This window comes from Arthrobacter sp. CJ23, from assembly GCF_024741795.1.
Lineage (GTDB): Bacteria > Actinomycetota > Actinomycetes > Actinomycetales > Micrococcaceae > Arthrobacter.
In genome coordinates this window covers 680505-738175 of the sequence record NZ_CP102950.1, presented here as the reverse complement: position 1 = coordinate 738175, position 57671 = coordinate 680505, and the positions used below count along the sequence as shown (strand labels likewise).

50 protein-coding genes (2 of these 50 cut by a window edge) are annotated in these 57671 nt (G+C 69.4%); 30 read left to right on the top strand and 20 right to left on the bottom strand.

Going from position 1 to position 57671, the window contains the following annotated elements; all coding sequences use genetic code 11:
* The 3 genes from NVV90_RS03325 to NVV90_RS03315 form a co-directional block, all read right to left on the bottom strand.
* Window positions 1-1590, bottom strand: partial view of an amidohydrolase gene (locus NVV90_RS03325; protein ID WP_258439776.1) — the 5' portion only. It extends 72 nt beyond the left edge of the window; the window shows 1590 of its 1662 coding nt (coding positions 1-1590); the start codon lies at window positions 1588-1590; its stop codon lies off the left edge, out of view.
* Between the two features lie 47 nt (window positions 1591-1637).
* Window positions 1638-2903 carry an MFS transporter gene (locus NVV90_RS03320; protein WP_258439775.1) on the bottom strand — a complete coding sequence of 422 codons (1266 nt, stop codon included), beginning with the start codon at window positions 2901-2903 and terminating at the stop codon, window positions 1638-1640.
* 140 nt (window positions 2904-3043) lie between these two features.
* A complete protein-coding gene (locus tag NVV90_RS03315) occupies window positions 3044-3664 on the bottom strand; it encodes a TetR/AcrR family transcriptional regulator (protein ID WP_258439774.1) in 621 nt (206 codons plus the stop codon).
* A 132-nt stretch (window positions 3665-3796) separates the two neighbouring features.
* On the opposite strand from NVV90_RS03315, the gene NVV90_RS03310 reads away from it, so the two are divergent.
* The 9 genes from NVV90_RS03310 (at window position 3797) to NVV90_RS03270 (ending at window position 16627) form a co-directional block, all read left to right on the top strand.
* Entirely contained in the window at window positions 3797-4375 is a 579-nt protein-coding gene (locus NVV90_RS03310; RefSeq protein WP_258439773.1) for an SRPBCC family protein, read from the top strand.
* A 28-nt stretch (window positions 4376-4403) separates the two neighbouring features.
* Window positions 4404-5573: a cation:proton antiporter gene (locus tag NVV90_RS03305; RefSeq protein ID WP_258441058.1), complete on the top strand. Its 1170-nt coding sequence runs from the start codon at window positions 4404-4406 to the stop codon at window positions 5571-5573.
* A gap of 60 nt (window positions 5574-5633) precedes the next feature.
* Complete coding sequence (locus NVV90_RS03300) at window positions 5634-6776, top strand: hypothetical protein (protein WP_258439772.1); 1143 nt, start codon at window positions 5634-5636, stop codon at window positions 6774-6776.
* Window positions 6777-7003: 227 nt separating this feature from the next.
* A complete protein-coding gene (locus NVV90_RS03295) occupies window positions 7004-8287 on the top strand; it encodes a hypothetical protein (RefSeq protein ID WP_258439771.1) in 1284 nt (427 codons plus the stop codon).
* A gap of 127 nt (window positions 8288-8414) precedes the next feature.
* The gene (locus tag NVV90_RS03290; RefSeq protein ID WP_258439770.1) at window positions 8415-9038 is read left to right on the top strand and encodes a hypothetical protein; all 624 of its coding nucleotides are present in this window, start codon (window positions 8415-8417) and stop codon (window positions 9036-9038) included.
* Window positions 9039-9121: 83 nt separating this feature from the next.
* Window positions 9122-9889, top strand: coding sequence for a YcnI family protein (locus NVV90_RS03285; RefSeq protein ID WP_258439769.1), 768 nt, complete (start codon window positions 9122-9124; stop codon window positions 9887-9889).
* A gap of 104 nt (window positions 9890-9993) precedes the next feature.
* Window positions 9994-10608 carry a DUF4232 domain-containing protein gene (locus NVV90_RS03280; RefSeq protein WP_258439768.1) on the top strand — a complete coding sequence of 205 codons (615 nt, stop codon included), beginning with the start codon at window positions 9994-9996 and terminating at the stop codon, window positions 10606-10608.
* Window positions 10609-10731: 123 nt separating this feature from the next.
* Window positions 10732-15747: an ATP-dependent helicase gene (locus tag NVV90_RS03275; RefSeq protein ID WP_258439767.1), complete on the top strand. Its 5016-nt coding sequence runs from the start codon at window positions 10732-10734 to the stop codon at window positions 15745-15747.
* Complete coding sequence (locus NVV90_RS03270; protein ID WP_258439765.1) at window positions 15740-16627, top strand: DNA-formamidopyrimidine glycosylase family protein; 888 nt, start codon at window positions 15740-15742, stop codon at window positions 16625-16627. The genes NVV90_RS03275 and NVV90_RS03270 overlap by 8 nt, the downstream gene beginning before the upstream one ends.
* A 118-nt stretch (window positions 16628-16745) precedes the next feature.
* Here the strand turns inward: NVV90_RS03270 and NVV90_RS03265 are convergent, their stop codons facing one another.
* Window positions 16746-17414: a YitT family protein gene (locus NVV90_RS03265; protein WP_258439764.1), complete on the bottom strand. Its 669-nt coding sequence runs from the start codon at window positions 17412-17414 to the stop codon at window positions 16746-16748.
* 61 nt (window positions 17415-17475) lie between these two features.
* On the opposite strand from NVV90_RS03265, the gene NVV90_RS03260 reads away from it, so the two are divergent.
* A complete protein-coding gene (locus NVV90_RS03260; protein ID WP_258439763.1) occupies window positions 17476-18972 on the top strand; it encodes a PLP-dependent aminotransferase family protein in 1497 nt (498 codons plus the stop codon).
* An 18-nt stretch (window positions 18973-18990) separates the two neighbouring features.
* Here the strand turns inward: NVV90_RS03260 and NVV90_RS03255 are convergent, their stop codons facing one another.
* Window positions 18991-19494, bottom strand: coding sequence for a DUF4188 domain-containing protein (locus NVV90_RS03255; RefSeq protein ID WP_258439762.1), 504 nt, complete (start codon window positions 19492-19494; stop codon window positions 18991-18993).
* Window positions 19495-19583: 89 nt separating this feature from the next.
* On the opposite strand from NVV90_RS03255, the gene NVV90_RS03250 reads away from it, so the two are divergent.
* A complete protein-coding gene (locus NVV90_RS03250) occupies window positions 19584-20165 on the top strand; it encodes a TetR-like C-terminal domain-containing protein (protein ID WP_258439761.1) in 582 nt (193 codons plus the stop codon).
* A 99-nt stretch (window positions 20166-20264) separates the two neighbouring features.
* Here the strand turns inward: NVV90_RS03250 and NVV90_RS03245 are convergent, their stop codons facing one another.
* Both NVV90_RS03245 and NVV90_RS03240 read right to left on the bottom strand, forming a co-directional pair.
* Entirely contained in the window at window positions 20265-20957 is a 693-nt protein-coding gene (locus NVV90_RS03245; protein ID WP_258439760.1) for an SRPBCC domain-containing protein, read from the bottom strand.
* Window positions 20950-21585 (bottom strand): transcriptional regulator, encoded by a 636-nt coding sequence (locus tag NVV90_RS03240; RefSeq protein ID WP_258439759.1) that lies wholly within the window; start codon window positions 21583-21585, stop codon window positions 20950-20952. Before NVV90_RS03240 ends, NVV90_RS03245 begins: the two co-directional genes overlap by 8 nt.
* Before the next feature lie 222 nt (window positions 21586-21807).
* On the opposite strand from NVV90_RS03240, the gene NVV90_RS03235 reads away from it, so the two are divergent.
* The 3 genes from NVV90_RS03235 to NVV90_RS03225 all read left to right on the top strand — a co-directional run bounded on the left by NVV90_RS03235 (window position 21808) and on the right by NVV90_RS03225 (window position 24109).
* A complete protein-coding gene (locus NVV90_RS03235; protein ID WP_258441057.1) occupies window positions 21808-22779 on the top strand; it encodes a pseudouridine synthase in 972 nt (323 codons plus the stop codon).
* A gap of 17 nt (window positions 22780-22796) precedes the next feature.
* Window positions 22797-23312: a GNAT family N-acetyltransferase gene (locus tag NVV90_RS03230; protein ID WP_258439758.1), complete on the top strand. Its 516-nt coding sequence runs from the start codon at window positions 22797-22799 to the stop codon at window positions 23310-23312.
* 116 nt (window positions 23313-23428) lie between these two features.
* Window positions 23429-24109 carry a hypothetical protein gene (locus NVV90_RS03225; protein ID WP_258439757.1) on the top strand — a complete coding sequence of 227 codons (681 nt, stop codon included), beginning with the start codon at window positions 23429-23431 and terminating at the stop codon, window positions 24107-24109.
* A gap of 132 nt (window positions 24110-24241) precedes the next feature.
* Here NVV90_RS03225 and NVV90_RS03220 read toward each other — a convergent pair whose 3' ends face one another.
* Window positions 24242-24766 (bottom strand): O-acetyl-ADP-ribose deacetylase, encoded by a 525-nt coding sequence (locus NVV90_RS03220; RefSeq protein WP_258439756.1) that lies wholly within the window; start codon window positions 24764-24766, stop codon window positions 24242-24244.
* 57 nt (window positions 24767-24823) lie between these two features.
* Here NVV90_RS03220 and NVV90_RS03215 point away from each other — a divergent pair, with 57 nt between their 5' ends.
* Window positions 24824-25447, top strand: a complete 624-nt coding sequence (locus NVV90_RS03215; protein ID WP_258439755.1) for a DedA family protein — start codon at window positions 24824-24826, stop codon at window positions 25445-25447.
* 91 nt (window positions 25448-25538) lie between these two features.
* Here NVV90_RS03215 and NVV90_RS03210 read toward each other — a convergent pair whose 3' ends face one another.
* From NVV90_RS03210 to ppc, 3 genes are all read right to left on the bottom strand, one after another.
* The gene (locus NVV90_RS03210; protein WP_258439754.1) at window positions 25539-26657 is read right to left on the bottom strand and encodes an alanine racemase; all 1119 of its coding nucleotides are present in this window, start codon (window positions 26655-26657) and stop codon (window positions 25539-25541) included.
* A gap of 56 nt (window positions 26658-26713) precedes the next feature.
* A complete protein-coding gene (locus tag NVV90_RS03205) occupies window positions 26714-27019 on the bottom strand; it encodes a hypothetical protein (protein ID WP_258439753.1) in 306 nt (101 codons plus the stop codon).
* 95 nt (window positions 27020-27114) lie between these two features.
* On the bottom strand, window positions 27115-29913 hold the full coding sequence (gene ppc, locus NVV90_RS03200) for a phosphoenolpyruvate carboxylase (RefSeq protein WP_258439752.1): 2799 nt from the start codon (window positions 29911-29913) through the stop codon (window positions 27115-27117).
* Between the two features lie 224 nt (window positions 29914-30137).
* Here ppc and NVV90_RS03195 point away from each other — a divergent pair, with 224 nt between their 5' ends.
* From NVV90_RS03195 to NVV90_RS03175, 5 genes are all read left to right on the top strand, one after another.
* On the top strand, window positions 30138-31415 hold the full coding sequence (locus NVV90_RS03195) for an APC family permease (protein ID WP_258439751.1): 1278 nt from the start codon (window positions 30138-30140) through the stop codon (window positions 31413-31415).
* Window positions 31416-31567: 152 nt separating this feature from the next.
* Entirely contained in the window at window positions 31568-32074 is a 507-nt protein-coding gene (locus NVV90_RS03190; protein ID WP_258439750.1) for a hypothetical protein, read from the top strand.
* Window positions 32075-32223: 149 nt separating this feature from the next.
* Entirely contained in the window at window positions 32224-32847 is a 624-nt protein-coding gene (locus NVV90_RS03185; RefSeq protein WP_258439749.1) for a DUF305 domain-containing protein, read from the top strand.
* A 94-nt stretch (window positions 32848-32941) separates the two neighbouring features.
* A complete protein-coding gene (locus NVV90_RS03180) occupies window positions 32942-33625 on the top strand; it encodes a DsbA family protein (RefSeq protein ID WP_258439748.1) in 684 nt (227 codons plus the stop codon).
* A 173-nt stretch (window positions 33626-33798) separates the two neighbouring features.
* Complete coding sequence (locus tag NVV90_RS03175; protein ID WP_258439747.1) at window positions 33799-34635, top strand: DUF1684 domain-containing protein; 837 nt, start codon at window positions 33799-33801, stop codon at window positions 34633-34635.
* 48 nt (window positions 34636-34683) lie between these two features.
* On the opposite strand, the gene NVV90_RS03170 is transcribed toward NVV90_RS03175, so the two are convergent.
* Window positions 34684-35994 carry an acyl-CoA dehydrogenase family protein gene (locus tag NVV90_RS03170; RefSeq protein WP_258439746.1) on the bottom strand — a complete coding sequence of 437 codons (1311 nt, stop codon included), beginning with the start codon at window positions 35992-35994 and terminating at the stop codon, window positions 34684-34686.
* Window positions 35994-36803: an SDR family NAD(P)-dependent oxidoreductase gene (locus NVV90_RS03165; protein ID WP_258439745.1), complete on the bottom strand. Its 810-nt coding sequence runs from the start codon at window positions 36801-36803 to the stop codon at window positions 35994-35996. Before NVV90_RS03165 ends, NVV90_RS03170 begins: the two co-directional genes overlap by 1 nt.
* 144 nt (window positions 36804-36947) lie before the next feature.
* On the opposite strand from NVV90_RS03165, the gene NVV90_RS03160 reads away from it, so the two are divergent.
* Window positions 36948-38141, top strand: coding sequence for a glycoside hydrolase family 76 protein (locus tag NVV90_RS03160; RefSeq protein ID WP_258439744.1), 1194 nt, complete (start codon window positions 36948-36950; stop codon window positions 38139-38141).
* A 7-nt stretch (window positions 38142-38148) separates the two neighbouring features.
* Here NVV90_RS03160 and NVV90_RS03155 read toward each other — a convergent pair whose 3' ends face one another.
* The gene (locus NVV90_RS03155) at window positions 38149-38898 is read right to left on the bottom strand and encodes an ABC transporter permease (RefSeq protein WP_258439743.1); all 750 of its coding nucleotides are present in this window, start codon (window positions 38896-38898) and stop codon (window positions 38149-38151) included.
* A 197-nt stretch (window positions 38899-39095) separates the two neighbouring features.
* On the opposite strand from NVV90_RS03155, the gene efeU reads away from it, so the two are divergent.
* The 7 genes from efeU (at window position 39096) to NVV90_RS03120 (ending at window position 47303) form a co-directional block, all read left to right on the top strand.
* Complete coding sequence (efeU, locus tag NVV90_RS03150; RefSeq protein ID WP_258439742.1) at window positions 39096-39944, top strand: iron uptake transporter permease EfeU; 849 nt, start codon at window positions 39096-39098, stop codon at window positions 39942-39944.
* Window positions 39945-40045: 101 nt separating this feature from the next.
* Window positions 40046-41230, top strand: coding sequence for an iron uptake system protein EfeO (gene efeO, locus NVV90_RS03145; RefSeq protein WP_396125385.1), 1185 nt, complete (start codon window positions 40046-40048; stop codon window positions 41228-41230).
* The gene (gene efeB / locus NVV90_RS03140) at window positions 41227-42624 is read left to right on the top strand and encodes an iron uptake transporter deferrochelatase/peroxidase subunit (RefSeq protein WP_258439741.1); all 1398 of its coding nucleotides are present in this window, start codon (window positions 41227-41229) and stop codon (window positions 42622-42624) included. The genes efeO and efeB overlap by 4 nt, the downstream gene beginning before the upstream one ends.
* 13 nt (window positions 42625-42637) lie before the next feature.
* A complete protein-coding gene (locus NVV90_RS03135) occupies window positions 42638-43201 on the top strand; it encodes a hypothetical protein (RefSeq protein WP_258439740.1) in 564 nt (187 codons plus the stop codon).
* Window positions 43202-43469: 268 nt separating this feature from the next.
* Complete coding sequence (locus tag NVV90_RS03130) at window positions 43470-44522, top strand: iron ABC transporter substrate-binding protein (RefSeq protein ID WP_258439739.1); 1053 nt, start codon at window positions 43470-43472, stop codon at window positions 44520-44522.
* Window positions 44523-44526: 4 nt separating this feature from the next.
* Window positions 44527-46119 carry an iron ABC transporter permease gene (locus NVV90_RS03125; protein ID WP_258439738.1) on the top strand — a complete coding sequence of 531 codons (1593 nt, stop codon included), beginning with the start codon at window positions 44527-44529 and terminating at the stop codon, window positions 46117-46119.
* Window positions 46116-47303, top strand: coding sequence for an ABC transporter ATP-binding protein (locus NVV90_RS03120; RefSeq protein ID WP_258439737.1), 1188 nt, complete (start codon window positions 46116-46118; stop codon window positions 47301-47303). The genes NVV90_RS03125 and NVV90_RS03120 overlap by 4 nt, the downstream gene beginning before the upstream one ends.
* A gap of 70 nt (window positions 47304-47373) precedes the next feature.
* Here NVV90_RS03120 and NVV90_RS03115 read toward each other — a convergent pair whose 3' ends face one another.
* On the bottom strand, window positions 47374-47970 hold the full coding sequence (locus NVV90_RS03115) for a YdeI family protein (RefSeq protein WP_258439736.1): 597 nt from the start codon (window positions 47968-47970) through the stop codon (window positions 47374-47376).
* Between the two features lie 41 nt (window positions 47971-48011).
* On the opposite strand from NVV90_RS03115, the gene NVV90_RS03110 reads away from it, so the two are divergent.
* Entirely contained in the window at window positions 48012-48788 is a 777-nt protein-coding gene (locus NVV90_RS03110; protein ID WP_309304090.1) for a hypothetical protein, read from the top strand.
* 101 nt (window positions 48789-48889) lie between these two features.
* Here the strand turns inward: NVV90_RS03110 and NVV90_RS03105 are convergent, their stop codons facing one another.
* The 5 genes from NVV90_RS03105 to NVV90_RS03085 all read right to left on the bottom strand — a co-directional run bounded on the left by NVV90_RS03105 (window position 48890) and on the right by NVV90_RS03085 (window position 56338).
* A complete protein-coding gene (locus NVV90_RS03105; RefSeq protein WP_258439735.1) occupies window positions 48890-50149 on the bottom strand; it encodes a M20 family metallo-hydrolase in 1260 nt (419 codons plus the stop codon).
* Window positions 50150-50228: 79 nt separating this feature from the next.
* Complete coding sequence (locus NVV90_RS03100; protein WP_258439734.1) at window positions 50229-51941, bottom strand: amidohydrolase; 1713 nt, start codon at window positions 51939-51941, stop codon at window positions 50229-50231.
* Between the two features lie 28 nt (window positions 51942-51969).
* On the bottom strand, window positions 51970-53376 hold the full coding sequence (locus NVV90_RS03095; protein ID WP_258439733.1) for an aldehyde dehydrogenase family protein: 1407 nt from the start codon (window positions 53374-53376) through the stop codon (window positions 51970-51972).
* Between the two features lie 11 nt (window positions 53377-53387).
* Entirely contained in the window at window positions 53388-55004 is a 1617-nt protein-coding gene (locus NVV90_RS03090) for a thiamine pyrophosphate-dependent enzyme (RefSeq protein ID WP_258439732.1), read from the bottom strand.
* The gene (locus NVV90_RS03085) at window positions 55001-56338 is read right to left on the bottom strand and encodes an MFS transporter (RefSeq protein ID WP_258441054.1); all 1338 of its coding nucleotides are present in this window, start codon (window positions 56336-56338) and stop codon (window positions 55001-55003) included. Before NVV90_RS03085 ends, NVV90_RS03090 begins: the two co-directional genes overlap by 4 nt.
* A gap of 154 nt (window positions 56339-56492) precedes the next feature.
* On the opposite strand from NVV90_RS03085, the gene NVV90_RS03080 reads away from it, so the two are divergent.
* On the top strand, window positions 56493-57671 hold the 5' portion of the coding sequence (locus NVV90_RS03080; protein WP_258439731.1) for a helix-turn-helix domain-containing protein. Its footprint extends 24 nt past the window's final position; the window shows 1179 of its 1203 coding nt (coding positions 1-1179); the start codon lies at window positions 56493-56495; its stop codon lies beyond the right edge, outside the window.

Sequence of the window (57671 nt, the reverse complement as noted above, 5' to 3'; positions counted from 1 at the left end):
GGCGTCGAACGGGTCGGTGTCCAGCACCACGAAGTCGGCCAGCATGCCCGTGCCAAGGCGGCCGAGATCCTGCTCCCTGCCGCAGGAAAACGCGGCGTCCCGGGTGGCATGTCCCAGCGCATCGGCCAGCCCCAGGGCGTACTGCGGCAGGTTGGCCGGCAGGCTCTGGTCCAGGGCGGACTTCCGGGTGGTGGCAACATACATGTTGGGCAGCGGCTGGTGCGGGGCCGTGGGCGCATCCGAGCCCAAGGCAAGGGTGGCCCCGGCCTCGGTGAATTCGGTCCACGGGTAGGCGCGTTCAACGCGGTGGTCGCCCAGCATGGAGCGCCAATTGTCCTGAATGGCCGGGTCGGAGTGCACGGGCTGCATCGAGGCCACCACCCCCAGCCGGGCCAGGCGCTGCACGTTCTCCTCGGTGACAGTCTCCAGGTGCTCGATCCGGTGCCGCCGGTCCCGCTCCCCGTTGACGAGGCAGGCGTGTTCGAGGGCGTCCAGGGCGGCGTCGGACGCGGCATCGCCGATGGCGTGCAGGGCAATCTGCAGGCCCGCCGCGTCGGCGGCGGCCACCACCGGCTTGAGGTCCTCCAGCTCCCAGATCAGCCCGGCGTTGCTGCCGTCCGCGTAGGGTTCCTTCATGGCGGCCGTGCAGCTGTCGATCACGCCGTCCACAATGATCTTGATCCCGGCGAGCCGCAGCCACGGGGAGTTGACCTCGCGGCTCAGCTCCGATGCGCGGGCCACTTGGGCGAGGTTGCCCTCCACGCTGCCGGTCTGGGTGATGAGCCAGTGCCCGGTGACGCGCAGCGGCAGGGTCCCGCCGCCGTCGGGCTGGCCGGAAGCGCCCGGCCCGCCGGCGGAAGCGGCCAGAGCGCGCTGCATCGCCGCGAGGTCGTCCTCGCCCATGGCCATGTCGATCCCGCCCGTGACGCCGGTGGACAGGTAGTGCCCGAAGGCGCCTGCCAGCTGCGCGTCCCGCTCGGCGTCGGTGGTTACGGAGGCCAGCGTGGGCCAGGCGTACTGCTGCGCCGCGGTCTCGTAGAGCATTCCCGTGGCCTCGCCGGTGGCCGGATCCCGCTGGATCTTGCCGCCGATGGGGTCCGGCGTGTCCCGGTCGATCCCCATTTCGGCGAGCGCGGCGCTGTTGACCCACATCGAGTGGACGTCGTTGGAGTCCAGATAGACGGGACGGTCCGGGATCACGACGTCGATCATCGCCGCCGTCGGCAGCCCGCCGGGGATGGCGGGGAACAGCCAGCCGCGGCCGAGGATGCGGGCGGCATCCGGGGCGGCGTCGACGGCGGAGCGGAGCCGGGCCTGGATCTCCGGGAGGCTGGCGGCGTCGCGCAGTTCCACCTTCTGCATGGCTTGGCCCATCATGAGCAGGTGCGTGTGGGCGTCGATGAAACCAGGCAGGACGAAGGCGCCGCCGAGGTCAACGTGTGTGGCGGTTCCGGCCAGGCGGAGGGCCGTGGATTCCTCGCCCACGTAGGCGAGGCGTTCGCCGTCGACCAGCATGGCCTCGGCCGTCTCCGGGCCGTCGGCGGTGAAGATCTTGGCGTTGCGGTACAGGGTGCGTGCTGCGGTGGTCACAGGTGGTCCTTCTGGTTCAGGCGGTTGGGTCTTGGCCAACGGAGGGGTCAGGCGATGGCGGCGTGGTTGAATTCAGGCTGGCTCCCGGAAGCCGAGGCCTCCCGCTCCACGCGGGTGGACAGCCGGGCGATCACCGTGAACGGCACCAGCAGGACGAAGCTGAAGCCTGCCAGGATGACGGCGAGCGGAACGTAGCCGAGGGTCTCCGCGATGAGCGTGCCGAACAGCGGGGAGAACGCCGAGCCGATGAGGTACACGCCCAGCAGCGGCGCCGACCAGCGCCCGGAGGCATCCAGCGCCGACGCCACCGCCACCACGTACATGAAGGCAATCGCGTAGACGGTGTTCCAGGCGATGACGGACACCATGTACCAGGTGGGGTCGGTGGCGAAGCCGGCCGCGAGCTTGAGGACGCCGCCAAGCACCAGGAGGGCGGCCAGCGGCACGGTCCGGCCCAGGCGGTTGCCCACATAGGCCATGGCGGCACCGGCAACGAGCCCGCCCGCGGTGGAGGCGCTCAGGACCAGTCCGAGTTCCTGCTCCCCCACACCGGCCTGGGCGGTGCCCATCGAGCCGGCCACGGCCCAGAGCGAGTCCTCGCCCAGCGCCCACAGCGCGAAACACGCCAGCAGGGTGAAGCCGGCGAGCGTCAGGCGCCGCGAGGCGGCAGGCGGGCGCCCGACGTCGGGCCTTCCGTCAGTCTCCGGGGCGTACGGAACGTCGCGGGCCGGCGTTGCCTCGGCCACGGGCAGCCACCCGGCGCTGAAGAAGGCGGCCAGCGAGAGGCAGGCAAGGAAGCCGAAGGCGCTGAGCATGCCGGTGCCGAACAAGGGAATGAGCGCCAGGACCACGGTGACGACGGCACGGTTGGCCAGGCCACTGATGCCGGAAACACGGTTGGGGTTGCGCAGCGCTGCGAGCGCCGCGCCACCGGCGGAGACGGCGCCGCCGCCACCCAGGCCGCCGAGGATGATGCCGACGATGGCCACGGGCGTGGACGGGATGAGCGCGGCTGCGCCAAAGCCCGCCGCGGCAAGGAGCAGCCCGGCCCGGGCCACCACATATCTGCCACTGAGGGCCGTCCAGCGCGAGGTGAGCAGGCAACTGGCCGCCGAGCTCAGGAGGCAGGCGGTCATGATGGTGCCGGCCGCGGTGGGGCTGAGGCCGTGCCCGTCCATCAGGGCAATGATCATGAGGGGCACGAGGTTGGCGGCCATGAATCCGACCACGCCGATGCCGAAGGTCGAGATTCCTCGGCTGAAGGTCAGGGGCACACGGCCCCCGGAATCAAGGGAAAGGGAAGTCTTGCTCACAGGAGGTCTCCACGTCTGTTGCGGAACGCCGCGTCATTGCGGCAGGGATGAAGTTGGGGTGAGAGCCGAATCACTAAACGAAAGGCTTTCGTTTAGTATGAAACGCATTCCCGTTCCACGCAAGAGCCTGGAGGGTTTTTCTAGGAGCGGGCTGCCTGGTCCCGCCGGAGCCGCAGGCCGTCGATGAGGATCTCCAGCCCGAACTCAAAGGCGTCATCGGCCCTGTTCCGGAGCCCGGCGGCGCTTTCAACCGCCCGGCCAAGTGCGGGGGACGAGCCGCTTGCGGCCTCCCAGACATTGCCGGGAGCGGCCAGGTCCAGGGCGGAGCCGAGGGCGAAGCTGTCGATCATGGCAATCGCCGAGGCGACGTCCGCCCCTTCGAAGCCGGCCGCCTCCAGCGCGCCGGCGATCCGCTCATAGAGCGCGATGGCCTGGGGGTCCCGGACCGTCTGCATCACCATCAGCGGAGCCGTCCGCGGATGCCGCGCAAAACTCCCCCGGTACGCGCGGATCGCGGCGCGGAGCACGTCCGCCCAGCCGGCGTCGGCGTCCACCACCAGCGGGCTCTCCTCAAGGAGCCGCCCGCGGACCAGCTCCAGGATCTCTTCCCGGCCGGACACATGGTTGTAGATGGAGGACTGGCTGACGCCAATGCGCTTCGCCAGTTTGGGGAGGCTGAAATCGCCGGACTCGTCGATGAGTTCCAGGGCGGCGGTCACCACGGCGTCGATGGAGATCAGGGGGGTGAGCGGGCGCGCCATCGGGTGGACTCCTGGGGGTCGGGTAGCACCCAAACTACCAGCCGACGCCGGCTGGAGGCGCCGGCGCCTCTTGAGCTCCCGCAGCACCGTGAGTACTGTGAAGCCACTATCCAATGGGCCGCGGAGGCAGCTGTGGGCGGAACGTCGAGGAGCAGCACCGACTACGAATTCGTCACGGTCTGGCGCGTGGCAGGCACCCTGGAGGAGGTCAGGGACGTCCTGGGCGACGCCGCTTCGCTGGGCCGTTGGTGGCCTGCGGTCTACCTCAACGTCACCACCCTCACCCCGGGAAACCCCGATGGCACAGGAAAAGTGCTGGACCTCTTCACCAAAGGCTGGCTGCCCTACACGCTCCGCTGGAAACTCACAGTAGCCGAACCCATCACCACCCACGGCTTCGCCATCACCGCCGCCGGGGACCTCAACGGGACCGGCCGCTGGACCTTCGAAAAGGACGGCCCGGAGGTGGTCATCCGGTACGACTGGAACGTCGGTGTCGCCAAGCCCCTGCTCCGGCGCCTCAGCTGGCTCCTGAAACCGGCGTTCTCCGCCAACCACCGCTGGGCCATGGCCCGCGGCCAGGAGAGCCTGGCACTTGAGCTCCGCCGACGTCGGGCCGGAACGGATCCGGGAAGGGTCCCCAAGCCGCCGGGCCCCACCTTCGCCCAGCTGGCCCGGCTCGCCCGCCGCAGCGGGCAAAAGAGCCGCTAAGCCACCGCCGCCGGCACAAGGGAGGATGATGTCGTTCTTCCAGCTGTCGCTGATCGCCGCCGTCGCGCTGCTGGGTCCCCTGCTCGCGCTGCCCCGCACCTGGCACCTGCCGGTGGTGCTCGGCCAGCTCCTGGCGGGCATCGTGATCGGACGGACGGGCTTCGGGCTGGTGGATCCCGGCGACCCCACCTTCACGCTGATGGCCGACGTCGGATTTGCCCTGGTCATGTTCGTGGCCGGCACCCATGTTCCCGTGCGCGACGAGGAGATCCGGGCCGCACTGGGCAGCGGCGCGGCCCGGGCCGGTGTTGCCGCCGGGCTGGCAGCCGCCGTGGGGATCGGCATCGCGGCGGCGTTCGGCACCGCCCATGCACCCCTGTATGTGGTGCTCCTGGCCTCGTCTTCCGCGGCGCTGGTGCTGCCGATCGTCGACTCCTTGCGCTTGGGCGGCCCGAAGGTCCTCACGACGACGGCGCAAGTGGCGATCGCGGACATCGCCTGCATTGTGGCACTCCCCTTGGCGGTCGATCCGCCCAACGCCGGGCGCACGGCACTTGGGGCGCTCGCCGTGGGCTCGTGCTCCGTACTGCTGTTCTTCGTCCTGCGGGCTCTGGAACGCAGCGGGATGCGGGGCCGCCTGCACGAGGTCTCCGAGGACCGGAAGTTCGCCATGGAACTCCGGATCCAGTTGGCGCTGCTGTTTGCCCTGGCCGGGCTGGCCGTCTTCGGGCGCGTCTCCATCATGCTGGCCGGGTTCTCCTTCGGCCTGGTGGTGGCGGCCGTGGGCGAACCCCGCCGCCTGGCCCACCAGCTCTTCGCGGTGAGCGACGGGTTCCTGGGGCCGGTGTTCTTCGTCTGGCTCGGGGCGTCCCTGGACGTGCATGACCTCGGCAGCAATCCGCCGATGATTCTCCTGGGGCTGTGCCTGGGCGCGGGCACGTTGCTGGTCCATGCCGCCATCCGCCTGCTTGGACAGCCTCTGCCGCTGGCCGTCCTCTCGGCCTCGCAGCTGGGCATTCCCGTGGCGGCGGCCACCATCGGAAGCCAGATGAAGCTGCTGGAACCCGGCGAAGCGGCGGCCCTGGTCCTGGGTGCACTGATCACCATCGCCGCCAGCGCCCTGGCCGGAAGCCGGGCCGCGCGCCGGTTTGGCCGGGCCCAGGAATCCCGGACCGCGCCGGTTGATCCGGCATCTTGAAAATCCCTCCCGCCGAGGCGGAGCATGTGCATTAACCGTTCATTGTGATGGAGGTTCGTCATGTCCCAGCCAGCACACAACCCAGCCGAAAACCCCGGCTCGGCGGGCCCCGCCAAGCCAAGCCCTGCCGCCCCGTGGATCCGCGCAGTCGTGGCCGGGCTCGGAGCCGCCGTGGCCGTGGCGATCGTGGTCCTGGCCTTCCTGTGGCCCACCGCGAGCTCCAGCATCAAGGACTTCCCGCTCGCCGTGGCCGGCCCCAGCCAGCAGGTGGAGCAGTTCAGCGAGCAGCTCAAGGAAAGGTCCGGCGTCTTCACGGTGACGGCCGTGGCCGACCGGGCAGCCGCCGTCGAGCTCTTGGAAACCCGCCAGGCCGCCGCCGCGGTGGTGCTGGGCAATCCGGCGGCAGGGCAGGCCCCTGAGGTCATCAGCGCGAGCGCGTCCAGCCCCGTGTCCGCCCAGCTCACGGGCCAGCTCACCGCGGTCCTGAACCAGCAGATGCAGGCGCAGGTCCTGCAGGGCATCCCGGCGCTCCAAGGCAAGCCGCTCCCGCAGGTGACCACGTCCGAGGTGGCCCCGCTGGCAGCGTCGGACACCCGCGGCACCGGCATCACGGCGGCCGCGTTCCCCATGGTTTTGGGCGGCATCCTGGGAGGCATTGTGACCACGTTGCTGGTGCGGGGGCCGTGGCGGAAACTCACCGCCATCGCCGTCTACTCGGTGACGGCAGGCGCCCTGCTCGTCTGGATCCTGGAAGGCTGGTTCGGCTTCCTCCAGAACAACGCCCTGGTCAACGCGGCAGCCATCGCCCTGGCCCTCGCGGCCACGGCTTCCCTGGTTGCCGGGTGTGCCGAACTGCTGGGCCCGCCGGGGATCGCGCTCGGCGCCGTCGTCACCATGTTTATCGCCAACCCCATCTCCAGCGCCGCCGCCCCGAAGGAATTCCTGCCCGGGCCGTGGGGTGCCATCGGGCAGGACTTTGTGCCGGGGGCTTCCTCCACCCTGCTGCGCAGCCTCAGCTACTTCCCGCGCGCCGACACCGCACCGCAGTGGCTCGTGCTGGGGCTGTGGACCGCCGGCGGCGCGGCGCTGCTCCTGCTGGGACTCCTCAAGGTCCGCGGGCCGGCACCGGAGCCGGTTGCGGCAGCTGCGGCTCCTGCTCCCGCGCACGCTCCCGCACCCGCGCCCAAGCACGCCTCACACTGACCCATCCGACGCCGGGCCGGCGATACCCCTATCGATTGGGCGATTCGGGCCGCTGTGGCGCATGGATTCCGGCCCGAACCGGCAAAGCGGTGTTCGGGTTCCGACTGGCCCCGAAACGGAAACACTATCTCCGGTAATCTCGGAGCGACAGCTGTGCCACTTGGAAGTGACCCGGGCGGCACGGGACAACCGGCTGCACGAACCATGGATCCCCGGAAGGCGTAGGAATGTCTAAGAAGAGCCAGAAGCCGAAGCGCAAACCGGGTGGCCACCTCAGCAGCGTCCCCTCAGTTCCGAAGATGCCGCTGCAGCTCGTGATGAATCAGCGCGTGGTGGATTCCCTCACTCCTGAGTTTGTCCGCTGGTTCGAAGGCTTCGGAGAAGCCCCGGACGCACTTCACTGCCTCCAACTCGTCAAGCTCATCATCTCGGCAGGCCATGCCCTCCACGGTGAAAGCTCCGCCACGCAGTTCACGCTGGACGGCTTGGAAGAGGCCGCGCTGGCCCTCGCGGACAACGTCCACCCGGACGAATCGGACGAAGCCCTGGACGGGTTCTACGACGAGCTTCACCTCTACGTTGACTTCCTGATGGAGTCCGGCCGCTGGACCGGAAGCCGGGAGGACTACGACGAAGTCCACGGGTTCCTCTCGGGAGAAGCGGACGATGATCTCCCGGACCTCCCGGACATCCAGGTTCCGGAACTGAGCGACGCGGAGCAGGACCACGCGTTCTCCGAGCTCCCGCTGATCCAGCGGACCACCCGCCTGCTCGACTGGGTCGGGGCGGGCAAGGAGGTCACTAGCACGGGAGCGCTCCGACTCAAGGACATCGAGGCCGCGGCAGCCGCCGTCAGCATCGAGGCCAAGGGCAAGAAAAACGCCAAGCGTCCTTTTGAAGCGTGGGAAGGCGACGAGGCGCACCTCAGCGCCGTCCTGGAAGTCGGGTCCATGCACGATGTTCCCGTGCTGCGCGAAATCTGGATAGCCCTGTTCCAGTCGGGCATCCTGTCCCTCGGAGCCACCCGGGCAGTGCCTGGCGAGGAAGCCGGCACCTGGAACAGCAAGGACACCGCGGCCAGGAACCGGATCCGGCAGATCTTCCTGACGGCGTTCCTGGTCGATGCCCTCACGACGCCGGGCGGCCCGTGGTCCACCGGACCGGAACTGGACAGCATGCTCGCCATGGTCCTGGTGCAAGGCGGCTCCGCCGAGCCCATGGAAGTCGCCGAACTGGCCAGCCTTGCAGACACAGGCGCCGGCGGAGACATCGTCAGGGGCTTCGCGGCCATGCGGGCCCGGACCAAACTGGCAAACCTTGCCGAGCTCGGCCTGGTCGCCGCCGGAACCCACTACACAGTGCCTCCCGTGGTGATCGGCGGCGTGCCGCCTGCCATCGCGCTGGTCCTCATGGAAGTGGACGGGGACTTCGAGCCGGAGGAGTTCGCGACGGCGGCAGCACCGCCGTCGAACGTCATTCAGATGCGTGCGCCCAAGCCCGCATCACACTGACCCATCCGACGCCGGTCCGGCGACGAACCACCGGTAGAATTGCCGGGTTGACCGCCCGCCACCGGGAGGTCCGCCACGTTCAAGAGCGTTAGTTGACAGCGATTCACCGGCCAGCGAGGGAGGACCCGTGCGCGCACCGCATGCCCGGACGCCCTTCCACGCCCTGCGGTCCGCGGCTTTGTCAGCCACGATCGTGGCGCTCGCCGCAGGAGCTCACGTCCTGGCTGGCGGCCAGCTTCCGGCGGCCCCGGTGCTGCTCGCGCTCCTCGCCCTGACCGGTCTGGTCACCACCACGGCCACGCGCTTCAAGCTCGGGTTCCCCGTCCTGGGCGCCCTCCTGGGTGCCGGGCAGCTGGCGCTCCACGAGGCCTTCACCGTCTTCAGCCCGCTCGGCATCACGGCCCCCGGGCAGTCCGGCCACCACCTCGGAACCGGATCTCCGGTGCCGGGAATCGACGCCGGCGCGGCCCACCTGCATGAGCTCGACGCCCCGCTGGGCTGGCTCATGCTCACCGGCCACGTCCTGGCCAGCGCCGCCTCCGCCCTGGTCCTGGCCAAGGGCGAGCAGGCCCTCTGGCAGCTGGCCGCGTGGCTCCGGCCGCTCCTGCGCGTGCTCCGGCTCGTGTTCAGGCCCGACGCCGGCAGCTCGCCGGTGGCGTCAGGCGCAACTGCGCTGTTCACCCCCCGCCCCTGGCGGAACCTCAGGCAAGACAACCGCCGCGGCCCGCCCGCCGTCGTCGTACTTCCCTGATTCCGCCCGGCACCTCCCTATATCGGTGACGGGCACCTCCCGTACTCTGGCGCCCCTTCGCGCGCCCACCGAAAGGCAACACCTTGAACAAGACCTCGCTCCGCCGCGCCCTCTCCGCCACCGCAGTCGCCGGCGGCACCGCCGCCCTGATGCTGGCCGGCCTCTCCGCCGCGTCCGCGCACGTGGGCATCGATCCGAACAAGACCGAGGCCAACTCCTACGCCCTGCTCACGTTCGGCGTCCCCCACGGCTGCGACACCTTCGGGACGACCAAGATGACCATCACGCTGCCCGAAGAGCTGAACGACGCCACCCCCACGGTCAACGCCAACTGGACGGTAGAGAAGGTCACCCAAACCCTGGCCGAGCCGAGGAAACTGGCGGATGGCACGTCCATCACCAAGCGCACCAGCCAGATCGTCTACACGGCCAAGGCACCCTTGGACCCGCACCTGCGCGACGCCCTGGTCCTGTCCGTGAAGCTGCCCGACGCCGCCGGGAAGACCCTGTACTTCCCCACGCTGCAGAACTGCGAGCAGGGCCAGACTGACTGGGCCGAGATCCCCACGGAGGGCCAAGACGCACACTCGCTGAAGTCCCCGGCGCCCTCGGTCACCGTCACGGCCGCCGCAGCGGCTGACGGCCACGGCGCCCACGCGGCGGCCGAGACCGTGCCCACGGAGCAGGCCGCGTCGGTGAGCGACGACGGTTCGCAGGCGCGCAGCTGGGCCGGCCTCATCGCCGGCGTCGCGGGCCTGGGCCTGGGCGGCGCGGCCTTCTTCCGCAGCCGCTCGGCCAAGGCCGGCGGCGCCGGCAACGCAGGCGGTTCGGCGGGCACCGCAGCCAAGTAACAATCCCTGAGGTGGCGTCCGGATCATCACGATCCGGGCGCCATTTCCGTGTCCCGGCCGTGGCGCGGTTGACTCGCCCCGCCGCCGTGGCAAGGCTGGTGCACATGTGGACCCAACGATTCAAGACCGGTCTTTTGCTCACGACTACGGCGGCGTGCGTCTTGCTGGCGACCGCCTGCGGGCCGGCGCAGCCCCAGAGTTCGACCAGCCCTACCTCTTCGTCGGCCTCAGGATCGGCGTCCGCTTCGCCGTCGGCGTCGGCCTCCCCCAGCCCCACCTCCACGGGAAGCCCCGCCACGGAGGGCCTCTGCAAGGCCGCCTCGCTGAAGGGTTCCCTGGATTCCAGCGGCGGCGGGGCAGCCGGCAGCGTCTACATGAAGCTCCTCCTCACCAACACCGGGACCACGCCCTGCGTCCTGGAAGGCTTTGCCGGCGTCTCCCTGACCGCCGACGCCACGGGCGCACCGATCGGTGCCCCCGCCGAACGCGACGAAACGCAGCCCGTCGTCAAGGTGCAGCTGGCCCCCGGCCAGACCGGCACCGCGGTGCTGCGCTACACACAGGCCGGCAACTACCCGGACTGCACCGCCGCCGAGGCCGCGGGCTACCGCATCTACCCGCCCAACGACACCGCTTCCCTGTTCATCGCCCAGCCACAGCGGGCCTGCAGCAACGCGGTCATCAAGCTGCTGAGCGTCACGGCGTTCCAGGCTTCCTAGCGAGCCGGCCGCCGGGCCCGTTGTCCCGGCGGCCCGTTGTGCTGGCGGGCGGTTGTGCCGGCAGCCCGTTGTGCTGGCGGGCGGGGCCGCTATTCTGTCGGTGCTGTGCGGCATGATGGAGGAATGCAGGAGCTAGCCGGCGCGGCCGGACCGCAGGGCACGCTGGACCGCTTCAGCCGGGCCACCAGGGAGTGGTTCCTGGGCGCCTTCGCAGCGCCCACGCCCGCCCAGGACGGCGCCTGGAACGCGATCTCCTCCGGTTCGCATGCCCTGGTGGTCGCGCCCACGGGCTCCGGCAAGACCCTCGCCGCGTTCCTCTGGGCGCTCGACCGGCTGCACTCCTCGCCCTCGGACACGTTGCCTGGGCTGGAGGCCGTGTCCGGGCCTGTTTCCGGGCGGGCCAAGCGCCCCAAGGGCAAGACCCGCGTCCTGTATATCTCGCCGCTGAAGGCCCTGGGCGTGGACGTCGAGCGCAACCTCCGCTCGCCGCTCATCGGCATCACCCAGACCGCCAAGAGGCTGGGGCTCCCGGCACCTCTCGTGACGGTGGGCGTGCGTTCCGGGGATACGACGACGGCGGACCGGCGCGCGCTGCTCAGCCACCCGCCGGACATCCTCATCACCACCCCCGAGTCCTTGTTCCTCATGCTTACGTCCAAGGGCCGGGAGACGCTCAGCGAGGTGGACACCGTGATCGTGGACGAGATCCACGCGGTGGCCGGGACCAAGCGCGGGGCACACCTCGCCGTGTCCCTGGAACGGCTGGATGCCCTGCTGCCCAAGCCCGCCCAGCGGATCGGCCTCTCGGCCACGGTGGAACCGCGCGAGCTCGTGGCCCAGTTCCTCGCCGGGCAGGCGCCCGTGGAAATCGTGGCGCCACCATCGAAAAAGAACTGGAACCTCACCGTCACGGTCCCCGTGGAGGACATGTCCGATCTCCAGGGCGCCGCCGGAGCGTTCGACTCCGGGCCGGCCTCCGGGCTCCAGCCGCAGGCGTCCATCTGGCCGCATGTGGAGGAGAAGATCGTCGACCTTGTCCTGTCCAAGCAATCCACCATCGTGTTCGCCAACTCCCGCCGGCTGGCCGAACGCCTCACCGCGCGCCTGAACGAGATCCATGCCGAGCGTCAGTTGATGGCCGTCGGCGCGCCCGACGCGGGGCCGGCTGCGGTTATCGCTGCGGGAGTGCGGGCCGGGGTGCCGGCATCCACCGCCACCCCGGCGCACATGATGGCACAGGCAGGCAGCACCAGCGGGGCGGATCCCGTCCTGGCCCGTGCCCACCACGGCTCGGTGTCCAAGGACCAGCGCGCCCTGATCGAGGACGACCTGAAATCAGGGCGCCTCCGCTGCGTCGTAGCCACGTCCTCCTTGGAACTCGGCATCGACATGGGCGCCGTGGACCTGGTGGTCCAGGTGGAATCCCCGCCGTCGGTGGCCAGCGGCCTGCAGCGCGTGGGCCGGGCCGGCCACCAGGTGGGCGAGATCTCCGAAGGGGTGCTGTTCCCCAAGCACCGTGCCGATCTCCTGCACACCGCTGTCACGGTGGAGCGGATGCTCAGCGGCCAGATCGAACGGTTCAGCATCCCCGCGAATCCGCTGGACATCCTGGCCCAGCAGACCGTTGCAGCCACGGCGCTGGGCAGCATCGACGTCGAGGACTGGTTCAGCACCGTGCGCCGCTCCGCGCCCTTCGCCACGCTGCCCAGGTCCGCGTTCGAGGCCACCCTGGACCTGCTGGCCGGGCGGTACCCCTCGGACGAGTTCGCCGAACTCCGGCCGCGCATCGTCTGGGACCGCCATGCGGGCACCATCGAGGGCCGTCCGGGAGCGCAGCGGCTGGCCGTGACCTCCGGCGGCACCATCCCTGACCGCGGGCTGTTCGGCGTCTACATCATCGGCACGGAGACTGAAGGCGCTGATTCCCCGGGTGCCGGCGACGGCGCTCCGAGCGCCGCGGCGCGCGCGGCGAAGGGTGGGCGGCGGGTGGGCGAGCTCGATGAGGAGATGGTCTACGAGTCCCGTGTGGGCGACATCTTCGCGCTCGGCGCCACCAGCTGGAAGATCGAAGACATCACCCACGACCGCGTCCTGGTCTCCCCCGCCTTCGGGCAACCTGGCAAGCTCCCCTTCTGGAAGGGCGACTCCCTGGGACGGCCCGTGGACCTGGGCCGCGCCCTCGGAGCCTTCATCCGCGAGCTCTCCGCCTCGGATCCCGCGCCGGCCCTGGAACGCTGCGAGGCCAGCGGGCTGGATGCCTTCGCCGCCGGGAACCTGCTGCAGTATCTCACCGAGCAGAAGCAGGCCACGGAGGTGGTCCCCAGCGACCGCACCCTCGTCGTCGAGCGCTTCCACGACGAACTGGGCGACTGGCGCGTGGTCCTGCACAGCCCCTTCGGGCTGCCGGTGCACGCACCGTGGGCGCTCGCCGTCGGGCAGCGGCTCCAGCAGCGCTACGGGCTGGATGGCTCCGCCATGGCCGCCGACGACGGCATCGTGCTCCGCGTGCCCATGATGGAGGACGAGCCGCCGGGGGCCGAGCTGTTCCTCTTCGATCCCGAGGAACTCGAGCAGATCGTGACGGCGGAGGTGGGCGGCAGCGCCCTGTTCGCCTCGCGCTTCCGTGAATGCGCGGCGCGGGCCCTGCTGCTGCCGCGGCAGAACCCCGGCAAGCGCCAGCCCCTTTGGCAGCAGCGGCAGCGCTCCGCGCAGTTGCTGGATGTCGCCCGGAAGTACCCCTCGTTCCCCATCGTGCTCGAAACCGTGCGCGAATGCCTGCAGGATGTCTACGATCTGCCGGCTCTGAAAGACATTGCCGCCTCGGTGGAGCGCCGGGAACTGCGGATCGTGGAGACCACCACGCAGCAGCCCTCGCCCTTCGCGAAATCCCTGCTGTTCGGCTACGTGGCCCAGTACCTGTATGAGGGCGATTCCCCGCTGGCCGAACGGCGCGCCGCCGCGCTCGCCCTGGATTCCACACTGCTCAACGAGCTCCTGGGCCGGGTGGAGCTGCGCGAACTCCTGGACGCCAAGGTCATCGAAGCCACTGAACTCGAACTGCAGCGCCTGGCCCCGGACCGCCGCGTCCGTGGCTTGGAAGGCGTGGCCGATCTGCTGCGGCTGCTGGGACCGCTCAGCGTGGAGGAGGTGGCGGCGCGGCTCGAGCCTGCCGGTGGCGGTGCTGCGACGGCGGGAACTGCTGACAACATTGCTGAGGCGGGCGCGCATCTCGCGGCCCTGCACAAGGCCACCCGCGCGCTCCGCGTGGCCCTTGGCGGGGTGGACCGCTACGCGGCCGTCGAGGACGCCGCGCGCCTGCGTGACGCCATCGGTGTGCCTCTGCCCATGGGTGTTCCGCTGGCCTTCATCGAGCCGGTGCACGATCCTCTCGGGGACCTTGTCTCCCGCTACGCCCGCACCCACGGGCCGTTCACCGCCGCCGAAGCCGCGGCCCGGCTGGGACTGGGTGTCGCCGTCGTCGGCACCGCGCTCAAGCGGCTCGCCGCCGACGGCCGCGTGGTGGAAGGCGAGTTCCGCCCACATCCGGTGGCCGCACCCGGCTCCGCCGTCCATGCCCCGGGCGGGGCGGGGACCGAGGAGGCGGCGGCCGAGGAAGCGGCGGCTGCGCCTGAAAACGCGGCCCCCGCCAACGCGGCCCCTCCGTCGAATGCCGCCCCGCCCGCCAGTGAATGGTGCGACGCCGAGGTCCTGCGCCGGCTCCGCCGCCGTTCCCTTGCCGCGTTGCGGGCCGAGGTGGAGCCCGTGGACACCTCCGCCTACGGGCGGTTCCTGCCTGCCTGGCAGAACGTTTCCATCCCGGGCGGGCCTCGGAACGGCGCGGCCCTGCGCGGGCTGGACGGCATCATGACCGCCGTGGACCAGCTCTCCGGCGTGCCCGTTCCCGCGTCGGCATGGGAGCCCCTGATCCTTGCCAGCCGGGTGGCCGACTACCAGCCGGCCATGCTGGACGAACTCATGGCGGCCGGGGAGCTGCTCTGGTCCGGTGCCGGCTCGCTGCCCGGAAACGACGGCTGGCTCAGCCTGCACGTGGCCGAATCCGCCGAACTCACCCTCAATCCCGCGCCCGACTACGAGCCCGGGGATGCCCAGCGCCGGCTCCTTGAGCACCTGCAGCCGGGCGGCGCCTACTTCTTCCGCCAGCTGACGGAGGTGGCCGGAGGCATGGACGCTGTCCTGGGCGACGACGCCGTGGTGGCCGCGCTCTGGGACCTGGTCTGGGCGGGCCGCATCACGGGCGATACCTTCGCCCCGGTCCGGGCCATGATCGCCGGCGGCCGCACGGCGCACAAGCAGGTCGCCAGGCCGCCGCGGGCACGGTCGCTGCGGATGAGTCGGCTGGGGCGCTCGCACGGCACCGGCCTCATGGGATCCGGACTGGGCGGCTCCCCCGGGCTCACCGGAGGACGCTACGGCTCCGTCACCGGCACGGCACCTACACCGCCGCTGGCGGTCGGGCGCTGGTCGGCCCTGCCGTCGCCGGAACTCGACCCCACCATCCATGCCCGCGGCACCGCCGAACTCCTGCTGGACAGGTACGGCGTGGTCACCCGGGGATCGGTCGTGGCGGAGAACATCCTGGGCGGTTTCGGGCTCATGTACAAGGTCCTGGCCAGGCTGGAGGAAGCCGGCCGCTGCCGCCGCGGCTACTTCATCGAGCACCTCGGCGCCGCCCAGTTCGCGGTCCCTGCCACCGTGGACCGGCTGCGTTCCTTCAGCGAGGACTCCCAGCTCGCCAAGGGCGAACCGCGGGCGCTGGCCCTTGCCGCCACGGACCCCGCCAACCCCTACGGCGCTGCCCTGCCCTGGCCCGGGATGTCCGTCGACGCCGGCTCCGGCCACCGGCCCGGCCGCAAGGCAGGGGCGCTGGTGGTGATGGTGGACGGCGCGCTGGTGCTCTACGTGGAACGCGGCGGCAAGACGCTGCTCGCTTTCAGCCACGACGACGCCGTGTTGTCGGCCGCCGCTGCGGTCCTGGTGGGCGTGGTGCACCGCGGGGCCGTGGACAAACTGATCATGGAAAAGGTCAACGGCCACGACCTCCTGGACACCCCCGTCGCCGCGGCTCTGGTGCACGCAGGCGCCTACTCCACGCCCAAGGGGCTGAGGATCCGTGCCTGAAGGCGACACCGTGTGGCGTGCCGCGGCCCAACTTCACGCTGCCCTGGCCGGCAAAGTCCTGACGGCCTCGGATTTCCGTGTACCGCGCTTTGCCACGCTGGACCTCGCCGGCTGGACCGTGGCCGAGGTGGTGCCGCGCGGCAAGCACCTGCTCATGCGGCTGCTCGGGCCCGCCGGGGAGCACGCCTCACAGGAGCCCGGCCCGCAGGAACGTGCCGGCGGACAGGAAGCTGCCGGCAGGCGCCGCGCCCTGACCATCCACTCCCACCTGAAGATGGAAGGATCCTGGCAGATCTACCCTCCCGGCGGGCGCTGGAAGAGACCCGGCCACACGGCCAGGTGCGTGCTCCGCACCGGCACGTCCGACGTCGTCGGCTTCTCCCTGGGCATCCTCGAAGTCCTGCCCACAGCCGAAGAACACAAAGCAGTGGGGCACCTCGGGCCGGACCTGCTGGGCCCGGACTGGGACCCTGCCGAGGCCATGCGCCGTCTGCTCGCGGCGCCGGAGGTCCCCCTCGGGCTCGCCCTGCTGGAGCAGCGAAACCTGGCCGGGATCGGCAACGTCTACCGCTGCGAGCTGTGCTTCCTGGCGGGGGTGCATCCGGCCAGCCCAGTCTCCTCAGTCAAGGACCTGCACGCCGTGCTGGCCAACGCGAAGCGGCTGCTTGAGGCCAACCTGGGCCGCGGGGTACGGCAGACGGTGGGCGTCGGGGTCACACTGCCTGCGGTGCCCCGGCGGCCGTCGCACTGGGTCTACGGACGTGAACACCAGCCGTGCCTGCGTTGCCGGACGCCCATCCGGCGAGGCGTCCTGGGTGCGGAGGACGGCAGCGAGGAACGGAACATCTATTTCTGCCCGCACTGCCAGCCGGCGGCCTGAGGATGCGCCACATCCGAGGCGGCACGCCTCTGGCTAGGCGCAGAATGCCTGTCGACACCGGAATTCCGGTGTCGACAGGCATTCTCGCATCCCTGGGGAGTGCGCGTCGGGAACGGGGCTAGTTTTGAACCGCCCCGGCCGCCGCGGCCTCCGTTTCCGTTCCGCGTTCGGCCCCAGCAGGCTCCGCCTCGGCGGCCACGGGCCTGGTCTTTTCCGGCACGGTGAACAGCGGCAGCAGCAGCTGGACCAGTGGTCCGATCGCCAAGGCATAGACCACGGTGCCGGCGCCCACGGAGCCGCCCAGCAGCCAGCCGATGCCCAGGACCACAACCTCGATCAGCGTGCGGGACAACCGCACGGACCAGCCGGTGCGCCGGGCCAGCCCGGTCATGAGGCCGTCGCGGGCACCGGGGCCCAGCCGGGCACCGATGTAGCAGGCGGAGGCGATGCCGTTCAACAGCACGGCGCCGGCCAGCATGCCGATCTGGCCGCCCAGGTGTGAGAAGGCGGGGATCAGGGCCAGCCCGACGTCGGCGAAGACACCCACCAAGACGGCGTTGGCCAGCGTCCCGAAGCCGGGCTTCTGCCGCAGCGGGATCCAGAGCAGGAGCACCAGGAAGCTGACGGCGATCACCACGGTGCCGATGCTCAGCCCGCTCAGCCCTGCAACGCCCTGGTGGAACACATCCCAGGGGTCCAGGCCGAGGCCGGCACGGATGAACATGGCCAGTGAGATCCCATACATCGCGAGGCCGATCAGGAGCTGGGTGATTCTGCGGGTCATCATGAACCCCATGGTCCCCGAAAACTGGCCTTGTATTCCATAGCCAGTTTGCAATACTGGTCTTATGTCCGCTTCCCTGAACCCCACGGCACTGGCCCGGCTCCTCGGTCCCTGGAACACCGGCGCCTCGCCCGCCTACCGTGAGCTGGCCGACGTCGTGCGTCTGCTGATCCTGGACGGCCGCATCCCGCTGGACGTCGCGCTGCCCAGCGAGCGCGCCCTCGCCGAGACCCTGGGGATGAGCCGCACCACCGTGACGGCCGCGTACTCGGGCCTGCGGGAGCAGGGTTTCCTCAGCGGGGGCCAGGGCAGCCGCGGCCGCACGGGCATTCCGCACCGGACCATCCCGGTAAGCGCGCCGGGCATTGCCCTGCCGGACGGGATCCTGGACCTGGCCTACGCCTCGCTTCCGGCCACGGGCGAGGTGGTCCACCGGGCTTTCGCGGACGCCCTGTCGGATCTGCCGGCACTGCTGCCCGGCTTCGGCTACGACGCCGTCGGGATCCCGGCGCTGCGGGAGGCCATCGCGGATCGGTACACCGAGGCGGGCGTGGCCACCACGGCGGAGCAGATCCTGGTGACCTCGGGCGCGCAGCATGCGCTGAACATCGTGCTGCGCACCCTCGCGGGACGGCAGCAGAAGGTGCTGGTGGACCACCCCACGTACCCCAACGCACTCGACGCCATCCGCGCCTCCGGCTCGCGGATCCTGCCGGTGCCGCTGCCGCCGGTCGGGACGGGACCGGCGGGGACGGGACCCGAGGGGAAGGGCGCGGCCGCCGGGAACGCGGGCTGGGACATCGACGCCATGGTGGCCACCCTGCAGCAGCAGCGGCCCGCCATGGCCTACCTCGTCCCGGACTTCCACAATCCCACGGGCCGGCTCATGTCCGATCTCCAGCGCCGCCGGCTGGTGCGCGCCGCGGCGGCGTCCGGCACCGTGCTGGTGGTGGACGAGACCTTGCGGGCATTGAACCTCGACGGCGGCAGCACCTCGCCGCTGGCGGCCTTCAGCCCCGCCGTGGTGTCCATCGGCTCGCTCAGCAAGTCGCACTGGGCCGGGCTGCGGACCGGCTGGATCCGCGCCGACGGCGAGATGCTTAGCCGTTTCATCGCCACGCGGACCACGATGGACCTGGGTGGTCCCGTCGTCGAGCAGTTGGCGGCGGCACGGCTGGTGCAGTCGTTTGAAGAGCCCCTCGGTGCGCGGCTGTCCATGCTGCGCGGGAACCGGGCCGCGCTCCTGGAACTGCTGGCGGAGCACCTGCCGGACTGGCAGCCGGAGCGGCCGAGCGGCGGGCTGACAGTGTGGTGCCGGCTGCCCACGCCGTCGAGCACCGCGCTGACCGTGATCGCTCCCGATTTCGGCATCCGCCTGGCCGCCGGGCCGCGCTTCGGCGCCGGCGGGGCCTTCGAACAGTACCTGCGGGTGCCGTTCACGCTCCCCCCGGCGCAGCTCGAGACCGCGGTCCGGGCCCTGAGCGCCGCGCAAGCCCGGCTCGACGCTTCGCCGCAGCTGCGCCGGACCCTGAAGGAACCGCAGATCGCGGCGATCGCCTGAGCCGGGCGTCGCCTGGTCTTATCCCCGCCCGTGCCCCGGCACCGCCGCGTGGCCCATCCGTTGCTTCGCCGTATTGATGCCCGGACCGACCGGCACGTGCGAGGTTGCCTTGGCCAGCCCGAATTCCGGCATGCCGTTGTAGACCACTTCAATGCCCGACGCCGGCACCTGGTACGTCTCGTGCCACACGCCGATGTCCCCGCTGCCGGCAATTTCCTTCATGAACTTCCGCCAGGGCCCCAGATGCGGTGAATCCTTGTCCGCGGCGAAACGCCGCAGGTGTTCCGGGCTCTCCCAGTAGCTGAGCAGCATGGTGGTCCGCCCGAACCATTGCTCGGAGCCGAGCATTCCGGCGTCGGGGTTGGCGGCGAGGTGCTGCATCATTCGGGGCATGGCCGACGCCACGCGTGCCACTTTGCCCGTCTTCCACCAGCGGTTCGCCCGCATTCCGATGAGGAAGACGGTCACTGTTTCGCGCCCGATATCCGCCGTAAAGCGGCCCGGGAAGATTTCCTGTGCCATGTGAATCCTTCGAATGGGGAACGCTTCGGTTCCTGGTTTTCCAGTTTCATAACGTCGTTATGAAACAATGTTATGAAACACTTGGAGGTATGGCAAGACCCATCGTTCATGATCACCTCGTCCAGCAGCGACTCCTGGCGGTAACAGCCGAACTCGTGGACCGGGACGGCCCCGCCCGCGTCACGCTCAGGGATGTTGCAGCCGCTGCAGACACATCCACCACGGCGATCTACTCGCTCTTCGGCGGGAAGTCGCAATTGCTGACGGCCGCCGTCGACGACGGTTTCCGCACCTTCGGCGAGTCCCAGCGCCTTGCGCAGGGCGGCGGACTGCTGGCCCTGGGCCGGGCCTACCGCGCCTGGGCCCTGGAGCATCCGGCGCTCTACCGCCTCATGTTCGGCGGCGCACTGGCTGCCTACGTGGACTGCAGCCCGACGCCGGCCGTCGCCTCCGAGGCGATGCTCCCGCTGGTGGAATCCGTGGCTGCCGCGCAGGCGGCCGGGTCGGTCCGGAACGACGATCCTGAGCTCGTAGCGATGTGCATCTGGGGGCAGGTCCACGGGTTGGTGAGCCTGGAGTTGGCACAGATGGACGCACCCGGGACCGACTGGGCGGGCATCTACGAGGCATCCCTCGAAGCAGTGGCCCGCGCCTGGGCCTGGGCCGCCTAGCCTCCCCTTAACCCCAAAGTAGGTAGCAGTAGGTGTCGTTTTGAGCGCTCAAAACGACACCTACTGCTACCCAGTTGGGTGCGGAAAGCGCAGGTGACCCTAGGCGTAGACCTTCTCCAGGAATCCACCCCAGGCCTTGGCCGTGGCCTCGGAGTCGCCGCTGCCGCCGAACTGGTGCACGGTCATGCCCACGGGAGCCCCGAAGGAGTTGCGGCCGAAGAAGCGGTAGAGCGTATCGGCCGTGCGCAGGCCCAGGAAGTGCTCGTTGGAGAAGTCGATCTCGCCGCTCAGGCGCCCCACGCCGTCGACATCCAGCTCCACAACGGACCCCTCGGCAGCACCGTCGACGCCGAGCGCACGCTTCAAGGCCACGAAGCCGTCCGGGACCTGCGAGGCGGCGGGCCCCTGGATGTCGGTGAAGACCACGGGCTGGCCGTCGAAGTACTGCAGGTACTGGCCCAGGGTGTGCAGGTAGAACGCGGTGTGCTTGCTGGCGCCGTCGTACTGCTCGTCCCAGTTGTCCGCGAAGATGCCGCTGTGGACGTAGTGGAGCTTGGCGCGGCCGCCGTCGAGCGGTTCAATCACGTGCTCCAGCTGGTTGAACCAGCCGTCCGGCCCCTCCATGCGATTGACCAGGTGGTTGGGGTACTCCTCCACGGTGTTGACCGATTCCCAGCCGTCATTGGGGAACAGCCATGCGGCGGTGGCGTTGGTGACGGCCTCCCAGACGCGCTCGGGCGTCGCGGGGACTTCGCCATCGAAGACGATTTCAAATTCGCGGTTGTCAGTCATTGCCTTGGTCCTTTTCTGCTGCTTTGTCCGATGGGCTTGCCTTGAGTGCGGGGTGAAGTACGACGACGAGCCGGTGTTTGCGCCCGCCGCCCGCCGAAGCGCCGGATCCGCCGTCGTGGTATTTGTCTACCAGCCGCGTCACCGCCACGCCGAGCTCCTCGGCGAAGGCGGCGCGTTCGGCGGCCGTACGGAAGGTGATTTCGCCGTCGATCGCGAAGCTGGCGAGCTTCTTCTTGGCGGCGGCCGCACCGGCGATCAGCTTGCCCATCTCCTGGACGGTCCGGGCGGCGAGCGCCAGGAGCCAGAAGGCGGAGAAGCGGTCGGCGAAGCGGCGGGGGTCCGGCGCCACGGACGCGAGGGCCACGGGCGAGATCAGGTACGACGCCGCCGTCGCGCGCACAATGCGTTCGGTGACGTTGCCCTTCTTCCGCTCCTCCACGAGTTCCACCAAGCCGTGCCGCTCGAGGGCCTTGAGGTGGTAGTTGACCTTCTGGCGCGGCAGGCCCACCTTGGCGGCGAGCTGCGTGGCCGACGCCGGTTCGGCGAGCTCCCGGAGGATGCGCGTGCGGATCGGGTCCAGCGACGCTTCCGCCGCGGCCGGGTCCTCGATCACTTCGATGTCCAACATGCTTCCATTCTGCCTGCCGACAACTTTTATTGTCAAGAACTTTTTCCTCGTCGGTTCCCGGCTCGATGATTCCCTGGGCATTCGGTGTTGGGCAGCATCTGGTACGAAGGGAACCATCGAAACGGCGGCGGCGCGATGCCGGCCGGCAGGCGCAGCGCCGGCCGCCTCCGGCAGCAGCGCCCGCACCGCGGCACCCGCACACCAAAGTAGAATGGACCGGTGATGCAATCCCCCCTCCCCGTGCGCGACGGCGTCAACGCCACCCGTCTGCGCCTCCCGGACGAGGGGCCTTGGGACACCGCGATCGACTACATGATGCACCGCTGGGGCCACATCGATCCCCAGGGCATCGAGGACCGCTTCGACGCCGGCGAGATCGTGGGCGAGGGCGGCGTCCCCCTGGACCGGGCCACCAAGCTCGAGGACCACACCTTCATCTGGTACTACCGGACCCTCCCGCCCGAGACCCGCATGCCGGTGGAGCTCAGCATCCTGCACCAGGACGAGCACCTCCTCGTGGTGGACAAGCCGCACTTCCTGCCCACCACGCCGGGCGGCACCTACATCCAGGAATCCGCGCTCGTCCGGCTCCGGAACCAGCTCGAGCTCCCGGACCTGATCCCCATGCACCGCCTGGACCGCATGACCGCCGGCGTGCTGCTGCTCTCCACCAACCCCGAGACGCGCGGCAAGTACCAGGTCCTGTTCGAGAAGCGCCAGGTGCAGAAGGAGTACGAGTGCGTCTCGGCCGCCGCACCCGCGCCGGGGTACCCCGCCGTCGAGTTCCCCGCCGTCGTGCGCAACCGCATGACCAAATCCCGCAGCTACCTGCTGGCCGAAGTGATCGACGGCGAGCCGAACGCGGAAACCCGCATTGAGCAGCTGAAAGCGTTCGACGCCGGAATGCCCGACGCCGGCGACGGTCAGCCAGGCGGTTCCCGCCTAGGCGCGGCCCGCCGCGCGCTGTACCGGCTGGAGCCGCGCACCGGCAAGACCCACCAGCTGCGCGTGCACATGGCCTCGCTGGGGCTGGGCATCGTGAACGACGCGTTCTACCCCGACCTCCTGGACAAGGCCCCGGACGACTACGCCAAGCCGCTGCAGCTGCTGGCCCGCGGCATCCGCTTCGTGGACCCCATCAGCAAGCAGCCGGTGGAATACCGCAGCGAGCTGGAGCTCAGCGAAGCCCACTGACGCCCGGAAGGACCCCCATGGCAATCACTCGACTCATGACCCTGCAAGATGCCCCGGTCCTCGCCAGGGTCCTCAGTGAAAACCGGGACTTCCTGGCACCGTGGGATCCTCTGCGCGAGGACGATTTCTTCACCGAGGAAACCCAGCACGGGCTTCTGCAGCAGGCGCTTGCAAGCCACGACGCCGGCACTATGGTCCCCCTCGCAATCACCGACGCCGACGGCGGGCTGGTGGGCCGGATCAACATCGGCGGCATCTTCAGGGGTGCCTTGGAGTCGGGCGGCATCGGCTACTGGGTGGGCAGGAGTCACAACGGGCACGGCCTGGCGAGTGCCGCCGTCGCCGAGGTCAAGGAGCTTGCCTTCCGGGAGCTCGGCCTGCACCGGCTACAGGCGGAAACCCTCCTCCACAACGCCGCTTCACAACGGGTTCTCGAGCGCAACGGCTTCGAGCGCTACGGGATGGCGCCGCAGTACCTCAAGATCGCAGGCCGCTGGCAGGACCATGTGATGTTCCAGGTACTGGCCGACTGAGCCGCGGTTAGGATGACGGCCACCCCTCCCCCTGAACGGCCTCCGGGAATACCATGGGACTGCTGGGATCGTTAGCCGTGCGCTGGGTTCCAGCGCCTTGGACTCCAGGAGGATCCATGGAGAAACAGAGCAGCATCCAGCTCGTCGAACTCCCGGGAGACCACTCGGCGTCGGCCTTTGCCTACGCCGCCTCCGCGGTAGGCGCGGCGGGCGTTGCCACGCTGGGCGCCATGTTCGCACTCGAAGTCCCGAGGGGTGGCCCGTTCATCTTCGGCACCACCAATGACGCGCTCGGCGGTGTCTTCAACCTTCTGGTCATCCCGGTGATCCTGCAGGTACACCGCAGGCTGCCCGAAACCTCGTGGACCGCACCGTTGAAGTGGGTTGTGGTTGCCGCGAGCGTGGCGGGCTCGGCCAGTTCGTTCCTGCTGGTCTTCAAGGTCCTGGACTTCGTCCCGTCAACCATCATCAGCGTCACCGCCATGACGGTTCAGGCAATCTGGTTCCTGGTGGCCCACCGGGAACTCCTCAAGCGTGGAGGCTTCCCGAAGGACCTTGCCAAACTGGGACGGTTCATCGGCGCGGCCTTGCTGATCGGGCTCCCGATTGTCGGCCTCGGTTCAGTCCTTCCCGGCCCGGAGGTGTTGCGCTGGACGGTCACCGGCATCGGTGCCATGCTCGGAGCTGCGGGCTGGGTTGCCTGGCCCTACTGGTACTTCCGTGCCGGCCGCCACCTGGGCCACGCCCGCGCATCAACGGCGCCAACAACGGGCAGCGCCGCTCCCCAAGCGGGCTGAGCTCTCGCACTCAGGACTGCGTCAATAAACTGTCGCCTGTTCCGAGCAGCCATCATCCAAGCGGGCGACGACCGCACCGTGTGGTCGGCATAGAGCCATTCTATTGAGCGGCACAGGTGGATTCTGCGTGCCCTACCCTTCCCGCACGCGCCGGAACGTCTCGACCATTTCCGGGCTGAACAGCACGAACTCCACCAACTCAATGCCGCTCTCCGGTACGTCGGCAGCAAAGCCGCCAACGGCGTAGAACGCTGTTTCCGCAACCTGCCGCGCGTCCCAGCCATAGACGCCCGCACTCACCGCCGGAAAGGCGATCGAGCGTACGCCCAGAGCCGCCGCCACGCGCAGGCTCTCACTGAAGCAGGAGGCCAGCAGGGCGGGGTCGGTCTCGCCGGCCTGCCGGTTGGGTCCCACCGTGTGGATGACCCAGCGGGCCGGCAAACGGAAGCCCGGTGTCGCGACGGCGTGGCCCACCGGGAGCCCGCCGGGCAGTGTGGTGTTCCGGAGTTCCCGGCACGCGGCAAGGAGTTCGGGACCCGCGGCCCTGTGGATGGCGCCGTCGACTCCGCCGCCACCCAACAGGGACGAATTGGCGGCGTTGACGATCGCGTCGACGTCGCGGGCGGTGATGTCTCCCTGCACGATTTCGATGCGCATAGCGCCAGTTTTGCACGCCATGCCTGCCGTGGCATCAATGTGCGGTAATTTGTGCCCATGGACCTGACCACCGCCGAAGGCTGGGGAACCATGATCTATTTCTGGATCATCCCCGTGGTGCTCGGCGATGCCATTTTCCCGCCGGTACCGTCCGAAATGGTGGTGATCACCGGCGGCGCGCTCGGAGCCGAGGGCACGGTCAACCCCTGGCTGGTGGGGGTGTTGGCTGCGGTCGCGTCCTGGGTGGGAGACATGGCCGTCTTCGAGTTGTTCAAGCGCCGTCTCGGCCACGTGCTGGACCGCTGGGCGTGGGGCCGCCGCGTCCACCGGGCAATTCACCAGGCCATCGCCAAGGCCGGCCGCTCCTCCACGTACGGCGCCATCATCGGTGCCCGGTTCATCCCCGGCGGGAGGCTCGCGACGTCGGCGGGCGCGGGAATCGCCGACGTCTCGGTCCGCGGGTTCAGCCTCTGCGCCGCGATCGGCGGCGTGCTGTGGGCGGCGTGGCAAACCGGGCTGGGCTACTTCGCCGGATCGACGACGGGCCTGCCGTTCTGGGCGAGCTCACTGATCGGCGTCGGTGTAGGGCTGCTGATCGGCGTGGTGGTGGGCGTGATCGTGACGCGCAGGCGCGGGAATCGGTCGCCTGTTGATGAGCCGGCGGACGAGCCCGGTATGTAGCGGCTGCTCCCGACAGCCGCCATCCTCCGCGTGCTCGCTCGTTCCTCGCTTAGACGCACGCTTCCGGATGCCTGCTGTCGGGAGCGATCTCTCAGAAGACCGGGTGCCAGGTCTCGACGGCGTCGTCGCTGACCGCCACTACGTCGCGCCAGCGGTCGAAGACTGAGCAGGGGTGGGAGATGCCGAGGTCCACGACGTCGCCGATCTGCAGGCCTTCGGCGTCGTCCACGATGGCGTGGTGGTCGAAGAGCCGGGTCAGGGTGGCGCCTGCACCGGACGCAAGCACCTCCCCGTCACGGTACCGGGCCACGATCACCGGCAGTCCGGCGTCGTACGCGAGCTCGCGCTTGCCCGCGTTCAGGACCACGCGCCCGGCTTCCGGGGCGGAGATCACCAGCGCCCGGACCACCGCCGCGGCGGTGAGGCCGGGGACCGGGGAGACGCCCTGGTAGGTTCCATGGTCGTGCACCACGTAGCAGCCCGAACGCAGCACGTTGACGGAGGCCTTGCGCGGCAGGAACGCGGCCGCACGGTCCTGGAACGCCGAGCCGCCGTTGCTGAAGACCGGCAGCTCCACCTCGAAGCCGGGGTGCAGTTCATCGAAAATGTCGCGGGCCAGGCGGCAGTGTGAATCGATCCCGGCCAGGTTTTCCTCGGTCCGGGTGTTCGGTGCCACGCCCTCGTAGGCGCTGACGCCGGCCAGCAGCAGCCCGCCGGCGGCGAGAATCTCCGCGGCCAGGGGGCCTGCCTCGGCTTCGCTGCGGATGCCGGTGCGGCCGCCGGGGGTTCCGACGTCGATCAGCACGTTCAAGGGCCGGGGCGCGCCGTCGAACACCTCGGCCATGGCCCGCACGCCCGCCGCAGAATCGGCCAGGCAGTAGATCTCCAGTTCCGGCGCGGCCGCCAGCCAGGCACGCAGCTGCTCGAGGTGGCCGCGGAACAGCATCTCGTTCGCGATGAGGATCCGGGTTGCGCCCCACTCGATGGCCTGCGCGGCCTGGGCGGTGGTCGCCACGGTCACGCCCCAGGAGCCGGGCAGCTGGCGGCGGACGATCTCCCCAGTCATGGTGGTCTTGATGTGCGGGGCCAGCACCATGCCGTGGTCCCGCGTCCAGGCCTCCTTGATGCCGATGTTGCGCTCAACGGCGGCAACGTCCAGGAGCATCTGCGGCAGGGTTGCGAGGGGGAGGGTGGCATCAAGGTGCGGCATGCGGTTCTTTCAGGATCGTTCGGGAAGCTGGGTTCCCAGAGATCCTATCCCCGCCCTCAGACAGGCGCCCATTTGCCGCGGCTGCGGCGCAGCACGTAAAGGTTCCCTGTCAGCGCAACGCGTTCGACGGCGTCGCGCATCATGGCGGCCGACTCGCGGGCCTCGCTGTTCTCGCCCCGGTAGTCGCGCGCCTCCACCAGGAAGCGGAGGCTGATCTGCGGGACGCCGCCCACGATGTCCAGCTGGCTCGACTCCACGTGGTGCCGCGTTTCCAGGGCTTCCACGGCGGCCGCCATCACGGCCTCCGGCGGCTTGCCCGGCTTGAGCCCGGTGACCTTCAACTTGGCTTGGAAAGACGGCATCCATCAACCCTAGCGCTACGCGAACGGGCAGCTGATGCCCTAAAACCGGAGTTCAAGGGGCATCAACTGCCCGTTCGCGCGGCAGAGGAAAGGGCCTACCCGGTGTTCCGCAACCCGGCGGCCACACCGTTGACGGTGATGAGCATGGCCCGCTGCAGGCGGTCGTCGATCTCGGCGCCGGAGATGGAAGCCTCGCGCACGCGGCGCAGCAGCTCCACCTGCAGGTAGCTGATGGGATCCAGGTACTGGTCGCGGATCTCAAGGGAGCGCTTCAGCGTGGGCTGGGCTTCCAGCAGCTCGGTTTCGCCGGTGAGGAGCTCCACCTCGGCCACGGTGAGCTCGTATTCCTCGCGGATCACCTTGAACAGGCGGTGCAGCTCTTCCGGGACCAACGAGGACACGTAGTGCCCGGCGATGTCCATGTCCGTCTTGGCCAGCGTCATTTCGACGTTGGAGATCACGGACTGGAAGAAGTGCCAGCGGCCCATCATCTCGACGAGCTCGGCCGTGTTCCCGGCCTCGCGGGCGGCCTTCAGGCCTGAGCCCACGCCGAACCAGCCCGGCACGATCTGCCGCGACTGCGTCCAGCCGAACACCCACGGGATGGCCCGCAGGCCGCCCAGGCCGGCGCCGGAATCAGGGCGCTTGGACGGGCGCGAACCCATGTTGAGCGACCCCAGCTGCTCCACGGGGGTGGAGGCCAGGAAGTAGGCCGGCAGATCGGGATCGTCAATCAGCGTGCGGTACTGCGCAAACGCGGCGTCCGAGATGGTCTCCATGACGTGGGCGAAGCGCTCACGCTCGTCCTCGGAGGTGCGTGGGGCGCGGTGCAGTGCCGAGCCCTGCATCACTGCGGCCAGGGACAGTTCAAGGTTCTCGCGGGCAAGCTCCGGCAGGGAGTACTTGTCCGAGATCACCTCGCCCTGTTCGGTGAACTTGATTTCGCCTTCGAGCACGCCGTTGGGCTGGGCCATGATGGCGTCATAGGTGGGTCCGCCGCCGCGGCCCACGGAACCGCCGCGGCCATGGAACAGGCGCACGCGCACGCCGTGCTTGGCGGCGACGTCGCGCAGCTTGCGCTGGGTCTTGTGGATCTCCCACTGGCTGGTCATCACGCCGGATTCCTTGTTGGAGTCCGAGTAGCCCAGCATGATTTCCTGGACGTCGCCGCGGAGCCGGACCAGCTCGCGGTATGAGGGGTCGGAGAGCAGCAGGTCCACGATTTCTGCCGAGGCACGCAGTTCCTCCACCGTTTCCAGCAGGGGCGCGAAGCCGATCTTGGCGTGCGGCCGGGCCCCGAACAGCTCGATGAGGCCGGCCTCGCGTGCCAGGACCGCGGCGGCCAGGACGTCGTCGGCGCCGCGGGTCATGGAAATGATGTAGGTCTCCACCACGTCCGGGCCGTAAGTGTGCAGGGCGTGGCGGATGCTGCGGAAGACGTCGTACGTTCCGTCCGCGGTGCCGTCCAGCTTGATCGGGTGCCCGGACAGCGGACGGCGCGAGGCCAGTTCCGCGCCCAGGACCTCGAAGCGTTCCTCACGGCTCAGCGAGGCGTAAGGCTTCCCCAGGGCGAGCCGGTCCATGAGCTGCCCGACGGCGTCGTGGTGGTAGTCGGCGTGCTCGCGGATGTCCAGGGTGGCCAGGTGCAGGCCGAAGGAGGCGATGGCGCGGCGGACGCGGGCCAGGGCGCCGTCGGCGGCGAGCCCTGCCGCGTGGTTGCGCAGCGACGTTTCGAGCAGCCCGAACTCGGCCAGCACGTCCGAGGTGGCAGCGTAGTCGCGGCCCGGCTCGTGGTAGCTGGAGGCCGCGATGCGGCGGCCGGTGTTGATGAGCTTGGCCTTGATGCAGGTCAGCTTCAGGCGGTACGGCTCCTGGGCGTTCAGCTCCAGGACGCGCTTGTCCAGGCCGGGCAGGTTCTTGAGGTCGACGGCGATGGAGTCCAAGAGCTCCTGGTCCGCACCGAACAGGGCTGTGGAGTTCGAGAGCGTGGAGATGAGCTCGTCGATCAGGGCGATGCTGATGCGCACGGCGTTCGCGTTCTGCAGCTGCAGGATCTCCCGCGTCACGGCTGCGGTGACGTTCGGGTTGCCGTCGCGGTCCCCGCCGATCCAGGAACCGAAGCGGATGGGCGCGTTCCGGGCCGGCAGCTCCACGCCGTGTTCGGCGAGCAGCTCGGAGAAGTCGGTGAGCATTTCCGGCATGGCGTCCGTGAGGATGCTGCTCAGGTAGTAGATGGCGTTCCGGGCCTCATCCACTGGGGTCGGCCGGACCTGGCGGAGCTCGTCCGTCTGCCACATCTGGTCGATGATTTCGGCCAGCTGGCGGTCCTGGCGGCGCCGCGCGGACGTTCCCTCGTCCGTGGCCTGGGCCAGCACATCGGAGAGCTTGCGGACCTTGTCCAGCACGGAGCGGCGGGACGCCTCGGTGGGGTGGGCGGTGAAGATGGGGCGGACGTCCAGCTGGTTGACGACTTCCTGCAGCGTCTGCGGACCGGCCTGTTCAGCGATTTCGGTGACGGCCTTGGCCAGCCAGCCGTCCTTTTCCTGGCGGGTGCGCAGCCCGCGGACCCGGTGGACCTGCTCAGCGGCGTTGCTCAGGTGGAAGTAGAAGGCGAAGGCGCGGACCAGATCGGTCGCCTGGTCCAGGGGCAGGGAGGCGAGCAGTTCGCGGACTTGGGCCACGACGTCGTGCGCGCTCCACGGACCGGTGGCATCGGCGCCGCCCCGCGCGGCTTCCTTGGATTCCTTGGTGAGCAGGCGGACCTGCTCCACCAGCGCGAGGAGCTCGGGGCCGTGCTGGCGCACCAGCGATTCGCCGAGCAGCGTGGACACACGCCGGACGTCGGCGCGCAGCTCCGCCGCGAGGTCAGTGTCTTGATGGGCAGCGTCAACCATGAATGTACCTTCGAAGTATGGGTGTGGCTTCGTACACTGCGCTGGATACCGTGAGCCGGATTACATACGGGATCTTACCCGCCCCGGGGCCGGCGGCGGGAAATGCGTCTCCGGGGCAGGCAACCGGTGGTTAAGCTGCGGGGGCTAGGGTATCCCCCGGGGAAACTCACGGTGTCTGCTGTGGCGTCCACCGGGCGTTCCCCGCAGCGAGGAATGGAGTATTGATGGGCAGCCCCCAACCCGCACTGGTCCGCAGGCTCGGGACGTTCGACGCCGTGGTGATCGGCCTGGGCTCGATGATCGGCGCCGGCGTCTTCGCCGCGTTCACGCCGGCCGCCGCGGCCGCAGGCTCCGGCCTGCTCATCGGCTTGGTGATCGCGGCCTTCGTGGCCTTCTGCAATGCCACGTCCTCGGCCCAGCTGGCCGCCCAGTACCCTGCGTCCGGCGGCACGTATGTCTACGGGCGTGAGCGGCTGGGGGCCTGGCCGGGCTTCCTGGCCGGCTGGGGATTCGTCATCGGCAAGACCGCAAGCAGCGCGGCCATGGCGCTGACCTTCGCCGCCTATGCGGCACCGGCCGGATGGGAGCGCCCGACGGCGGTGGCCGCCGTCGTGCTGTTGACCGCGGTCAACTACCGCGGCGTCACCCGTACCGCCGCGCTCACCAGGATCATCGTGGTGGCGGTGCTGGCGGCACTCGCCATGGTGGTGGCGGCCGCATGGGTGCCGGGAACCGCCGATCCGGGACGGATCGTGCCTGACGGCTTGGGCCGGCTGGCGGGCGGCCTCCTGGGGCACGGCTGGTACGGCATCCTGCAGTCCGCCGGACTGCTGTTCTTCGCCTTTGCCGGCTATGCGCGCATCGCGACCATGGGCGAGGAGGTCCGGAATCCGCGGCGGACCATCCCGCGCGCAATCGTGCTGGCCTTGGGGATTGCCGTGGCCGTCTATGCCGTCATCGCCGTCACCGTTCTCTCCGTGCTGGGACCGGACGGCGTTGCCGCGACAGGGACCCCGCTGGCCGACACCGTGGCGGCAGGATCGTGGTCCTGGGCCGGGCCGCTGGTCCGCATCGGCGCCGCCCTGGCTTCGCTGGGTGCGCTGCTGGCCCTGATTGCAGGGCTCGGGCGCACCAGCCTGGCGATGGCCCGTGAGGAAGACCTGCCTCGCTGGCTGGCCGCCGTCCACCCGAAATACCGCGTGCCGCACCGGGCCGAGCTGGTCCTGGCCGGCGTCATCTGCACCATCGTGCTGTTCGCCGATCTGAGGAACGCCATCGGCTTCTCCTCCTTCGGGGTGCTGATCTACTACCTCGTCGCCAACATCGCGGCCTGGACGCAGACGGGCACCGACCGCCGGTACCCGCGGTTCCTGCAACTGCTGGGCGCCGCCGCCTGTGTGGCCCTGGTGGCGACGCTGCCCCTGCCCGCCGTGCTGGCCGGCCTGGCGATGTTCGCCGCGGGCGTGCTGTACCGGGCGGTGCGGATCGGCCTGGCCGGGTAGGCGGCGAGGCAGGGCGCGCGGGTAGGGCCCGCGGGTAGGGCCCGGCCGGATGCCGGGATGGGATTCCTGACGGGCGGCGGCGCACGGCTTGACGGGCGCCGCGGCCTCCGGGCGGGTACCCTTGAGGCCATACACACCGAAGGGGGAACGTCATGGCCGCAGCACGCAACGGCATCGCCATGACCTCCATGCGCCCTGCCGGACTGGGGATTGGTGCCCTGCGTGTGGTGCTGCTTGCGGGAATCCTGGCCATCATCGCCGGGATCCTCGGCATGCACGTTGTGACGGCCACCCATGCGGGGCACGCGCCCGCCGCTGCCGAGACGACCATCGGGGCGACGTCCGACGGCGCGTCCCTCGTCGCGGCGGTTCCGGGCCACAGCGGCCACCAGGCGGCCACAGCGGCTGCACCCGACGCCCGCAGCTCGGTCTACTCCGCGCCGGTCTGTTCCGGCTCAGGCCACAGCGGCCCCGGCACGGCGGTCATGGCCGCCGGCTGCGTCCTGGCCACCGGCAACACCGCCTTGGCCGCGCCGCTCTCCGACGCCACCCGGCTTGTTCCTGGCAACGGCCCGCCGCGCCCCGGGAACTGCACCTGCTCTTCTTCCTATGTACCCGGCAGTCCTTCGCCGGGCGAACTGTCCATCAGCCGCACGTAGGCCGGTGATGCGCCGTGAGCTCACGGCACCTCCCCTTACCCTGACGCGCCCAACCTGGCTAGCCTGCCGTTCGGCAACCGCAGTTTGGCGGTGCGCGTCCCGTGCAATGGCGCGCCCTGCGCCGAACAATGCTTGAAGGACCCCATCACATGAACAAGAAATTCCTGACCCTCTCCGCCACCGCCTTTGCCGCGACCCTCGCACTAGCCGGATGCTCCGGCGGGGCCGACATGCCGGGCATGGACCATGGCACGTCCGCGGCCCGGTCTACCGGCCCCACCCAGTCCGGCAGCCTGGCGTCGGGCAGCGCAACAACCTCTGACCACAACGCAGCCGACACCACATTCGCCCAGTCGATGATCCCGCACCATGCCCAGGCCGTGGAAATGAGCGAGCTGATGCTCAAGAAGCAGGGCATCCCGGCGGCGGTCACGGCCCTGGCCACGAGGATCAAGGCCGCACAGGCCCCGGAGATTGCCACGATGACCGGCTGGCTCAACGCGTGGAACGAACCCTCGGACGCGCATTCCGGCCACAGCATGGCCGGAATGATGGGCGCAGACGACCTGAAGGCCCTGGACGCGGCACAGGGAAGCGAGGCGGCCCGGCTCTTCCTGAACCAGATGATCGCCCACCACGAAGGCGCCCTGGTGATGGCCAGGGACGAAATCGCCAGCGGACAGCACAGCGGCGCGGTGGACCTTGGCAAGGCCATCGTGGCCGCCCAGGAAACGGAGATCAAGGAAATGAAGGACATCCTGGCTGCCCTCTGAGCAGCACCATGTGGCGCCGGCCCTCGCGGTCCTGCCGTCGAGGGCCGGCGCGCCTTCCCGCTTCCTCACCTCTCGATCAGGAGTTGACCCTGCCATGACCACGACGAAAGCCAGCCCCCCGGACACCGCCAGGAAAGCCCACATCGCGATCTGGATCCTGCTGGCGGCCGTCGTCGGCGCCGGTGCAATCTGGTTCGCCGTGCTTGCCGGCGGCAAAGCCGCCCCGGATGCGCCCCCGCCTGCAGCGCAGGCCCAGCTGGTCCGGGATGACAGCCACCGCACCACCTCACCGGCCGCCGAAAAGGCGCAGCTCGTGGAATTCCTGGACTACGAATGCGGGCCATGCCGCGCCCTGGATCCGCTGGTGGAGGAACTGAAGAAGGAGTTCGGCGACCGCATCACCTTCATCAGCCGCAACTACCCCCTGCCCTTCCACCGGAATGCGACACCCGCTGCGCTGGCAACGGAAGCGGCGGCCCGGCAGGACAAATACGGCCAGATGCACACCAGATTGTTCGACACGCAGCCGCAGTGGGGCGACAGCCAGGACTCGCAGGCGCCACTGTTCAGGAACTTTGCCCGGGAACTGGGGCTGGACCTGGCCGCCTACGATGCCGCAGTCGCCGATCCCAGAGCAGCCGAACGAATCCAACGGGACGTCGCCGACGGCAAGGCGCTGGGCGTGAACGGCACACCCACGTTCTTCCTGGACGGGAAGAAGCTCACGCTCACCTCCGCGGAGCAGTTCCGCCAACTGCTGGCGGAGGCCGCCAAGTAACGGCTATTGCCGGTGGCCGTCCGCGGCACCCTCATTCCGCCCCAACTGACTGGCAGTAGTGGTTGTTCTGGGCCCTCAGAACAACCACAATTGCCAGCTACTTGGGTTCCGGGAATGGCCGCCCATGGTGCATGGTTGAAGGCAGTGAAACCGCCCCGAGCACTGGAGGATCCATGAGCACCTCAGCCCCCGCCACCGACGCCCAGCTGGAACGGTGGCAGCGCTTCCGGGCCGGCCGCAACACGGCGCTCGCGGCCGGGCACGGCTGGCTGACCCTCACCTCGTTCCAGTGGCTCGAGTCCGAACCGTCCGCCGTCGAGCTCGTTCCCGGACTCTGGTCCACGGACGGCACGACGGCGACGCTCACCGCCGCCGCGGCGGACGGGCTCACGCTGGTGGAGACGGGCGAGCCCGTTGACGGGACCATCTCGGCGACCCTCCAGGACGAGGAATCGCTCATGTGGGTGCAGTTCGGCGGCGCCGACGGCACGCAGGTGGTGGTGGAGCTGGCCATGCGCGCGGACAAGTACGCCGTCCGCACCCGTGACGACTCCTCGCCCGTGCTGACGGAGTTCGACGGCGTGCCCACCTTTGAATTCGACCCGGCCTGGGTGGTGGCCGGACGGTTCGAGGCCTACCCGGAGCCCGTGGACGTGCCGATCGGCACGGCGAATCCGCTGGTGGACGGGGTGCACCGGTCCGTGGGCGAAATCGTGTTCCGCGTGCCCGGGCTCCCCCATGAGGTCCGCCTGCACGCGGAGGAAGAGAAGCTCGGGGCCCTCAACGTCACCTTCCACGACGAAACCAACGGGAACACCACCGACGAATGGCGCAAGGTGTTCGTCCCTCGCCCTCGCCCCGACGGCAGCGTGGTGCTGGACTTCAACCGGGCCATCAACTACCCCAGCGCCTTCACCCCGTACGGGACCTGCCCCATGCCGGTGGCAGGCAACTCGATCGACGTTGCCGTGGAGGCCGGCGAGAAGCTGCCCGCCGGGCGCACACCCTAAGCAGCGCCGTCGGCATACCGGCGACCCGGTCGGTATCGCGGGGCACGGTCAGGCGATCGCGGACACCCCGGTCAAGGCCCTGCCCACGATCAGCGAGTTGATTTCGTAGGAGCCCTCGTAGGTGTAGATGGCCTCGGCGTCGGCGAAGATCTTGGCCATCTTGTAGTCGGTCACGATCCCGTTGCCGCCCAGGATGGACCGGCCCTTGGCCACGGTTTCGCGCATCCGGGCACTGCAGTAGGCCTTCGCCAGCGCCACCTGGGCCATGTCCGCGCCGCCGCGGCGGATGCCGTGCGCGTCCGTGTAGATGTCCTCCTGCAGCTGGGCGATCCGCACCATCATGCCCATGCTGGCCACGGCGTTGCCGAGCATGTCCACCAGGTGCTGCTGGATGAGCTGGAACTTGGCCAGCGGCTTGCCGAACTGCAGGCGCTCCACGGCGTACTGCCGGGCGACGTCGAACGCCGCCATCTGCTGGCCCACGGCCTGCCAGGCCACCATGATCCGCGAGCCGCGCAGCAGGTGGTTGGTGTCCGCGAAGCTGCTGATCCCGGCGAAGCGGTCGGCCTCGGCCACGTGCACATCCTTAAGCACGATGTCCGCGTTCTGCACGGTCCGCAGCGCGATCTTGTGCTCGATCCGGCTCCGTGAAACGCCCGGCAGGGAGGCGTCCACAATGAAGCCGCGGACTGCGCCGCGGCCGCCAGGACCTGCGCCGCGCCCCTCGGAGTCCCCGTCTACTTCCCGCGCCCACACGAGCATGTAGTCGCAGAACGTCCCATTGCCGATCCAGCGCTTGGCGCCGTTGATCACCCAGTAGTCGCCGCCGTCGTCGGCCGGGCGGGACACCCGGCGCGCCGTGGTCTCCATGCCGCCGGCCACATCGGAACCGTGATCGGGTTCGGTCAGGGCGAACGACCCGGTGGTCCGCAGATTGGACGCGTCGTCCAGATAGCGGTCCTGCTGGTCATCCGAACCGAAATCGTAGAGTGCCTCCACGAAGAGGTCGTGATGGACCATGAAGAACGTGGCGATGGAGGTGTCCACGCGCGTCATCTCGGCGATGACCAGGCCGGCGAAGAGGTGCGTGTAGCCGCGCTGCGCGGGGGCACTCAGCCTCAGGGCCGCGAGCTTGGGCAGGATGTGCTCGGGGAACTCGGCCTTCTCCCACCACTGCCCGGCGTACGGGGCGATCTCCGTGGCCAGGAAGCGGCGTAGCTCGTTGAGCTTGCCCTGCTCCTGCACGCTGAGGAGCGCCTCGAAGTCGAAGAAATCGGCGGTGGGCAGGGCCGCGACGGACGGCGCCGCCGTGGTGCTTTTGATCGACGACGGCGGGGTGTCGCCCGCGTAGTCGCCCATCACTTGAGCCCCATCCGGATGGCGCCGTCGAGGCGGATGGTCTCGCCGTTGAGCATGGCGTTCTCGACGATGTGGGCGGCCAGGTTGGCGTATTCGGCCGGGCGTCCGAGCCGGGCGGGGTGCGGCACCTGCTGGCCCAGGGAGTCCTGGGCCTCCTGCGGCAGCCCGGCCATCATGGGGGTCTCGAAGATGCCCGGCGCGATGGTGGCCACGCGGATCAGCGAGCGCGCGAACTCCCTTGCAAGCGGCAGGGTCATGGCGGCCACGGCCCCCTTGGAGGCGGCGTAGGCGGGTTGGCCGATCTGGCCCTCGAAGGCTGCTACGGAGGCGGTGTTGATGATGACGCCGCGTTCCTGGCCGCCCAGTTCGGTGGACACCGGCTCGTTGCGGACCATGGCCGCGGCGGCCAGCCGGACCACGTTGAAGGTCCCCAGCAGGTTGATCTGGATGACGCGGTTGAAGGCCTCCAGCGGCAGGATGCCGTCCCGGCCCAGGACCTTGCCCGGGGTGGCGATGCCGGCGCAGTTGACGGCGATCCGCAGGGGTCCAAGAGCGGTGGCGGCGTCCACGGCGGCCTGGACCTGCTCCTCGCTGGTGACATCCGCGGCCGCGAAGACGGCGCGCGGCGCTGAATCGTCACCCGCGGAATGGCCGGAGGCGTTGAGTTCGGCCGCATAGGCCTCCCCCTGCGAAGACGCCAAATCCAGCAGCACCACCGAGGCCCCGGCGTCGAACAAACGCTTGGCGGTGGCCGCCCCCAGTCCCGATGCTCCGCCCGTAATCAACGCGACTGCGCCCTTGATGTCCATCCATCCTCCTTGATGTGTGGTTTCCCAGCTGGCTTCCCGGCCAGCCAGGCCAAAATCCGTTAATGAATGTTAACTGGAATTCGGCGGCGGCGCACCCCTTGCGCAGCGCGCCCCCGGAACGGCGGCCGGCGATAGGCTGGGCCCATGCCTGCCGCCGACTCCCCCGCCGCCCGTGCCTCCGGGAAACCCGACAATCACGCCGGAGCGCCGGACTGGGCAGCCCGCGCGGACCAGGCGGCCCGCTCCGTGACCCGCGCCTTCGGGCAGCGCCTCTTCTTCCTGCCGGGCACGCACATCGGCGCGATCGCGCGCCCGCCGACGCGGCTGGGGAACCTTTTCCGGCCCTGGCACTACTGGTGGCAGGCCCACTACGTTGACTGCCTGGTGGACGCCGGCGGCCGCGAGCTCGCCTCGGGAGCAAAGTTCGACGGCGCCGGGCGGCCGAGTGCCGGGCGGCTGGCCTCGCGGCTGGTCACCACCATCCGGCTGCGGAATTTCCTGCGCTTCGTCAACAGCTACTACGACGACATGGCCTGGCTGGCACTGGCCACGCTGCGGCTGGAGGAACTGGCCGAGGCGAGCCGCAGGCCGGGGCGCCGCCGGAACGCCTACGTCCGGAGGAAGCTCACCCTACAGTTCGATTCGGCATCCACGGACGAGCTGGGCGGCGGCACCTTCTGGAGCACCAAGCGCGATTTCAAGAACACGCCGGCCACGGCACCGGTGGCCCTGTATTTCGCCCGCACGGGCAGGCCGGAGCGGGCTCAGGCACTGCTGGACTGGATGGATGCCAGGCTCTTCGATCCCGCCAGGGGGCTGTACATGGACGGCGTGCGCATCAGCGGCGGGGAGGCCGTCCTGGAGGATTCCGTCTACACCTACAACCAGGGGCCGGTCCTGGGTGCCCTGCTGGAGCTCGGGGGTGAGGCCAACCTGGCGCGGGCCGCCGCGGTGGTGGACGCGATCGCGACGGAGCTGACGCTTCCGGAGGCCGCGCCCGGTCGCACCGCTCAAGGCGCGGCGCCCGGCCGGCTCGTCATCCGCGGCGAGGGCAGCGGCGACGGCGGGCTGTTCACCGGGATCCTGCTGCGCTATGTGGCGCTGGCGGCCCGGGATGGACGGCTTCCGGGGGGAACCCGGTTCACCGCCCGCAGCCTCGTGGCCGGCACGGCCGAAGCCTTCTGGGCAGGCAGGACGGAAAGGGACGACGGAACGCTCGTGTTCTCGCCCGAACCACAGCGCCCGGCGGGCGAGGCGTATCCGGCGGGCGCCGCCGTCGAGCTCTCCACCCAGCTCCAGGCCTGGATGGCGCTTGAGGCAGCCGCGAGCCTCAACTGAGTGCCGCTCACCGCGGCAACGCCGGCCGCACACGGACCGGAGCGAGCTGGGCGATGACCATGACGGCGGTGAGGGATCCGGCGGCCATGATCGCCGCGAGCACCACCATCTGGAAACGCCCGGCCTCCAATGGCGAAAGCCCGCCGAATATGGCCCCCACGAACGCTCCGGGCAGCGTGACCAGGCCCGTGGTCTTCGTCTGGTCCGTGGCCGGAATGAGCGCGGCGTAGACCGAACGCCGGGCAAGGTCCAGCGTTGCCTGCCGCGGCGAAGCGCCCAGCGCCAGCCAGCCCTCCACCACCTCCCACTGTCCATGGACAGATTCGGCGAAGCGCCGGCCGGCCAAGACCGCCACGGTCATGGCGTTGCCGATCACTATCCCGCCGACCGCCAACGCATAGCGGGGAGTGAAGCCGACCGCCCCGGTGCCGAAAATGATGAGCAGCGTAGCGGCGATGCCCAAAGCCATCGAGCCGCCCACCACCGCGAGGTGTGGCCAGCTCCAGCCGAGCCGCCGGGTTGCGCTCACCACGGCGACGGCAAACATCACCAGCAGCGCAACGGCAACCCACCCCGGGCTGGTGATGACGCCGCCCAGGATGAAACTGATCGCGGCGAGCTGCACCGCTCCCCTGAGGACCGCCAGAACGGGGGCAAAAGCGTGCGGTGCCCGGAATGGCAGCAGCACCGCCACGGTCAGCGCCATCAAGAGCCCGACGCCGGCCAGCGTTGGAACGGAATCGGCGAGCTCGGACATGAGGCCAGCATAGCCACGGGACCGCAGGTCCCGGCCTCCCACCCGGCCGGACACCGGCCGGACACGGCCTCGAAAATGCCGACCGTCACACCCTGTCAATTAGCGCACACGAAGTTTGCTTAATTCGAGATCCTCGGTAATCTTCATTTTTAGGCAAGCCTAACCTTGGCTTCCACGAGCCGAGGTACACATCCGCAATGACCGCAAACTACCTGATAGGCCTCCGCGAGGGCCTCGAGGCCACGCTCATCGTCGTCCTCCTGATGGCCTATCTGGTGAAGAGCGGCCGCAAGCATCTCCTCCCCCGCATGTGGGCCGGCGTCGGCATCGCCGTCGCCGTTTCGTTCGGATTCGGTGCACTGCTCACCTTTGGTCCGCGCGGGCTGACGTTCGAGGCCCAGGAGGCCATCGGCGGCAGCCTGTCCGTACTGGCCGTCGGGCTCGTCACATGGATGGTCTTCTGGATGGCGCGGACCGCCAGGACACTGGGCAGTGAGCTCCGCTCCCGCGTGGACCTGACGGCTGGCGGCACCGGATGGGGCCTGGCCGTCGTGGCCGCCATCGCGGTGGGCCGCGAAGGACTCGAAACGGCGCTCTTCCTCTGGGCCGCGGCGCAGTCGTCGGGCTCCTCGACGTCTCCCCTGGTGGGGGCGCTGCTGGGGCTGGCCACCGCGGCCTTGCTCGGCTACCTGCTCCACCGGGGAGCCCTGAAGGTCAATCTCGGGAAGTTCTTCACCTGGAGCGGGGCGGCGTTGATCGTGATCGCCGGCGGCGTCCTTGCCTACGCCGTCCACGATTTCCAGGAAGCCGGCATCCTCCCGGGCCTGCACAGCCTGGCCTTCGACGTCTCGGCGGCCATCCCGCCGCCGTCCTGGTACGGCACCCTGCTCAAGGGAACCCTGAACTTCTCCCCTGCCACCACCTGGTTCGAGGCCGCCGCATGGCTGCTCTACGTTCCGCCCGTCACGTACTTCTATTTCCGTTCCAACCGGGGCGCCCGCACGGTCACTGCAGACCGCACCAAGGCCGTCGCCGCGGTCTCCTGACCCCAACGCAACACCCCCGACGCAATACACCCCCCCAACGCAACACCCCCCCCAACCCCACACCGCACTCCCCAAAGGATCCACCCGTGCCTCTTTTCGCCCTGCCCTTTTCCCCCCAGCCCGGCTCCGCCGGACGCTCGCACAGCCGGTACCTGGCCGTGCTGGCCGCCGCCGTCCTGCCGCTGACCCTGGCCGCCTGCACGGACAACAACGCCGCTGCGGCATCGGGCCCCATCAAGGTGTCCAGCACCAACGACGCCTGCACCTTGTCCACCCAGACCACCAAGAGCGGCAACCTCACCTTCGCCATCCGGAACGAGGGCAACCAGGTCACGGAGTTCTACCTGCTCGCCGAGGACGGCCTGCGCATCATCGCCGAAGTCGAGAACATCGGCCCCGGCCTGACCCGCAACCTGGTGGTCACGGCCCCGGCCGGCAAGTACACCACCGCCTGCAAGCCCGGCATGCAGGGCGACGGCATCCGCGCGGCATTCGAGGTCACCGAGTCCGGCGAGAAGCCCGCGGTGGACACCAACATCAAGGCGCTCACGGACAAGGGCACGGCCCAGTACCTGTCCTACGTCAAGGACCAGACCGAGCAACTGGTGGCCGGCACCAAGGAATTCGCCACGGCCTACGCCGCCGGCGACGCCGCCAAGGCCCGCGAGCTCTACGCCGCAACCCGCATGCACTGGGAGAGGATCGAACCCGTGGCCGAATCCTTCGGCGACCTTGACCCGAAGCTGGACGCCCGCGAGGCCGACCTGGCGCCGGGCGAAGAGTGGACCGGATGGCACCGGGCCGAGAAGGACCTCTTCCCGCCGGCCGGCTTCGCCGCCCTGACGGCCCCCGAGCGCGAAAAGCTGGCTGCCCAGTTGGTGGCCGACACCGAGGACCTGGCCGCCCGCACGCGGACCGTTGAACTGACCGCTGACAAGCTCGGCAACGGCGCCAAGGAACTCCTCGACGAGGTGGCCACCGGCAAGGTCACCGGCGAGGAAGAGATCTGGTCGCACACCGACCTCTGGGACTTCCAGGCCAACGTTGACGGCGCCCGGATCGCCTTCGAGAACCTCCGGCCCGTCCTCGAGCAGAAGAACCCGGAACTTGCCACGTCCCTGGACGCGAAGTTCGCGGCCCTCCAGGCCGAGCTGAAGCAGCACGCCCGCGGCGAAGGCTTCGTGTACTACAACGAGCTGAGCCAGGACCAGGTCCAGAAGCTGGCCTCGTTGGTCGATGCCCTCGGCGAACCCCTGTCCCACCTCACCTCGGCAGTGGTCCTGTGAGCGGCTGCCCCTTCGGAGGCGGCGCCCCCGACGACGGCCCTGCCGCTTCCGCAGCCCAGGCACCGTCCGCTGCAACTACCGAAGCACCTGCCGCCGCGGCAGCCCCGGAGGCTCCGGCGTCGCGCTTGTCGCGGCGCGGGCTGCTGTCCCTGGCCGGCGTCGGAGGCGCGGGCGCCGTGGCCGGCATCGCCGCCGGGCTGCTCAGCCACGACACGCTGGCCGCTGTGGCCGCCCCGGCGAACGCAGGATCCGGCGATGCTGTGCCGTTCCACGGCGCAACGCAGGCGGGCATCACCACAGCGGCGCAGGACCGCCTGCACATGGCAGCGTTCGACGTCATCACCGAGGACCGCGCCGCGCTCCTCCAGCTGTTGAAAGACTGGACGGCTGCAGCCGAGGCCATGACCCAGGGCCGCGAAACAGGCGCCACGGGCGCCGTGGATGGCCCCTACGATGCGCCACCGGAAGACACCGGCGAAGCCCTGGGCCTGACCGCCGGCAGGCTGACGGTGACGTTCGCGTTCGGGGCCGGACTGTTCGAAAAGGACGGCAAGGCACGCTTCGGCCTCGAAGGCCGCCGCCCCGAGGCCCTGATCGATCTCCCCCACTTCCCCGGCGACGACCTGGAACCCCACCGCAGCGGCGGCGACATCATCGTGCAGGCCTGCGCCGACGATCCGCAGGTGGCCGTGCACGCGATCCGGAACCTGGCCCGCATCGGCTTCGGCAAAGTACGGGTCCGCTGGTCGCAGCTCGGCTTCGGCCGCACCGCCTCCACCTCCCGGAGCCAGCAGACGCCCCGCAACCTGTTCGGCTTCAAGGACGGCACCAACAACCTCAAGGCCGAAGACACCGCGCTCCTGAAGGAGCACGTGTGGGCCGGGGAAAGCTCCCGCCCCGAGGAAGCCTGGATGCAGGGCGGCAGCTACCTGGTGGCACGCCGGATCCGGATGCACATCGAGATCTGGGACCGCACCTCGCTGCGGGAACAGGAGCAGCTGATCGGCCGGACCAAGTCCGAAGGTGCGCCGCTCTCCGGCGGCAAGGAATTCACTGCCCCGGACTTCAACATCAAGGGAAAGGACGGCGAGCCCCTGATGGGGATGGAATCGCACGTCCGGCTCGCCCACGCGGACCAGAACGACGGCGTGCGGATGCTCCGCCGCGGCTACAACTACACGGACGGCTCCGACGGGCTCGGGCATCTGGACGCGGGGCTCTTCTTCATTGCCTTCGTCAAGGATCCGCGCACGCATTACGTCCCGATGCAGCTGGCCATGGCAAAGGAAGACGTGCTGGCGTTGGAATACCTCAAGCACACCGGATCGGCGCTGGCCGCCGTTCCTCCGGGCGTCCAGCCCGGCGGGTTCATCGGCGAAGGCCTCTTCACGTAATGGGCGGCCGGGCATGAGCGCCACCGCGATCCGCTCAGTTCTGTCCAGGCCGAGGTTCTTGGTTCCGGTTCTCTTCGTGGCTGCAACGGCCGCGTGGGGCATTTCCGTGGCGGCGGGCAGCGCGCTCACCTTTGACCATGGAATCCACCGCCTGGCTCTGTCCGCGCACGTCCTGGCCATGGTGCTGGCGTTCGGTTCCGTCATCGTGGTGGACTGGGTCGGCTTCCTGTGGCTCATCGGCAGGCGGAGGCTGCATGACACCAGCCGGCTGGAGTCCGCGGCCGCCCCGCTGATCTGGATCGGCCTGGCGGGGCTGCTGCTGACCGGAGCCTTCATCCATCCGGACATCACCAACACCGCAACGCAACTCAAGATGTGCTGCGTCCTGGGGCTGATGCTCAACGGGATCTCCCTGATCCCCGTGATGCGCAGCCTGCATGCCCTCCCGGACGGGACCATGTTCAAGGACGTGGCCGCCAATCTCCGCGCCCGGCTCCTGCTGGCCCTGGTCCTCTCGCAGTCGTTCTGGTGGACGGCAATCGTGATCGGCTTTGCCAACAGCATGGGCCGCCGCTAGCGGCACCCTGACCCCGATGCCCGCAGGCGCCCATGGCCCCGCGGCATCGGGGCGCCGCGGGCCTGGGCCCCGCGGTCCGGAGCGCCGCAGGCCGCAAGCAATTACGTCACGCAACACTTCCGTAATTCTTGTGATCCTGCTCACTTAAGGCCGCTGCGGCTTGGTTCCTTAGGTATGGCTAACCTACGCTTTCCATCGTGGGCCTCCCCAATTCCCCGGCCCGCGAGGACCCTGGTCCCGTTGACTTTGTTCGCAGAAAGTAGCCTCCATGAAGATCCGCACCAACGCGCTGGCAGGTATCGCACTCGCAGCCACCGCAGCCCTCGGCCTCGCAGCCTGTGGCACCAGCACTCCTGCTCCCGCAGCCAGCGGTTCGGCCTCTGCGGCTGCCGGCGATGGCATCACGGTCTACAACGCGCAGCACGAGAGCCTCACCAAGGAATGGATCGAGGCCTTCACCAAGGAGACCGGCATCAAGGTCACCATGCGCCAGGGATCGGACACCGAACTGTCCAACCAGATCGTCCAGGAAGGCGCAGCCTCCCCGGCCGACGTTTTCCTGACCGAGAACTCCCCCGCCATGGCGCAGGTTGAGAACGCCGGCCTGTTCGCCGACGTCGACAAGGCCACCGTCGACCAGGTTCCGGCCGAGTTCCGCCCGAGCACCAACAAGTGGACCGGCATCGCCGCCCGCTCCACCGTCCTGGTGTACGACAAGAACAAGATCAGCGAAGACAAGCTGCCCAAGTCCATGCTGGACCTGGCCACGCCGGAGTGGAAGGGCAAGTGGGCTGCATCGCCGTCCGGCGCCGACTTCCAGGCCATCGTCGCCGCCCTGCTCGAGCTCAAGGGCCAGGCAGCAGCCGAAGAGTGGCTCAAGGGCATGAAGGAAAACTTCAAGGCCTACAAGGGCAACAGCACCGCCATGAAGGCAGTCAACGCCGGTGAAATCGACGCCGCGCTGATCTACCACTACTACTACTACGGCGACCAGGCCAAGACCGGCGAGAACTCCAAGAACGTCACCCCGTACTACTTCAAGAACCAGGACCCGGGCGCGTTCTTGTCCGTCTCCGGCGGCGGCGTCCTGAAGTCCTCCAAGAAGGCAGCAGATGCGCAGGCCTTCCTGAAGTTCATCACCGGCAAGCAGGGCCAGGAAGTCCTCAAGAACGGCACCTCCTTCGAATACGCCATCGCCTCCCAGGTTGATGCCAACGCGAAGCTGGTTCCGGTCAAGGAACTGCAGGCCCCCACGGTGGACCCGGCCAAGCTCAACTCCACGAAGGTCACCGAGCTGATGACCAAGGCAGGACTGCTGTAATTCTGTGACCACTGATCTATCGGCTCCCGGCCATTCGGGGAGCACGACGACGGCGGGCAAGGGCAAGCGCCCTCGCCCGCCTTTCGGCGTTTCCGCCGTGTCCGTGCTGGCGGTGCTGATCGCACTGTTTTCGCTGATCCCGCTGGGGTACGTCGCCTACATGACCGCCGCCACCGGCTGGGACACCGCCGTCGAACTCATCTTCCGGCCGCGCGTCGGCGAGCTGCTGCTCAACACCATCCTGCTCATGGCCTTCACTGTGCCGCTGTGCGTGGTGCTGGGCGTGGGCGGGGCCTGGCTGGTGGAACGCACCAAGCTGCGCGGCCACCGCTTGTGGGCCGTGGCCTTGGCCGCTCCCCTGGCCATTCCGGCGTTCGTGAACAGCTACTCCTGGGTGTCCGCCGTGCCGTCCCTGGAAGGCGTCTGGTCCGGCGTGCTCATCGCCACGCTGTCCTACTTCCCGCTCGTCTACATCCCGGCCGCGGCCACCCTGGGCAGGCTGGATCCGGCGATCGAGCAGTCGGCGGCGTCGCTGGGCCTGGGACCGTGGGCCGTCTTCTTCCGCGTGGTGGTCCCGCAGCTGCGGATCGCCATGACCGGCGGCGCGCTGCTGGTGTCCCTGCACCTGCTGGCCGAATACGGCGCCTTCGCGATGATCCGCTTCGACACGTTCACCACCGCGATCATGGTGCAGTTCCAGTCCACCTTCAACGGCACGGCCGGCAACATGCTGGCGAGCGTGCTGGTGTTCTTCTGCCTCATCCTGCTGGTGGTGGAGGTCAAAAGCCGCGGCACCGCCCGTTACGCACGGGTGGGCTCCGGCGCCCAGGGCAAGGCCATCCGCGCGCCCCTGCGCCACTACCAGCTGCCCGCCCAGCTTGGCCTGCTGGCCGTGACGGCGCTGGCCTTCGGCCTGCCCGTCTGGTTCGTGCTGCGCTGGGTGATCGCGGGCGGTGCCGAGATCTGGTCGGCCGAGGAATTCCTGCCCGCGCTGCTGCAGACCCTCGGCTACGGTGCCGTAGGCGCCGCCGTGACCACGGTGGTGGCCTTTCCCATGGCCTACCTGGCCGTGCGGCACCCCAGCTGGTTCAGCAAGATGCTGGAGCTCTCCAACTACGTGACCAGTTCGCTGCCCGGCATCGTGGTGGGCCTGGCGTTCGTCACAGTGAGTATCCGCGCCGTGCCCGGCGTCTACCAGACAGCCGGCGTGCTGGTGGCCGCCTACGTACTGCTGTTCCTGCCCCGGGCCCTGGTCAACATCCGTTCCGGACTGGCCCAGGCCCCCAAGGAACTCGACGAGGCCGCGCAGTCCCTCGGCAAGACCCCGCTGGTCTCCTTCCTGAAGGTGACCCTGCGCCTCACCGCGCCCGCGGCCGCCGGCGGCGCAGCCCTGGTGTTCCTGGCCATCGTCAACGAGCTCACCGCCACCCTGCTGCTGTCTCCCAACGGCACCCGCACGCTCGCCACGGAATTCTGGAGCAAGAGCAGCGAGATCGACTACACCGGTGCGGCCCCCTACGCCCTGCTGATGATCCTGCTCTCCGCTCCCATGACCTACCTGCTGTTCCAGCAGTCCAAGAAAGTAGCCGGACAGTGACCGAACAATCCCCCTCCAGGCTGCCCGCACCCCGCGTTGCACCGTCGGTGGCGCCCACCACCAACACGCACCTGGACATCTGCGCGGTCACCAAGAACTTCGGTTCCCAGGCCGTGCTCAAGGGCGTGGACCTGTCCGTGGCCAAGGGCGGTACCACGGCGATCGTGGGCCCCTCCGGTTCCGGCAAGACCACGCTGCTGCGCCTGATCGCCGGCTTCGAGCACCCGGCCACCGGCACCATCAGCCTCAACGGCACGCCCGTGGCCGGGGGCGGCGTCTGGCTCCCCGCCCACAAGCGGCACGTCGGCTATGTTGCCCAGGACGGCGCCCTCTTCCCGCACCTCACGGTGGGGCAGAACATCGCCTTCGGCCTTGATGCCGCAAAGCTCGACGGCGGCCGACGCGCTGTCAGGACCCGGGTCCAGGAGCTGCTCGAGATGGTGTCGCTCGACGCCGCCATGGCCAAGCGGCGCCCGCACCAGCTCTCGGGCGGCCAGCAGCAGCGCGTGGCCCTGGCCCGCGCGCTGGCCCGCGAACCGGAGCTTATGCTCCTGGACGAGCCGTTCTCCGCCCTGGACGCCGGTCTGCGCGTGGCGACCCGCCGGGCCGTGGCCAAGGTCCTGAGCGACGCCGGGGTCACCACCATCCTGGTCACGCACGACCAGGCCGAGGCCCTGTCCTTCGCTGACCAGGTGGCCATCATGCGCGGCGGCAAGCTGGCCCAGATCGGCAACCCCTTCATCGTCTACACCCGCCCGGCAGACCGCGCCACCGCCGAATTCCTCGGCGACGCCGTCATCCTGGACGCCTGGATGGAAGGTTCCCTGGCCACCTGTTCGCTGGGCGGAATCCCGGTGCGGCGCCCGCCGGCCCAGGGCAAGGTCCAGCTCATGCTGCGCCCGGAGCAGATCCGCATCGCCTCCGACGGACCCATCCGCGGCGTGGTGGTGGACACCGACTACTTCGGCCCGGAAACCACTGTCCGCATCCAACTTGCCCCGCTGTCTGCCGCGCAGGCGGCGTCCAGTGCTGCGGCTTCCGGCGCTGCTGCCAACGGCCACCGCTACCCCGGCGGCGGCGAGGTCATCACCATCCGCCACTGGAACGCCTCCATCACCAAGCCCGGCACGGAACTGTGCCTGCGCGTGGTGGGCGAAGGAGTGGCCTTCCCCCTGGAGGACTGACGCGCCCAAGTAAGTAGCGCCAACCGTCGTTTTGGAGGCCCAAAACGACGGTTGGCGCTACCTAGTTGGGCTAGCCGGCTGGGCGCTTCTTCTGCGGGTACGGGGCTTCGTGGCGGGCCAGCATCTCCACGAAGCCGGCGATTTTCCTGGCGCGCGTGTCCGCCCGTTTCACCGAGTTGGTGCGGTAGATGAGGGCGAAGCGGTTGACCGAGGTGAGGACATCGAACATGGCCTGGGCCTCGGGGACGGCAGCAATCGCCGCAGCAAGGTCCTCCGGCACCTCGGCTGCGGCCGGACCGGCGTAGGCGGCTTCCCAGCGCCCGTCGGCCTTGGCGGCCGCCACGGCAGCACGGCCACCGTCGGTCATCAGGCCCGCGGCCTCGAGCCGGGCAATGTGCCCCACGTTCCGCTCGGACCAGACGCTCTTGGGCCCGCGCGGCGTCATGCGCTGGAACCAGCTCGCGTCGTCGCGGCTCTTGGACTGCCCGTCGATCCAGCCGAAGCACAGGGCCTCGTCCAGGGCGGCGTCGTAGTCGAGTTCCGTGACGTCGCCGCCCTTCTTGTGCAGGATGAGCCACACGCCGGGGCTGCTGCCGCTGTTCGCAGCCAGCCATTTCCGCCAGGCGACGGCGTCTTGGACGAGGAGTTCGGGAAGCTCGATTGCCATGCGCCCATTCTGCTGGGTGTCATCGAATTAGGGAACTTCCGGTGGTGGAAGCGCCCGGCGGCATAGGCTGGGAGCGCACCCGCCGAACCGCCCAGGAGGATCCCATGCTGCGTGTCCGCCCCATCCACTTCACCTCGCGCACGGAGCAGTGGGAGCAGCTCCTCGGCGCGCTCGGCCTTGTCAAGACCGTCGACGACGCCGGCTGGCTGGAATTCGATGCCGGCTCCGGCCGCCTCGCGCTGCGCCAGGCGGAACACGGCTCGGCGGAGGACGGCACCACCGTATTCGGCGTCGAGGCGGGCATCCTGGACGAGTTCGCCCGCCGCACCAACGAGGACGGCACCAGTGCCGAGGTGGTGGAGACGCCGCGCGGGACCGCCGTCAGGGTGAGCGCCCGCGATGGGTTCATCTTCCTCGCCGAGCAGGCCCGGCGGGCCGCGGACGGCAGCTGGGCGGGCAGCCCGGACGCCGACCCGGCACTGGCGGTCGCCGCCACCTGGCTCACGCCCGACGTCGACGGCGCCGTACGCGAGCTGCGCAACATCGGCGCCCGGCCGCGGAGCAGCACGGACACCACGGCGGACTTCACCGCCAAGAACGGCGGCATCCTGTGCGTGGCGCATGGCACGGCGCCGGAGTCCGGCGACCTCTCGTTCGAGTACGACGGCGGACTGGAGACCCTGCTGGGGCGGCTCACCGCTGTGCACATCGAGGCGCGGGTGGACGACGACGTCCTGCACGTCGCCAACCCGGACGCAGCCACGGGGGCGGCCCCGGCGTCGATCGGCATCACCCGGGCGCCCGCGGCTAACCCCTAGCTCCTAACTCCTAACGTCGAAACGTGAGCTTTCGGCTCTTTGACGCTGCCACAGAGTCGAAAGATCACTCCTCGAAATGGCGTGCCCTCCGCCGGTGTCTCTTAGTCCTCCAGGGCCCCGTTGCAGAGGCGCCTGGCCACCTCGGTCAACATGGCCAGGCCGGCCACGATGTCCTCGTCCGTGGTGTATTCGTGCTCGTTGTGGGAGATGCCGTCCACGCTGGGCACGAACAGCATCACGGTGGGCACGATGTCCTTCATGTTGGTGGAGTCGTGCCCGGCCAGGGTCATGACGGCCTTGTTGGACAGGCCCAGATCGGCGGCAACCTTGGCCGCGAGCTCCACGCCCTCCGGCTGGTACGGGGTCACCGGCCAGGAGTGCGAGTGGTTGCGCTCCACGGTGACGTTGGCCAGGGCCTCGATCTCCGTGATGCGCCCGTGCAGCAGGGCGTCGGCCTCGGCGAGCACGGCTTCGTCGGCGCTGCGCAGGTCCAGCAGCAGGTTCACGCGGGAGGGCACCACCACGGGCGAGTTCGGGTAGACGTTGAGCTGGCCCACCGAGGTGTGGAGCACACCCGGGAAGCGTTTGGCGAGTTCGCGGGCGGCCACCACCAGCATGGAGGCGCCCAGCAGGGCGTCCTTGCGGTCCTCGATCACGGTGGAGCCGGTGTGGGCCTGTTCGCCGTGGACCACGAATTCGTATTTGTTGGCCGCCCAGTTGGAGGAGACCAGGCCGATGGTGATGCCCTCGCGCTCCATGCTGCGGCCCTGTTCGATGTGGATCTCGGCGCAGTACGCGGCTTCCGGCCCCTCATAGGAACCACGGCAGCCGATCGCGTCCAGCGCCTCCCGGACGGAAATGCCGGCGGCGTCCGTGGTGGCCAGGGCCGTCTCCAGCGGGAGCTTGCCGGTGTACACGGAGGAACCCATCATGGAGGGCTTGAAGCGCGAGCCTTCCTCGTTGAACCAGTTGACGACGGCGATGTTGAACCTCGGTGCCGAAGCGCCGGGCGTGTTCCACTGCGCCACGAGACGGAACGCGGCGTGCGCGGCGGCGAGGACACCATAGGCGCCGTCGTAGCGTCCCGCCGTCGGCTGCGAATCCATGTGGGAACCGAGCACCACGAACGGTGCTCCCGGAACGGCCTCGCAGAGGCCCCACTGGTTGCCGGCACGGTCGAACTTCACGGTGAAGCCCCGCTCCTCCAGGAGGCCGGTGAGCCAGCGGCGCTGTTCACCGTCCGGGGCTGTGGCGGCCTGGCGGTCCACGCCGCCGTTCGCCGTGGCGCCGAACGCGCTCATGGTGCGGAAGTCCTGGACAAAGGCGGCGTCCTGGGCGTTGAAGGCCGTACGTGAAGTCATGATGTTCCCCTCTGAACTGTGCTGCTTTGAACGGTGCTGCTTTGAACGGTGCTGCAAAAACTGGGACATGGCGGAAAGGCTAGGAGCGGGACGAATGCTGCAGGGCAGCTTGTTCCGGCGCGTGCTGAGCGGCCAGGGTGCTGTGGGTGAAGCGGCCCCCGACGGCGGTGGCCAGGACCTGCAGTTCGCTGATGTCCCCTGCGTCCAAGGGAGAAGCGGACAGCACCGTGAAATCGGCGAGTTTGCCGGGAACCAGCGAACCCTTCGACGCTAAAGTTCCCGTGGCCGCGGCGGCGCCCGTGGTGTATGCGGCCAGGGCCTGGTACGGGGTGAGCCTCTCGTCCGGGTTGCCGAATACGGCCCCGGAGGACGTGCGGCGGTCCACGAAGGCCTGCATGCCGCGCAGCACATTGCCGTCGGCCACGGGCCGGTCCGAGCTGCCGGCCAGGGTGACCCCGGCGGCCAGGAAGGAGGCGGCCCGGTAGGCCCAGGGCAGGCGGCCGGGACCGAGCGAATCGGCCATGCCGTCGCCGCCGCCGTGGAAGAAGCTGGCCTGCGGGGTGACCGCGATGCCGGCCGCGGCGAGTTGTGCCAGCTGCTCGGGCCGGGTCATGGACGCGTGCTCGATCCGGTTGGGCACCGCGCGCGGGCCGTACGTGGCTTCGCATCCGGCGAGGATGTCGATGGCCAGGTCAACGGCCCGGTCGCCGATGGCGTGCGCCGCAATGGACCAGCCCGCGGCGTAGGCGCCCTCGATCCGCTCCCGCAGCGCGGCGGGATCGGCCTGGAAGTAGCCGGTGTTGCCGCGGTTGTCCTTGCTGCCGTGGCTGCAGTACTCGTGGCTGACGGCGGCGGTTTCACCCAGGAGCGAGCCGTCCAGGAAGACCTTGGCCGGGCCGAGCGAGAGCATGTCGCTGCCGAATCCGCTGGCGATGCCCAGATCCAGGCCGGCCGGCGCCAGGCCCGCGAGGCCGGGGCCGTCCGCGGCGTGCCCGTCCAGCGGGTGCAGCACATCCAGCACCGGCATCACCTGGGCCCGGGCGTGCAGGCGTCCGGTGCCCGCGGCCCGCTGGTAGGCGGCCAGTTCCACGGGGCTGTGCCCGATCCAGCCGCCGCCCACGCCTGCCTCGGTAAAGCTCGTGATGCCCTCCGCGGCGTAGACCCGTGTAGCCCGTTCGATGGCGGCCTCGATGTCGCCGATCGAATACGGCAGGATCAGCTGCTGGATCAGCGCCTGGGCCGTCTCCTGCACCAGCCCCGTCGGTTTGCCGGCGGCATCCCGGACGATCACACCGCCGTCGGGATCCGCGAATGACGGCGACTCCGCCCCCGCCAGCCGCAGCGCGGCGGTGTTGACCACCGCCATGTGTCCGGAGTTGTGCCGCATGAACAGCGGCCGCTCCCCCGTGATCCGGTCCAGCTCCCGGATGTCCGGGAACTCGCCGCCGTGCTGCGTTTGGCTGAAGCCGGTGGCGAGGAGCCAGCCGGCGCCGGATTCTCCAGCCGAAGCCGTGGCTTCCAGCAGCGCATACAGCTGCGGCAGGCCGCGGGCTCCGGAGACGTCCAGCTCGGCCAGGCCCAGCCCGAACCAGGTGGTGTGGCAGTGCGCGTCGATGAATCCCGGCGTCACGGTGGCGCCGTCCAGGTCCAGGACCTCGGCGGCGTCCAGTCCGTCAACGTCGCCGTCCAGGCCGACGATGCGGCCCTGCCAGACACCCATCGAGTGGGCGTTTGGGCGGTCCGCGTCCATCGTGATGATGTTGGCGTTGCGCAGCAGGAGATCGAGTTTCATGGCGTACCTAGCGGTTGGAGCGGGCAGATCAGCGGTGGGACGTGGTGACGGACTTGATGCGGGTGTAGTCCTCGAGCCCGTAGACCGAGAGGTCCTTGCCGGTGCCCGAGTGCTTGAAGCCGCCGTGCGGGGCTTCTGCGGGGATCACCTGGTGGCAGTTGATCCAGACGGCGCCGAAGTCCAGTTCCATGGATACGCGCGTGACCACGCCGTGGTTCTCGGACCAGACGCTGGAGGCCAGCGCGTACTTGGTGCCGTTGGCCAGCTCGATTGCCTCTTCCTCCGTGGCGAAGGGCTGCACGGTGACCACGGGGCCGAAGATCTCGTCGCACACCACCTCGTCGCCCTGGAAGACGCCGTCGATCACGGTGGGCTCGAAGTAGTAGCCGGTGCCGGTGCGCTTGCCGCCGGAAACCACCGTGGCGTTGGCCGGCAGCCGGGTCATGAAGCCCTCCACCCGTTCCAGCTGGGCGGCACTGTTCAGCGGGCCAAGGTCAGCGTCCTCGCCGCCCACGGCCAGTGCCGCGGCCGCAGCCCCGAGGGCGGCGGCGAACTCGGCGTGGATGGACTGCTCCACGATCACGCGGGTCACGGCGGTGCAGTCCTGGCCGGCATTGAAGAAGGCGCTCAGCGCGATTTCCTGCGCCGTCCGGGCGATGTCCACGTCCGCGAACACGATCGCCGGTGCCTTGCCGCCGAGCTCCAGGTGGACATCCTTGAGGGTCTTGGACGCGGCGGACATGACCTGCGCCCCGGCCCGGGTGGAGCCGGTGATGGACACCATTTCCGGGATCTCGTGGTCCACCATGGCGGCCCCGGCGTCGCGGCCGCCGCAGACGATGTTCACCACGCCGGCCGGGAACACCTCCTGGGCCAGCTCGCCCAGGAGCACCGTGGACCACGGGGTGGTGTCGGCAGGCTTGAGGACCAGGGTGTTGCCGGCGGCCAGCGCCGGGCCGATCTTCCAGATGGCCATCATGAACGGGTAGTTCCACGGGGTGATCTGGGCGACCACGCCCAGCGGCTCGCGGCGGATGGTGGAGGTGAAGCCCTGCACGTACTCGGTGGAGGCCATTCCGGACACCACCCGGCAGGCGCCGGCGAAGAAGCGCAGCTGGTCCGCGCCGCGCAGGATCTCCAGTTCGCGGGTCGCGGCCCGGGGCTTGCCCGTGCACGCGACCTCGGCCTCAAGGAGGCGGTCCGCGTTGGCTTCGATGAGGTCCGCGAGCTGCAGCAGCAGCGCCTGGCGTTCGCCCGGCGTCGTGCGCTTGTACGTTGTGAAAGCTGCGGCAGCGGCCTGGAAGGCGGCGTCGACGGCGGCCGCGTCGCTGTCCGGGGCGGTGCCGATCTGCACCCCGGTGCTGGGGTCGAAGAAGGGAAGGCTGGCCGGGGCATCAACGGCCTGGCCGTTGATGATGTTCTTGAGCGTGATCACGGGGGCTCCAGTCAGTTGCTCTTGGGGGAACGGGTGGTGGGGTCCTGCGGGAGGTGCAGCACGGCCGGCAGCCCGGACTCGACAGCGCGGCGGAACGCGGCGGCGAAGTCCTCGGCCTTGTCGATGCGCTCGCCGTAGCCGCCGTAGGAGCGGGCCAGGGCGGCGAAATCCGGGTTGGTCATGTGCGTGCCGGAGGGGCGGCCCGGGTAGTGGGCTTCCTGGTGTTCGCGGATGGTGGCGAAAATGCCGTTGTCCACCACCAGCACAATGAACCGGGCTCCGTGGCCCATGGCGGTAGCGATTTCCTGGCCGTTCATCATGAAGCAGCCGTCGCCGGCCACGGAAATGACCTGCCGGCCCGGGTAGGCCAGGGAGGCGGCCACGGCGGCGGGGATGCCCATGCCCATGGCTCCGTTGCGCGGGGCGGCCAGGGAGTTGGCGCTGTTGTGCTGCAGGTAGCGGGCCGGCCACAGGGCGTGGTTGCCGGCGCCGAAGGTGAGCACGGCGTCGTCGGCCATTTCCTGCTTGAGGATCTCCATCACGACGCCCAGGTCCACGCCCGTACCGCCGTCGGGCTGGGCGGAGGAGAACTTGAGGTAGTCGGCGCGGGCGTCGGCGAACCAGCCGGCGGCCGGCTGCACGGCGGAGGCGGTGGCGGCGAGGGCCGAGGAGAAGGCGGTGACGTCGGCGGTGATGTGCTGGTCTGCCCGGCCGAAGTGGCCCAGGAGATCGGCGTCGGCGTTGACCACCACGGTGGTCGCTGCGAGGCCGCGGGTGTAGCCGTCGGAGAGGACATCGCCGCGCACGCAGCCAAGGAAGACGATCAGGTCCGCGGCGTCCAGGCGTTCGGCGTTGGCGTCGCTGCGACCGTAGCCCAGGAAACCGGCGTAGGCGTCGGAGCGGTGCGGGACGGCGTCGTAGGCGCGGAAATCCGCGAGCACGGGAATGCCGTGGCGGCCGGCCCAGCCGGCCAAGGCTTCGCCGGATTCCTGGGTCCAGCCCTCGCCGCCCACCACGATCAGCGGCTTGCTTGCCGCGGCGAGGCGGGCTTCGAGCCCGGCCAAGTCCGCGGCCGAAGGCTCCGGGCGGGAGACCTTGCGCGGTTCCACCGTGGCTTCGTTGATGACGTGGACCAGGACGTCCTCGGGCAGGCCGATCACCACGGGGCCCGGGCGTCCGCTGAGGGCGGTGAAGATGGCGTCGTCCACCACGCGGGCCGCGGAGGCAGCGTCGTCCAAAGTCACCACTTTCTTGGCGGTGCTGCCGAACCAGGCGTTGATGTCGAATTCCTGGAAGGACTCCCGGCCGCGGTCTGCCACCGGGATGAGGCCCACGAAAAGGATCATCGGGGTGGCGTCCTGGTGTGCCGTGTGGATGGCGATGAAGGCGTTGGCGGCACCGGGGCCGCGGGTCACCATGGCGACGCCGGGCAGTTCCGTCAGGCGGCCTTCGGTGAGGGCCATGAAGCCTGCGCCGCCTTCGTGGCGGGTCACCACTGTTTCGATGGAGGAGCCGTGGAGGCCGTCCAGGACGTCCAGGTAGCTTTCGCCGGGGACGCCGTACACGCGCTTGATGCCGGCGCGTTCCAGTTGGGCAACGATCAGGTGGCCTGCGGTAGTGGTGCTCAATGCTTCATTCCTTCTTCTTCGATGGAAAGGCCGGGGAGGAACAGGCCGGAGAGCGCGGTCAGTGCGGACACCACCAGGAGGATGATGGCGCCGGGCCAGTAGGAGTTGCCGTTGGCGGCCACCAGCGCGGTGGCGATCAGCGGCACGAAGCCGGAGATGACGCCCGCGGTGTTGGAGGTGATGGCGACGCCGGTGTAGCGCACCTTGGTGGCGAACAGGGCCGTCAGTGCGGTGCCGGAGACTGCGTACGGGATGGAGAGGACGGCAACGCCGACCATCATGCCGGCGACCACCAGGAACGGGTTGCGGCTGTCGATGGCCAGGAAAACCGGGACGGCGACGATCGCCGAGGCCACGCCGCCCCACAGGATGACCTTGCTGGCGCCGAACTTTTCGCCCAGGCGGCCGGCCCAGATCAGGGCGCCGATCTCCAGGGCGGCGGCCAGCAGGGTGCCTAGGAGCAGCAGTTCGGAGGGCAGTTTGAGGACCTTGGTGCCGTAGAAGACCACGAAGCTGGTGATGAGGTAGAAGCCGCCGATGCCGAGCAGGGCCGAGCACATGCCCACCAGGATCTGGCGCCAGCTGTTCTTCAGAACGCCGCGGATGGGGGCGTGTTCGGTTTCGCCGGACTCCATGAGGGCTTCGAATTCGGGTGATTCGCTCAGGCGGCTGCGGATCCACAGAGAGATGGCCAGCAGCGGGATGGCGGCGATGAACGGGATGCGCCAGCCCCAGGCGTCGAAGTTGCTCTGGCCCACCAGGAACAGCATGCCGAAGAAGCCGCCGGAGGACAGGATGGTGCCGATCGGGGACCCGATCTGCGGCAGGGCGGCGTAGCGGGCGCGCTTTTCCACCGGCGCATTCTCGACGGCGATGATCACCGCGCCGCTCCACTCACCGCCGACGGCGAGGCCCTGGACGATGCGGAGGGCTACCAGCAGGATGGGCGCGGCCAGGCCGATGGTCATGTAGTTCGGCAGCAGTCCGATCAGCCCTGTGACAATGCCGATGCCGACGATGGTGACCATGAGGATCTTCTTGCGGCCCACCTTGTCGCCAAGGGCACCGAAGATGAAGCCGCCGATCGGGCGGGCCACGAAACCTACCGCGAGCGTGGCGAACGATCCCATGGCTGCCACGAACGGATCCTGTGAGACGAAGAACTGGGCGTTGAACACCAGGGCAGCAGCCGTGGTGAAGAGGAAGAAGTCGTACCACTCCAGCGCTGTGCCCACGAGGGCGGCCAGCGCTACCTTCCTGGTGACGCTTTCATCGACGATGCGGGGCGCCGCCGGATGCAGGTCCGTGGTGGCGCTGCCTGCGCTGCTGGCCATCATTACTCCAAAATATTTCGAACGGTGCCGGGGACGTTGGGGCTCCCTGCGGCTGTGATTGGACTCACTCAAGAGTGACTAGTCCCATACTGCCAGTAGCTTCTCCCAAAATAACTAGCTCTGCGCCACGGAAAAACCGCCCTAGAATGTGTAAATGCACAACTTTGAAATCCCGGGCGATTCCCCCCGCTGGGGAGAACTGGTGGAGCGGTTGCACGGACGGCTGGATGAACTTGCCGAGCTGTTCATGGAACGGGTCCAGGAGATCCCCGAATATGCGGACAACAGGGTGAGCGTTCCGGAGCTGCGGGAGACGGCGCGGGAGACGTTCCGGCGGCTGGTGGACGGACTGCGGGACCACGAACTGCAGCGCTCAAGCCGCAGCGGGGGCCACGACTCCCTGGTGCGCTATTCTTCGGAACTCGGTGCCAAACGGGCACGCGCCGGCATCTCGCCGGACGCATTGATCTCGGCGGTGAGGCTGGACTTCAGCATTCTCTGGGCAGACCTGCTGCACCTCTCGAAACCGGAAGACGCCGTGCTCCTGACCTCCCACGTTGACCAGGTGTGGCGCGTGGTGGATGAGTTCGCCACGCAGACGCACTCCAGTTACTCGGCCGAACGCGTCCGGATGGCCCAGGAGGAATCGAACATCCGCCGCGAATTCATCGCCCGGCTGTTCAGCAAGTCCGAGCTGTCACAGGACACCATCAGCCAGGCGTCCGCGGCCCTGGTCACGGATCCCGAGGCTACGTTCTCGATCGTGGCGGCCAGCGGCGAGGCCGCGTCCAGGCTGCGGACCGTTGCCGCCCAAGGGGGCTGGCCCCAGCCCTCACAGCGGCTGTTTGTCCATGAATTCGGCGGCAGCACCTACGTGTTCTGGGCGTTGAACCGACCACACAGCACGGGCCTGAAGCCGGGCGGACCGCACTATCTTCCCGCCGGCATTGCGGGAATACCCTGCGGCTACGTGGAGGGGTTTTCCGGCCTGCGCGGGCTTCCTTCTGCGGCCCGGACGGCGGAGCGCCTGGCCCTGCTGCTGCGGCCCGCGGACCGCGGCCCGTTGACCGCGGCGGCGGCCTGGGCCCGGCTGGCCAAGCAGCAGCTCCAGGACGCCGGGCTCGATCTGTGGGCGGACCTCGAATCCGCCCTTGCCGAGTGCCGGGGCGGGGAACGGGAACGGCTGGAGGAAACCGTGCGCCACTTCCTGTCCACGGGAAACATCACCACCACGGCGCAGGAATTGTTCTGCCACCGGAACACCATCCTCAACCGGCTCAACCGCTTCCAGGAGCTCACGGGCATCGATCTGACGGTCCCGGCGCAGGCCGCA

Coding starts and splice junctions, on each gene's coding strand:
- NVV90_RS03315 (WP_258439774.1), bottom strand. CDS start 3,664: ATGGCGCGCCCGCTCACCCCCCTGATCTCCATCGACGCCGTGGTGACC.
- NVV90_RS03305 (WP_258441058.1), top strand. CDS start 4,404: ATGTCGTTCTTCCAGCTGTCGCTGATCGCCGCCGTCGCGCTGCTGGGT.
- NVV90_RS03300 (WP_258439772.1), top strand. CDS start 5,634: ATGTCCCAGCCAGCACACAACCCAGCCGAAAACCCCGGCTCGGCGGGC.
- NVV90_RS03295 (WP_258439771.1), top strand. CDS start 7,004: ATGTCTAAGAAGAGCCAGAAGCCGAAGCGCAAACCGGGTGGCCACCTC.
- NVV90_RS03280 (WP_258439768.1), top strand. CDS start 9,994: ATGTGGACCCAACGATTCAAGACCGGTCTTTTGCTCACGACTACGGCG.
- NVV90_RS03275 (WP_258439767.1), top strand. CDS start 10,732: ATGCAGGAGCTAGCCGGCGCGGCCGGACCGCAGGGCACGCTGGACCGC.
- NVV90_RS03265 (WP_258439764.1), bottom strand. CDS start 17,414: ATGATGACCCGCAGAATCACCCAGCTCCTGATCGGCCTCGCGATGTAT.
- NVV90_RS03260 (WP_258439763.1), top strand. CDS start 17,476: ATGTCCGCTTCCCTGAACCCCACGGCACTGGCCCGGCTCCTCGGTCCC.
- NVV90_RS03255 (WP_258439762.1), bottom strand. CDS start 19,494: ATGGCACAGGAAATCTTCCCGGGCCGCTTTACGGCGGATATCGGGCGC.
- NVV90_RS03250 (WP_258439761.1), top strand. CDS start 19,584: ATGGCAAGACCCATCGTTCATGATCACCTCGTCCAGCAGCGACTCCTG.
- NVV90_RS03245 (WP_258439760.1), bottom strand. CDS start 20,957: ATGACTGACAACCGCGAATTTGAAATCGTCTTCGATGGCGAAGTCCCC.
- NVV90_RS03240 (WP_258439759.1), bottom strand. CDS start 21,585: ATGTTGGACATCGAAGTGATCGAGGACCCGGCCGCGGCGGAAGCGTCG.
- NVV90_RS03235 (WP_258441057.1), top strand. CDS start 21,808: ATGCAATCCCCCCTCCCCGTGCGCGACGGCGTCAACGCCACCCGTCTG.
- NVV90_RS03230 (WP_258439758.1), top strand. CDS start 22,797: ATGGCAATCACTCGACTCATGACCCTGCAAGATGCCCCGGTCCTCGCC.
- NVV90_RS03225 (WP_258439757.1), top strand. CDS start 23,429: ATGGAGAAACAGAGCAGCATCCAGCTCGTCGAACTCCCGGGAGACCAC.
- NVV90_RS03220 (WP_258439756.1), bottom strand. CDS start 24,766: ATGCGCATCGAAATCGTGCAGGGAGACATCACCGCCCGCGACGTCGAC.
- NVV90_RS03215 (WP_258439755.1), top strand. CDS start 24,824: ATGGACCTGACCACCGCCGAAGGCTGGGGAACCATGATCTATTTCTGG.
- NVV90_RS03210 (WP_258439754.1), bottom strand. CDS start 26,657: ATGCCGCACCTTGATGCCACCCTCCCCCTCGCAACCCTGCCGCAGATG.
- NVV90_RS03205 (WP_258439753.1), bottom strand. CDS start 27,019: ATGCCGTCTTTCCAAGCCAAGTTGAAGGTCACCGGGCTCAAGCCGGGC.
- ppc (WP_258439752.1), bottom strand. CDS start 29,913: ATGGTTGACGCTGCCCATCAAGACACTGACCTCGCGGCGGAGCTGCGC.
- NVV90_RS03195 (WP_258439751.1), top strand. CDS start 30,138: ATGGGCAGCCCCCAACCCGCACTGGTCCGCAGGCTCGGGACGTTCGAC.
- NVV90_RS03190 (WP_258439750.1), top strand. CDS start 31,568: ATGGCCGCAGCACGCAACGGCATCGCCATGACCTCCATGCGCCCTGCC.
- NVV90_RS03185 (WP_258439749.1), top strand. CDS start 32,224: ATGAACAAGAAATTCCTGACCCTCTCCGCCACCGCCTTTGCCGCGACC.
- NVV90_RS03180 (WP_258439748.1), top strand. CDS start 32,942: ATGACCACGACGAAAGCCAGCCCCCCGGACACCGCCAGGAAAGCCCAC.
- NVV90_RS03175 (WP_258439747.1), top strand. CDS start 33,799: ATGAGCACCTCAGCCCCCGCCACCGACGCCCAGCTGGAACGGTGGCAG.
- NVV90_RS03170 (WP_258439746.1), bottom strand. CDS start 35,994: ATGGGCGACTACGCGGGCGACACCCCGCCGTCGTCGATCAAAAGCACC.
- NVV90_RS03165 (WP_258439745.1), bottom strand. CDS start 36,803: ATGGACATCAAGGGCGCAGTCGCGTTGATTACGGGCGGAGCATCGGGA.
- NVV90_RS03160 (WP_258439744.1), top strand. CDS start 36,948: ATGCCTGCCGCCGACTCCCCCGCCGCCCGTGCCTCCGGGAAACCCGAC.
- NVV90_RS03155 (WP_258439743.1), bottom strand. CDS start 38,898: ATGTCCGAGCTCGCCGATTCCGTTCCAACGCTGGCCGGCGTCGGGCTC.
- efeU (WP_258439742.1), top strand. CDS start 39,096: ATGACCGCAAACTACCTGATAGGCCTCCGCGAGGGCCTCGAGGCCACG.
- NVV90_RS03135 (WP_258439740.1), top strand. CDS start 42,638: ATGAGCGCCACCGCGATCCGCTCAGTTCTGTCCAGGCCGAGGTTCTTG.
- NVV90_RS03130 (WP_258439739.1), top strand. CDS start 43,470: ATGAAGATCCGCACCAACGCGCTGGCAGGTATCGCACTCGCAGCCACC.
- NVV90_RS03115 (WP_258439736.1), bottom strand. CDS start 47,970: ATGGCAATCGAGCTTCCCGAACTCCTCGTCCAAGACGCCGTCGCCTGG.
- NVV90_RS03105 (WP_258439735.1), bottom strand. CDS start 50,149: ATGACTTCACGTACGGCCTTCAACGCCCAGGACGCCGCCTTTGTCCAG.
- NVV90_RS03100 (WP_258439734.1), bottom strand. CDS start 51,941: ATGAAACTCGATCTCCTGCTGCGCAACGCCAACATCATCACGATGGAC.
- NVV90_RS03085 (WP_258441054.1), bottom strand. CDS start 56,338: ATGGCCAGCAGCGCAGGCAGCGCCACCACGGACCTGCATCCGGCGGCG.